The organism is Vagococcus acidifermentans, assembly GCF_003987655.1.
In the GTDB taxonomy this organism is placed as follows: Bacteria; Bacillota; Bacilli; order Lactobacillales; family Vagococcaceae; genus Vagococcus_B; species Vagococcus_B acidifermentans.
This window is the reverse complement of sequence record NZ_NGKC01000004.1, coordinates 57,672-115,342: the sequence shown is the minus strand read 5'-3', so window position 1 is coordinate 115,342 and position 57,671 is coordinate 57,672. Positions and strand designations below refer to the sequence as shown.

Genomic DNA, 57,671 nt, shown 5'->3' with positions numbered 1-57,671 from the left:
AATATCCCGACATCACGTTGGCCGTATCTTTAATCGGTTCACCGCGGCCGATTTGAGAATCCTGACTGTTCAGCACGATGGCATGACCGCCTAATTGCAATATACCTGCTTCAAACGAGAGCCGTGTCCTAGTCGATGCTTTTGCAAAGACCATGCCCAATATTTTCCCTTTTAAAGAATCGGCATAGTGTGCCGGATTTTTTTTCATCGCAATCGCCAGTGTGATGATGGCCTTCAGTTGTTCAGTTGTCAATTCTGTCAAATCCAGAATATCTTTGCCGTATAACTCATTTTTCATCCGCTTATCCCTCTTTCGTCAATGTCTCGATAATAATATCCAGTCCTGCCTGCAGCTCTTTTTGGCTGATGACCAGCGGCGGCAGCAACCGGATGACTGACTGTCCGGCTCTAAGTACCAGCAGTTTTTTTTCTGCCAAAGAAGCAATCAGCTGCGGAATATCCGTAGTGGCTTCTATTCCCAGCATCAAGCCTTTCCCGCGGATGGCTGTGACGGTTCTGCAATTTTTCAACCCTTCCGCCAAATACTCCAGTGAAAACCGGCCTAATCTTTCGACCTCCGTCAAAAACTCAGGTGAATCAATCAAGTCCACCACTTTGGCAGCGACACTCAATGCCAGTTTGTTGCCGCCAAACGTCGAGCCGTGCGTCCCCGGACTAAACGATGCAGCAAGCGGACGCTTCGCCAGCATCGCGCCGACGGGTATTCCGTTGCCTAACCCTTTAGCCAAAGTCACAATGTCCGGTTCGATACGGTACACATCACTGGCATACAACTTGCCGGTCCGCCCCATTCCGGTTTGAACCTCATCGACTGCCAGCAGCAGACCGTGTGTCCGGCAAAGCTGTACAACATCTGAAAGCCATGCGTCATCAGCAGGAACGACGCCGCCTTCTCCTTGTACAAGTTCCAAAAATATCGCAGCTGTTTCTTCTGTTACAGCTTCCTTTAAGGCGTGACTATCATTAAACGGCACATGCACAAACCCTTCCACCACCGAGCCGAATCCGTCGTGGACGGCTGACTGGCCAGTGGCTGACATGCTGCCGAATGTCCGTCCGTGAAAGGACTGGTCAAAAGTGATGATTTGCTGCTTGCCGGTGTGTTTGCGTATCAGCTTGATGGCTGCTTCATTGGCTTCCGTCCCGCTGTTGCAGAAAAAAGCCAGCATATCCCGGCTGCCTGCCAGCTGTGCTGCCACTTTTTCCTGCAGCGAATTGCGGTATAAATTCGGTGTGTGCCACAGTAAGCCGGCTTGTTCAGTCAATGCAGCAATGAGCTCAGGCTGCGTATAACCGAGATTGGCTACACCGATACCGCTGGTAAAGTCCAAATATTTTTCTCCGTTGCTGTCAAACAGAAACACCGACTCTCCTTTGACAAATTCAACCGGCTGTCTTGCGTAGTTCGGTAGCAAATAACTGTTTGTCATACCCGCACCTCCGCCCGTGAAATGATGGTACCCATCTCATGAAGACCGTCTGTGATATGCACGTGGCTGACGCCTTTTTGCACCGCACACACCGCATGCTCGACTTTCGGAATCATCCCGCCGGTCAGCACACCATGTTTCTTCAACTCAGCCGCTTCTTCCAGCGACAGCTGCGACACCCAGCTGCCGTCTACTTTAATGCCGGGCACATCCGTCATGAGATATAGCGATTCGGCTTTGAAGCTTTCGGCTATTTTGCAGGCCGTATCGTCTGCATTGACATTGAGCCACTGATTGAACTCCGTCAGTGCCAGCGGAGCAACAATCGGAATGATATCCTCTTTCAGCAAGTTCTCAAAAAACGGCACATTGACTTTTGACACACTGCCGACATTTCCGAGTACAGGTTTGTTGACATAATCGCCAATCAGACAATGCTGGTCAGCGGCATTAAGCCCCACTGCCGCCAGTCCCTGTTCAAGAAACTGATTTGTGATGTCCGGTTGAACGTGTCCGATCAAGACCATCTTGGTGATTGCCAAAACTTCTTTGGACGTCACGCGCAAGCCGTCAACAATCTGTACCTGAACATTTAGTTTTTTCATCATCCTGGACACAGCATTACCGCCGCCATGCACCACAATTACTTGTTTACCTTGTGATTTCCAATATCTGATTTTTTGAAAAAAGTGATGCGGCAAATTTTTTCCGGCAATGCCGCCCAGTTTAACCACAATACACTCTGTCATGCTATCTCCTCCGATTACGTATGATACGCGGCATTAATGTCAACGTATTTATATGTCAAATCACAGCCCCAAGCGCGTCCCGATTTGTCGCCCGTGCCGACATCTATTGTAATAACGACTGTGTCTTTTTTTAACACGTGCGTCATTTGCTCTGTTGAAAACTCGCACGGCTCTCCTGCCGTTAAAACAGCCACTCCGCCAATCGCTATATTGATTTTTTCCGGCTGAATATCCTCGTCTGCATAGCCGATGGCACAGATGATTCTGCCCCAGTTGGCATCTTCCCCGAAGATGGCGGTTTTTACCAGACTCGACCCGACCACTGTTTTGGCAATGTGATTTGCACTGGCCACAGACGCACTGCCTGTGACTTGGACTTCGATTAATTTAGTTGCCCCTTCACCGTCACGTGCCACTTTTTTAGCCAAGTCCTCTGTCACAGTCAAGAGCATCTTTTTAAATACCGGATAGTCCTGGTCGTTTGCTGTCAGCGGCGGATTGCCGGCCTGCCCGTTTGCGAGAACCATCACCATATCATTCGTCGAGGTGTCGCCGTCCACTGTGATTTGATTGAACGACTGGTCGACACACTCTTTTAATGTGGATTGAAGCAGCTTGTCTTCGATTGCAATGTCTGTCGTGATAAAGGCCAGCATTGTTGCCATGTTGGGATGAATCATCCCTGATCCTTTTGCCACACCAGCCACTGTCACTTCTTTTCCTTGAATCATTTGGCTGACCGTCAGCTCTTTCGTAGTGAGGTCAGTGGTCAAGATTGCCTGATGAAAATGTTGCGGATTCCCGGAAACAGCGTTCAGCAAGTCGACGCCAGCTGCAATACTGTGCATCGGCAACTGTTTGCCAATCACGCCTGTTGATGCAATCCCGACCAAATCAGTTGAGATACACAATTTTTCTGCAATCAGGTCGCGTGTTTTTTGCGCGTTGGACAAACCTTGTACACCCGTACACGCATTTGCCACTCCTGAATTCACCAGTACCGCCTGGATTTTACCCGACCGGTTAATTGTTTCCTGATTCACAAGTATCGGTGCTGCTTTCACTTTATTGGTCGTATAAACTGCCGCAACTGTCGCCGGCACTTCAGAATAAATCAGCCCTAAATCATGCCGTTTGCGTTTAATACCGCAATGAACGCCGTCGGCATAAAAACCTTTTGGACTTGCAATCGTTCCCTGTTCAATGATATTCATTCGTCATTCTCCTTTTTAAAAATATGGCGCAACCAAATCCAGTCCGCTTGCTTCAGGATAACCGGCAAACAAGTTCAGATTTTGAACTGCCTGACCTGCCGCTCCTTTGATTAAATTGTCAATCACTGACACAATCGTGACCACATTAGTTTTTTTATTGTAAACAAGACCGATATCACAGTAATTAGAGCCTGCGACTTGTTTCAAGTCAGGCAGCTGACCGTCAGGCTGGACTCTGACAAAGGGCTTCTCTTTGTAAACAGCCTGATACAATTCATGAAGCATGCCGGCTTTGTCCCGGTCTTTCAATTGTACATACATCGTACAAAAAATCCCTCTGGAGACCGGAATCAGACTGGTTGAGAACTGAACAGTGTCATACATCCCCGACCAGGCTGTCAGCTGCTGCGTGATTTCAGGGATGTGCTGATGCTGATTGGCCTTATACAATGTCATGTTGTCATGGGCATTAACGAAATGGCTGCTGTGTGACAGTGATTTTCCGGCCCCCGACAAACCGGATTTCGCATCAATGATGATGTTTTCTTCAATTAATTGTTGTTGAACCAGCGGAGCCAAACCGAGCAGTACACAAGTCGCATAGCATCCGGGATTTGAAATAAACGGCCGGTCCATCTCTGACTTGAAAAATTCAGGCAGCTGGTACGTGAACTGCTTTAAGTAACGGCAAGGAGCCGATTGTTTCTTGTACCATCTCTCGTAAAGTGCTTCATCCGTGAAACGAAAGTCGCCTGACAAATCAATGATAGGATGATTCCGGTCAACAAAGACTTGTGCCAAACGGCTGGAAACACCTGAAGGCGTAGCAAGTATGACCAAATCACTATGCGCGATGATCCAATCGCTTTCCACAGGTCGTAATACCATATCTGATGAACTACCGATGTGCGGATAAATTTCCGACAGCCGCTTGCCCGCAGCCGAATCGCTATGCAGCGATGCTATACGGATGTTTGGATGTTTATGCAATATTCGGACTAATTCCATTCCTCCATACCCTGTAGAACCAATAATCGAAACATCCACGTAATCACCTCTGTTTATTTTTATTCATTATACATGCAATATATTGAAAGGTCAACAAATATTTATGCATTTCTTCAAATAAAATTCATATTTTTGTTTATTTATTCATTTCGACCAGACAATAAAAAAAATCACACAACATTCACGATGCTGTGTGATTAGCAAACACATTAAAATAAAAGAATAATTACCTGACTTTTGGTGAAAAACCAATCGCAATTGCTTTTTCGCCGAGGTGCGTACCGATAACCGGTCCGAAATAACAAATATCGACATCCATATCAGGATATTTCGCCAACAATGAATCCCGTTCCTGTATGGCCAGCTCCAAATTATTGGCATGAATCACATTGACACGGTAGCCGGAGGTATCATTACCGATATGGTCCAAAACGATTTCTTCTGAACGCTGCAGCGCCTTTTTCATAGAGCGGATTTTTTCGTGAAGCACAATCGCCCCATTGTCAAATCTAAGAATCGGTTTGATTTTCAGCAGTGTCCCGATAATCGCCGCGCCGTTTTTTAACCGGCCGCCGCGCACCAGATTATTTAAATCATCTACAATTAAATATGCATGGACTCCTTCGCGCATCTCGGTCAAAGCTTGTAAAATTTCTTGCGGTGATTTGTGTTCTTCCGCCATATCAAGTGCGGTCTCCACCATAAAACCCATCGGACCGCTCGTAATCAGGGAATCAAAAGGATACACGTCTATTTCTTCAATACTGTCGGCAAATGAAGCCAAGGTATTCACAAAGCCTGAAATACCTGAAGAAAGATGGATACTGACAATCGCGTCATATCCTTCGGCAGCTATCTGTTTGTATAATTCAATCACCTCGCCGATAGCCGGCTGAGATGTCTTTGGAAAATCTTTGCTTTGTTTGAGCAGAGTGTAATATTCCTCTGCTTGGATATCAACGTCCTCCCGGTACATTTGTCCATCCAGAATAACAGGAATGGGCACAGTAAATAAATTCTCCTTGTCCTTGTACGACTCTCTCAAGAAAGCTGTACTGTCAGTGACAATTGCAGTTTTCATTTTTTTTCCTCTATTCTATCTCGATACTAAAACCTTAAAACCATCTTATTTTCATTATATTGACCTCAAAATCAATTGTAAAGTCAAAGTTTTGCCTTCTACTGATTGAAAAATGCCTGAATCGCGGATGAATTGGCGGATTCATCAATTTCAAGCACACTTCCGGCATGATCATAGTAGCCGTTGCTCCAAGTACCATCCACCGGTATAGTCAACTTCTCCAGCGGTTTGGCAAACCCGCTCAAATAACTCAAGCCGGTTGATGCGTAAAAAGTGACAGGAATATTGCTGGCCGTATAGCCTTGGACTTTTCCGACAGTCTCAGGCAGCCGGAGAAAGTTTTTCGGACTGAGACCTTGCTTGAACAAGGCATTCATTACCTGCTGCTGACGGCGGACACGACCGAAGTCGCCTTCCTCGTCCTTACGAAAACGGGCATATTGCAAAGCGGTTGTCCCGTCCATTCGCTGCACACCCTGATGAACGACCACGCCGTCGACTTCCAAATCTTTTTCAGCATTGATTTCAAGTCCGCGAGGTGCCAGTGTGTCAATAATCTGCGGGAAAGATTCAAAATTCACAATCGCATAATATTGAATATCCAGTCCGAACGTCTGGGCAAGAGTTTGTCTGACTAATTCAGGACCGCCGTATGAATATGCCGCATTCAGCTTGTCATAGTCCACACCGCCTGTTTCACTATTGGGGATGCCGACATAAGTATCCCGCATGAAAGAAACCAGCTTGGGGGTTTTCGATTTATGGTCGTAGTGGGCAACCATGATGGAATCTGAACGGCCCCGGTCTTCTCCGCGGGAATCGCTGCCGAGCAGCAGTACATTGACGCCGTTGCTGCTTTTTAACCCGTTGAACGCACTCACTTCTGTTTTCTGAATGCTTGTGTCGCCTTTCGCAGAAAAATAGCCTTTGGCATAAAAAATCCCGCAGTAAACTGTCAGGACGACGAGCAAAATGACGAGAGCTTTCACAAGCTTGCCGAAAAACCCGCGTTGTCTTTTCGGTTTATATGATTTAAATGATTGCTTTTTTTGCTGCTTTTCCTGACGTTTGCGCTGTTCTTCAAGTTGAGCCTGTCTATGTTTATCCATTCGTGTTAAATTTGACACTAACGCCACTCCCTTACAGTAACACTTAGTATAGAATAGCCTATTTCACACAATTAATAAAGTCATAACAATGGATTTAACTTTTTTTTATAGGTTGCAACCCATTCAAGGCAATAAAAAATACGGCATTTGAAACCAAATGCCGTATCAAATAAGTCGCACTAATCAAATGTTGCCAAAGCTTCTTGCGCAAGCAGATTCAGGTAGTTCCAAGGACGGTCGAAGTGCGGCTGGAAGAAGAAGTCGTGAATTGCCAAGTCTTCAACAGTCATCTTGTTTTGTATTACAACTGACAATGTGTTAGCCGATTGCGTGATGTCGTACTTGGACATCAGCTGCGCCCCGAGAATCACATGGGAATCTTTGTCAAATACCAGTTTCATGAATACTTTTTCAGTCGTCGGCATGAACTCCGGACGATAGTTATCGACTAACCAGGCAGTCCCGACATTGAATCCTGCATCATTTGCTGTCAATTCTGTCAAACCGGTCGAGCCGATAGTCCAGCCGAAAAGATACAGGCCGGATGTGCCCTGCGTGCCGCGGTATGCCAGCTGATTTTCTTTTAAGTTCTTACCTACCAGCATCCCTTGTCTGACAGCGTTTGTCGCCAGCGGGATATAACGTGAATCGCCTGCCGGATTGTAATGGACAACTGTACTGTCGCCCGCCGAGAAAATATCCGGGTTGCTTGTGCGCATATACTCGTCAACAATAATCGCTCCGCTTGGCAGCATATCGACTTTGTCAGCCAGAAGTTTCGTGTTCGGACGGAATCCAACACACAGAATCACTAAATCAGCTGCGTATTCGCCTTTCGGTGTTTTAACTGTTGTAACTTTTCCGTCTTTTCCGGAGAATTCAGACACAGTTTCATTCAAGGCCAGCGTCACTCCCTTGTTCCGCAGCTCGTCTTCAAGAATATCTGTCATTTCTTTGTCCAGATATTTGTTCAGAATCCGGTCAAGTCCGTCAATCAAAGTCACTTGTTTACCAGTTTCAGCAAAAGCTTCCACCAGCTCGATACCGATATACCCGCCGCCGACGATGACGACTTTTTCGACATCAGCGCCGCGTTTAATGATTTCTTTTGCTTGATTATAGTTCTTGCACAACAACACGTTTTCAAGCTCCCGGCCAGGGATTGGCGGCTCGATTGGCCATGAACCGGTCGTCATGACAAGCTTGTCATATGATGAACTTACTGTTTCGCCAGTAAGCAGATTTTTCGCCTTTACCACTTTGTTCTCCGTATCTATTTCTTCAACATCATGTTGCATGTGGATAGTTGCACCCAACGATGCCAGTTCCTCGGGATTTGAATAAAACAAATCCTGTGCGTTTTTGACAACTCCGCCAACATATAACGCGATGCCGCAGCTCAAGAAGGAAATGTTGTCATTTCTTTCAAAAACCGTGACTTCCGCATCTTTATGATTTGCCAAAATATTTTTGACCGCAGCTGTCCCAGCATGGGTACACCCTACTACAACTACTTTCATGTATCTCACCCTTTATTATTTATTTCAGGTTACAGATTATCATATTTTACATGGAAAATGAACTGATTGATTTGTGCTTTTCTTAACATTCTTTAGTTATTTTACTTATTTCACATACCATCAAAAAACCGCTTTATTATAAACGTTTTCACACTAGAAACTTTGTGAAAAAACAATTCTATAAGATTAGAAAACGATGAGAAATTCACAAAGGAAATAACTATCTGAAGCATGAAAAACAGCCTGAAAAACGAGTCGTTTTCACAGGCTGTTCCGAATAAGGGTGATTTATTAAAATTTTCTAAATCGCTGATAGCGTTTGGCAAGTAACTCCTCCACAGACAAACCGCACAATTGGTCAATGGTTTCGATCAACTGGCTTCTGATTTCCTGATGGATAAGGAATCGGGGAATTGTTTTGTTATCCTGTGTTTCATAAATGATTTTTTCAACAACTCCCAGTTTCTTCAAATCATAGGACGTCAGCTTCATCACTTCAGCCGCCTCATCCGAACGGGAACTGTCCTTCCATAAAATCGAAGCAAAGCCCTCGGGAGACAAAATCGAATAAATGCTGTATTCCAGCATCCATACCTCATCAGCCACGGCTAAAGCCAGCGCGCCGCCGCTTCCGCCTTCACCGGTAAAAATGGAAACAATCGGTACTTTCAGATGGCTCATTGCCATCAGATTTCTCGCAATTGCTTCGCCTTCGCCGCGTTCTTCTGCCCCCGTTCCGCAATAAGCGCCGGGTGTGTTGATGAACGTAATGACCGGACGCTTAAACTTTTCCGCCTGCTTCATCAGGCGCAGCGCCTTGCGGTACCCTTCCGGATTCGGCGAACCGAAATTGCTTTCGATGTTTTCTTCCAAATCACGGCCCTTTTGAATGCCGATGACTGTCACAGGACGGCCGGCTAAAGACGCAATGCCGCCGACCACCGCTTTGTCATCAGAAAAATAGCGGTCGCCGTGACACTCGATAAATTCATCAAAGATTTCCGCAATGTGGTCTCTCGAAGTCGGACGGTCTGCAGCTCTGGCCAGCGCCACAATATCTTTTGCTGTTTTGTCCTTACTCACTGTCCCCGCCTCCTTGCGTCCAAGGTACATGAAGCTGCAATATCCGGCTGATGGTGGTTTTCAGCTCATTTCTTGGCACAATTTTATCGATAAATCCATGTGCCAAAACGAATTCGGCCTTTTGAAAATCATCGGGCAGTTTTTGGCGGATCGTCTGTTCGATGACCCGCCTGCCGGCAAATCCGACTGTGGCGTATGGTTCAGCTAAAATAATGTCGCCCTCCATCGCAAAACTGGCCGTCACGCCGCCTGTTGTCGGGTCAGTTAAAACCGACAGATACAACAAGCCCTTTTGGTTGTGCGCTTCAACAGCTGCCGAAATTTTTGCCATCTGCATCAGGGAAACAATCCCTTCCTGCATACGTGCGCCGCCTGAGGCAGTAAACATAATAACCGGCAATGCCCTCTCGGCTGCCCGCTCAAAGGCACGCGTGATTTTTTCGCCGACAATTTGTCCCATACTGCCCATGACAAAGGTACTGTCCATCACACCGATGACTACCTCTGATCCGTTGATACGGCATGTCCCGGTCACAACAGCTTCATGAAGTCCTGTTGCCTCCTGAGTTTTTTTAATCTTTTCCAGATAATCCGGAAAGTCAATCGGATTGGCAATCGTGATGTCTGTATCCCATTCCGTCAAACTGCCGTCATCAGCAATCAGTCGCAGACGTTCACCGGCTGTAATCCTGAAACCGTACCCGCAATGATTGCACACTTTTTCGCTGCCTAAATCTTTTTTATAAACGACTTGTTTGCAATTCGGGCATTTCTGCCACATGCCGTCTGGCACATAGGGCTTGACAGGTTTAGACGTATCTTTTTTCTCGCTCCGGGCAGGATTAATACGGATATATTTTCTTTTTTTAAATAGCGCCATCTAATCCCTCCCAGTTAGTTTTCATCCAGAGTCTGAAGCCATTCCGGCAAAAAGCGTTCTTGCAGAAAGGCTGTGTCATACTCTCCCTTTAGAATATCAGGATGAGTGATTAAATCAAGCTGAAACTCCTGATTGGTAACGACCCCGTCGGTAATCAGTTCTTCCAGCGCACGCTGCATTTTCAGCAGTGCTTCCACGCGTGTCGGCGCATGAACGATAACTTTCGCAATCATGGAATCGTAATAAGGGGGAATCGTATAGCCGCTGTACATTGCACTATCGACACGCAGGCCCAGACCGCCGCTTGGAAGCAGCAGGTTTTTGATGGTGCCCGGCGATGGTGCAAAGCGGAACGCCGGATTTTCAGCATTAATCCGACATTCGATGGCGTGACCGGAAAACTGCACGTCTTCTTGTCTGACCGACAGTTTTTCGCCGTTGGCAATTTTCAACTGCTCTTTGACAATATCAATACCGGTAATCATCTCCGTCACTGGATGCTCCACCTGGATACGTGTGTTCATTTCCATAAAATAAAACTGGCGGTCGCCGTTCATTAAAAACTCGACTGTGCCGGCATTCTGGTAGCCGACAGCTTGGGCTGCTTTGACCGCTGCCTGACCGATTTCCGAGCGCAGCTTGTCATCCAAGTAAACTGACGGAGCTTCTTCCAGCACCTTTTGATTGTTGCGCTGAAGCGAGCAGTCCCGTTCTCCCAGATGTATCACGTGACCGAATCCATCAGCCAGTATTTGGACTTCAATGTGTTTGGCCGGATAGATAATCTTTTCAAGATACATCTGACCGTTGTCAAACGCAGCAAGTGCCTCCTGCTGTGCAGATGAAAACTGCTGAGGAAGCTCTTTGCTGCTCATTATTTTACGAATGCCCTTGCCGCCGCCGCCGGCTGCCGCTTTCAACATGACCGGGTAACCGATACTTTCGGCAACTGCCAGTGCTTCTTCGACAGTTGTCACCTCGCCGTCGCTGCCCGGAATGACAGGCACTCCGGCTTCCTGCATGATGCGTCTGGCGTTGATTTTATTGCCCATGGCATCAATGGTTTTGGAATCAGGTCCGATAAAGGTGATGTGACACTCCGCACAGATATCGGCAAATGTGCTGTTTTCCGCTAAAAACCCGAATCCGGGGTGAATCGCTTCTGCACCGGTCACAAGCGCAGCACTGATGATTTGCTGGATGTTGAGATAGGAATCGGCTGCTTTTGCCGGTCCGATACAAATGGCTTCATCGGCCATTTCGGTATGCAGCGCATCCCGGTCCGCTTCTGAAAACACTGCAACTGTTTTGATATTCAATTCGCGGCAGGCGCGAATGATACGGACGGCAATTTCTCCCCGGTTGGCAATCAAAATCTTATTGAACATAGGCTTACGCCCCGATAATAAAGGTCATCAAGGCCTCGCATACTTTTTTGTCTTCAACCCATGCGGTTGCTTTTCCGACACCGATATTCCTTTTTTGTTTGATGATGTCCATCTCCATACGCAAGACATCGCCCGGTACGACTTTTTGACGGAACTTCACTTTGTCGATACCGCCCAGATATCCTGTTTTGCCTTTGAATTCCTCACTCATCAGCAACGGAATCGAACCTGTCTGCGCCAAAGCTTCTAAAATCAGCACGCCGGGCATCACCGGTTCGCCAGGAAAATGTCCCGGGAAAAAATGTTCATTGTACGTCACATTTTTGATGGCCACGACATGTTTTCCCGGTTCCATTTCGATTACTTTATCCACCATCATAATTGGGTAACGGTTTGGAATAACTTCCATGATTTGTTGTACGTTTAATTGCATCCTATATCCTCCTACACAATTCTAAACAGCGGTTGGCCATATTCGACAACTTCTTCATTCGTTACAAGAATTTCAGAAACTGTACCGGTCACATCACTGGTTATTTCGTTCATGATTTTCATTGCTTCCACAATGCACAGCGTATCGCCTACTTCAACGCGGTCCCCTGCTTTTTTGAAAGGCGGTTTCCCGGGGTCGCTGCTCAAGTATGCCACTCCCACAATCGGTGAATTGACTGTTTTGCCAGTTTCGGCCGTACCGCCTGCTGCGGGTGCCGGCTTTTCTTCTGCCTGCACAGTCTCTTGTTCTGTTGGTACAGGCGCTGACTGAACGGGTTCACCGGTCGTTGAACGGGAGATTTTTCCTTGCTGGTTTTTACTTAAATACAGCTCAATGTCCTGATGTTTCAAATCAAATTCTCTGATTGTTCCTTCTTCAAACAGTTCAATCAGTTTTGTTATTTCCGAAAACTCCATCTTACTGATCTCTCCATTTCTTGAAGCAACAAACCGCATTATGTCCGCCAAAGCCGAGCGAGTTGCTCAGTGCATATTCTACCGCATGTGCTCTGCCGACTTTTGGCACATAATCCAAATCGCACGCTTCATCAGGTGTTTCCAAGCCGATGGTCGGCGGCACAAAATCATTTTGCAGCGCACCGATACATGCCATCGCTTCGACCGCGCCAGCCGCACCGAGCAAATGACCGGTCATACTTTTAGTACTGGAAATAGGGATATTGTACGCTTCTTCCCCCAGCGCATACTTGATGGCTGTAGTTTCCGCCCCGTCATTTGACGGTGTACTTGTGCCGTGGGCGTTGATGTAGCCGATGTCTTTCGGTTCGATACCTGCCTCGTCCATCGCCAGTTTCATGCACTTGCCGGCACCTGAGCCGTCCGGATTGGGACTGGTCATGTGGTAAGCATCGCAATTTGCGCCATAACCAACTACTTCCGCGTAAATATCAGCACCCCGTTCAAGGGCATGTTCCAACTCCTCCAGTACCAGAATGCCGCTGCCTTCACCCATGACAAATCCGCTGCGGTCTTTGTCAAACGGGATAGATGCACGCTCAGGGTCTTCGGCCGGTGTCAGAGCTGTCAAAGCTGCAAAGCCGCCGATGCCGATTTCACAGACCGTCGCTTCGGCTCCACCTGCAAGAATAATATCGGAATGACCATATTTAATGTTTCTGAAGGCTTCACCGATGGCATTGGTGGCCGATGCGCACGCTGTGACCACACAAGTACAAATTCCCTTTGCCCCGACTTTGATGGCAATATTACCGGCTGCCATGTTGCCGATGGCCATTGGAACAAACAACGGCGCAATCCGCTGCGGCCCTTTTTTGTTCATGCGGATGACCTGGTCTTGGATGGTTTCCATCCCGCCGATACCGGAACTGACGATTACGCCGAACCGGTCCTGATCGATTTTTTCCACATCAATCCCGCTGTCTGCAACTGCCTGAATCGCCGCCGCCAGTCCGTAAATGGAGAAATTGTCCATGCGTTTGGCTTCTTTTCTTTCCATATACTGCGTCGGATCAAAGTCTTTGACTTCAGCGGCAACAGTAATTCCGGTTTGCGATGCATCAAATCGCGTGATCGGAGCAATACCATTTTTCCCGTTTTTTAAATTTTCCCAGTAGTCGCTCGCTGTATTGCCAATGGGTGTCACTGCACCCAATCCTGTAATCACTACACGTTTCATTGGAACACTCCTATCCGTTCATCACCATTCCACCGTCAACGTTAATCACTTGTCCGGTAATATAAGGGCTTTTTGCTAAAAACACTGCTGTTTGCGCAATATCGCCGACACTACCCAATTTTTTCAGTGGAATTTGTGCTTTTGTCATTTCTTTTACTTTGTCGCTTAAAACGGCTGTCATTTCAGTTTCAATAAAACCCGGTGCGATAGCATTGCATGTGATGCCCCGCGACGCCAATTCGCGCGCCACTGATTTAGTCAAACCGACTACACCGGCTTTACTGGCGGCATAGTTGGCTTGACCGGCATTCCCTGTTAAACCGACCACGCTTGACAAATTGATGATCACACCGCTTCTTTGTTTCAGCATGATACGTGAAACGTGCTGAATGGTGTTAAACGTCCCAGTCAAATTGACATTGATGACTTGATTGAAATCTTCTGCGCTCATCCGCATCAATAATTTATCATTGGTAATTCCTGCATTATTGACCAGCACATCGACACTGCCGAACATTTCTTTCGCTGTTTCGATCAATTTTTCAGCCTCATCGTAATGCTGCACGTCTGCTAAAACGATACTGCTCTTGACGCCTAGTTGTTCTATTTCTTTGACAAGTTCCTTGTCAACCTCTTTGCGCGCGTTCAAGACGATATTAGCCCCTTCTCTGGCGAAAGCCAGTGCGATTTCTCGGCCGATACCTCTCGAACTGCCGGTAACAACGACTGTTTTATCTTTTAGCACATTCAAACCTCCTTAGCTCTCCGTCAGAAACAGCCGCAGTTTATCCAATGTTTTCACATCTTCCACATGCTGAACAGCTGCCTGCTTGTTGATTTTTCTGATGAAACTTGACAATGTTTTGCCGGGCCCGATTTCGATGAACCGGTCGATCCCCATTGCAATCAACGTTTCAACACAATCCTCCCAGTATACCGGCGACATGACCTGTTTAATCAACGTCGGTCTGATTGCCTCCGTGTCGGGAATCACTTTCCCGGTCAAGTTGGTCACGACCGGTATCGTCATGCCGCTGAAATGAACCCGGGTCAATTCGTCCGCCAATTTATCCGCTGCGGGCTGCAGCAATGACGTATGAAACGGTCCGCTGACATTAAGCGGAATCACGCGTTTCGCCCCTGCCGCCTTCATTTGGTCGCCGGCATAGGCAACAGCCTCTTTTTCCCCGGCAATTGCTATCTGGCCGGGCATGTTGTAATTGGCAGGCGTCACCAGCCCGCGGGAACTGCTTTGACGGCAGACCGATTCGACTGTTTCACGGTCCAATCCCATTACAGCCGCCATCGCGCCGACACCGGCAGGGACCGCCTCGGTCATGAACCGGCCTCTTTTTCTGACTAGTACTAATGCTTCTTCATAAGAAATTGCCTTGCTTTCCACAAGGGCAGTGTATTCGCCTAAACTTAATCCTGCGGTCGCATCCGGCGTTACGCCCAGCTCGTCTTTAACGACTTGCGAAGCTGCCACACTCATTGCTAAAATAGCCGGCTGTGTGTATTCCGTCTGGTTAAGCAGCTCCTGATTATTGAACATCAGCTCTGGCATATCCAGCTGCAAGACCTCGGAGGCCTTATCAATCAGCTCCTTGTACACTGGAAAAGTGTCATAAAACTCTTTGCCCATCCCTGTGTACTGCGCGCCTTGTCCGCTAAATACAAATGCAGTTTTCATTCATTGTCTCCTTTTACCCGACCCATTGGTTGAAACGGCTGGTAAGAACATCTTCGCACTCCGTCATCAACTCGCCGATGATTTCCTGACATGTTTGATTTTCTTTTTTCATCATCCCGGCGATTTGCCCGGCCATCATGGAGCTGTTTTGTGTGTCGCCGTCAATCACTGCCCGTTTCAATGCGCCTTTTCCTAAATCTTCAAGCCGCTCCAAATTCGGTGTTTCCTGACCGCCTTCAAAGCGCTCCACGCGTTCGTACTCTCTCGTCAGCTTGTTACGCAAGCCGCGGACCGGATGGCCGGTAATCATCCCGGTAATCGTTGTGTCAATGTCCTTGGCTTTCAGGACAGCGTGTTTAAAATTATCGTGGGCAATTGATTCTTTCGAAACCAAAAAGCGGGTCCCCAGCTGAACACCAGCCGCTCCCAGCATCAATGCCGCAGCCATGCCGCGGCCGTCCCCGATACCGCCGGCTGCAATGACCGGAATGTTCACAGCATCGACGACTTGAGGCACTAACGCCATCGTGGTTGATTTGCCTACGTGACCGCCGCCTTCCATGCCTTCGACAACAATTGCATCGGCCCCTTCGCGCTCCATGCGGCGCGCGACAGCAACTGATGCGACAACCGGAATGACAATAATACCAGCTTCTTTAAACCGTTTCATATATTTTCCGGGAGAACCGGCACCGGTTGTAATCACTTTGACTTTTTCTTCAATGACTAAATCAACAATATCCTCTACAAACGGAGACATCAGCATGATGTTAACACCAAATGTCTTATCCGTCAGACTGCGTGCAATTTTAATTTTCTCTTTAATGATTTCTTTCGGCGCATGTCCGGAAGCAATCAGTCCCAAACCTCCTGCGTTTGACACTGCACTTGCAAGTTTTTCTTCGGCAACCCATGCCATAGCTCCCTGTATGACAGGATAATCTATATCCAGCAGGTTGCAAATTGTTGATGGTTTCATACATTCACCTCTCAATAAATCGTCATATTCTAAAAAGAGCTAAAAAAGCCGAAACTTTTAAAGCTACTTAGTTATTGGTCTTATTTAGCTGTTTTTCTTAATCTGCTCGTCTACAAAATCCACAAGATCCTGAACGGTATTCAAGCCTTCGTCAGTCTCGATTTTTACGTCGTTGTCTTCAAATGCGTCTTCAATGTCGTTAATGATTTGGAAAAGATCCAAACTGTCAGCGTCAAGCTCCTCACGGAAGTTTGTCGTCAGTTGTACTTCTTCTTCGTCTTTTCCAAGCTGATCCACAATAATTTCCTGTATTTTTTCAAAAGTTGTCATGTTGATTCCTCCAGTTTTTTTCTTTGATACTTATAATTATCTCTATCAACGGTGTGGCGTTTAAAATGATATCAGCAGGCTTCCCCACGTCAATCCGCCGCCATAACCAGTTAATACAATTTGTTGTCCGCTATTCATCACCAGTGTGCCTTCTGCTATCGCATCAGAAAGCAGAAGCGGAATAGATGCTGCGGAAGTGTTGCCGTAATGTGCCAAGTTCGACAAAAATTTCTCTCTTGGAATTTTTGTTTTCTTGGCAATGCTGTCAATAATGCGGATATTCGCCTGATGCGGCAGCACATAATCAATGTCTGCCAGTGGTGTATCAGCTGCATCCAGCATCGTGACGATATTTTTGGATACATCCCGCAATGCAAAATCAAAAATCTTTTTGCCTTCCATTGCCAGATAATGTCCCGAGTCATCTTGGGTGTAAGCGAACGGACTGCGGTTCACCCGCTTATTCGCGCTCAGAGACAACCCTCTTGCACCGTCGCTTTGCAGTAGCTCGCCCAGAAAACGCGGCGTGGTACTTGTCCTTTCAAGCAATACGCCACCAGCGCCGTCGCCGAATAAAACGGCTGTACTGCGGTCGGTCCAATCCATAATACTAGATAATGTCTCACCACCTATAACGATTCCTTTTTGGTAATTGCCACTTGAAAGAAATTTTTCAGCGGTGGCCAGGGCATAAACAAACCCCGAACAAGCAGCATTTACATCAAACGCCAATGCAGAAGATGCGCCGAGACGGTTCTGCACAAGACAGGCTGTGGCAGGTGTGCCGTAATCTGCTGTCATTGTTGCCACGATAATAAAATCTATTTCCTCAGCCGGCAAACCACTTTGTTTAAGCAGCGCCCGGCCGACCTCCACGCATAAATCTGCTGTTGTTTCATTGGTAACGATATGCCGCTCCTTGATACCTGTACGGGAAAAAATCCAGTCATCACTGGTATCCATCATTTCTGACAAATCGTCATTCGTTACAATTTTTTCCGGTACATATTTGGCAACCTGTGTTATTTGAGGATAACGCATGCTACTACCTCAGCTTTCAACTTAATAAAACTCTTTTAAAAACTCGTGCAGACTTCCGAGACCTTTAATCAACGCTTGTTTTTCCTCGTCTCCCATGTCTGTCAGAGCCGCTTCCACCATTTTTTTGTGGAAATTTTGATGAACGCGATAACACAGCCGGCCGCGATTTGTCAGTTTCAACATGACCACCCGGCGGTCTTCTTTGCTTCTCACACGTTCCACATAGTTTTTCTTAACCAGATTGTTGATGGCCACTGTCAATGTCCCTACAGTAATCGACAGATTTTTTGCCACCTCACTCGTGGTTTTTGTGTCGTGAAGACCGATTGCCTCGATAGTATGCATCTCTTTGATAGACAAGTCTTTAAATTCACTTTTCTTTAGCTCTGTTTCCTCAATGGTCAAGATGTCATTGAACACACGAACAAGCTGGTCGTTTACTTGTTTGAAATCTTCATTCATCAAAATGCCTCTTTCGAATTAGTTTGAGTTTAAATAGTTTGACTGTCAAACTATTTGATAATCAAAGTATATGGGTGATTGCGAAAAATTGCAAGCTTTTTTCAAAATTTTGTATCATTATTTTTTAAATATAACAAAAAAGTATATATAGAAAATGCGTAAAAGATTAATACGGCATTTCCCATATATACTATGATAAAATAAAATATAACAAAATTTTAAATTGATAAATCACCGGTTATTTGGCGCTGCGGATTATTTTCTGCTGATCTTCATCCCAGAAATTGCCTAAAACAGTTTGCGTCGGGATAATATTCATAAAAGCATCTTGGTCGACAGTCGCAACAGCCTGCTCCAGTGCGTAAAGTTCATAACGTGTCACAACAATCATGATGACGGAGACGTCTTTTTGACTGTATACACCTTTTGCCGGCAGCATCGTCATGCCTCTGATCAGTTCATTTTGAATGGATTGCACAACGACTTCCGGGCGTGATGTCATGATAAAGACGGTCACCTTCTGATGGTTGGTATGAATCGCATCGGTGACTTGAGACAGACAGAACATGGAAATAATGGTAAAGAGAGCACTCTCCCAATCAACCAGCAGACCTGCAAAGAAGATAATCACTAAGTTCAGCCAAAATGTCAGCGAGCCGACTGTTTTGCCGGTTGTCTTGGCGAGTATCAGCGACACGATGTCCATACCGCCGCCGCTGAATCCGAATTTCATGGTCAAACCACCGGCCAGACCAATCAGGACACCGCCGGCAATGGCATTCATCAAAATATTGTCCGTAATGGCATGGACCGGTATGATGATGGTAGTAATCGAAACGAGGGCAACAGTCATCAAACTGTAAATCGTCGCTTCTTTCCCGAGTTTCAGCCAGCCGAGAACGGCAATCGGAATGTTCAGCACAAAAATCAAAATACCCGTATCGATGTGAATCCCAGTCGACGAGTATAAAGTTATGGATATCAACTGAGAAATACCGTTGACGCCCACTGAAAAAACACTGGCTGGAATTAAAAACATGTTTAATCCCACCGCTGTCACCAAACCCGCTATGATCATGACAATGATTTTTTTCATCATTTCATTTTGCTGGTAGGTACGTTTAATTTTCCCCATTTATTATTCTCCTTTCCAAATCCTAGACAATCATAGCAAGATGCGGCGTAAAAAGAAAGAAAAATAGCGATTTTTTTCTAAATTTTTTTCGTCTTATTCCTTGATGAATCCTTGCGCCTGGATTTCCTTCAGCACGGCTAACCGTTTTGGCGGTTTGCGGTTCATTCCTTCGGTGATTTGCTTGGTAAAAGAATCAATTTTGCGGTTCATATTGCGCAAGTCGTAATACTCTGAAACAACCGCATCATAATCGCCCAGCGCAGCATTCATATTTGGAATCTGTTGGTATTCATTTTCAAAAACCACGAATTCCTGCGGCAAACGGGGTTTTAATTCCGGCTCTTGGTCAGGATAGCCGATTGCCAGACCCAAAACGGGAAACGTCAATTCCGGCAAGTTCAATAATTGAATGACTTTCCGGCTGTCATTCAAGATACTGCCTAGAAAAACAGTGCCGATACCTAAACTTTCAGCCGCATTCGTGACGTTCTGAGCGGCTAAAACTGCATCCGTCATCGCTACCATGAAGCGGTCCATATTGTGTAAAACACTGGTCTCCTGACCGTTTTCTTCCGCTATTTGCGCATTGCGGTGCTGGTCGGCCACGAAAATAAACAAGTGACTTGCCTCTGCCACATAGGGCTGGGCACATATCTCGGCAAATTCAGCTTGCTTGACTGGATCCGTCACATTAATTAAACTATATGACTGCATAAAGTTGCTTGAAGCTGTCCGCTGGGCTACTTGCAGCAGCTGCTGGATGATATCAGACGGAATCTTCTCCGCTTTAAATTTACGAATGCTCCGGTGGTTTAATTGGTGTTGAATTGTTTCGTTCATTTACGTCACTCCTAGTCAATATTGTCTCTTTATTGTACAATATATTCACTTGCTTTTGAAATAGCTGGGCCGCAAGTTTAACAACTTTCATTCTGATACATCATTAAAGGAGAATCACATGACTAAAAAAATCATAAAGCAGCTGGCTGTCGCCGCTCAATTCGCCGTTCTCATAGCAGTGTCGGCGCAAATCACCTACCCGCTCGGCGCAATGCCGCTGACCGGCCAAACACTGGCAGTCGGGTTCACAGCGACCGTTGCCGGAGGCTGGCTCGCGGCGACAGCAGTCGGCATCTATTTGATATGCGGGCTGGTTGGTTTGCCGGTGTTTGCCAATATGGGGGCGGGGCCCTTTGTTCTGTTTGGTCCCTACGGCGGCTATTTGCTGGCTTTTCTCGTAACCGCCTTGTTCATCGGCAAATCGCTGGAACAAACAGCCTTCTCCCTCAAGTGGGCGCTTGTAGCAAACTTGCTGGGAGCTTTGCTGACGTTGACGATTGGAACAGTCTGGCTGGCATTCAGTACCGGTTTGGCTGTTTCCGATGCCTTCACTATCGGTCTGTTGCCATTCTTGATTCCAGACGCAGTCAAAGCTGTCGGAGCGGCTGTGCTGGGCATCAACACACGCCGTTTGCTCATCAAGTCGCATTTTCTATCTTAAAAACACACGGCTGCTGCAACAGCTGTGTGTTTTCTTTATGTTTTCTTAGTGATTTGGGTGCGGCATTTTGGACAAGTGATTTTAATGCGTCCTTTATGTCGCGGTACTCTTAATTTTTGATGGCAATTGCTGCAGCTGAAATATTTGTATGATTTTCTTTCCCGCCATCTCTTCTGCTGAAATTGCCAAAAACGTTGTCTTTTCATGTGCCATGCGTAGTAAATCTGATTTTCCCGCACGCGCTTGTACCTGTTTTTGGATAAAAACCTGAACGCCGCATAGGCAATCAAAATTGTAGATAGCAATGACAGCACGCGTGAGGCAAACACGATATTCACAAGCATCAGCACCACCCCGGCAACGAGCAGGTGTTTGTTCAGCGTGTCGGTCAGGCCGTATCTGCCGGCCATTGCATGCATTGCCTTTTGCTGCCATTTAGAACGTTTGTCAAACATATTATTTCCTCTCTTTCTCCAACAAAAGCGATTTCCGAGCGGAAACAACCCGTAAAACAAGTACTGTAACTGTTACGCCTTTTCAGCTATATAATATAGCAGTTCCTCTGTGTCATCCCAGCCGAGGCACGGATCGGTGATGGATTTCCCGAAAATCCCCTCCGAAATTTCCTGACGGCCTTCTTCAAGGAAACTCTCGATCATGAAACCGCGGACAAGTTCCTTTATTTCCCGGTTCCATTTCCTGTTCGCCAATGTTTCTTTCACGATACGCACTTGTTCGTGGTGTTTTTTGCCGGAATTATCATGATTTGTGTCGACAACGACAAATGGGTGTTTCAAGTTTTCCGCCTGATACATATCAGAAACTCTCAGTAAATCTTCATAATGATAATTCGGGACGACCTTGCCTTCTTCCGTCAGCCCGCCGCGAAGCACGACATGGGCGTAAGGGTTCGAGGAGGTGCGCACTTCCTGACCATTGTAAATGAACTCCTGTGTCTGCTGGGCGGCGTATATCGAATGAAACATCACTGAGAGGTTACCGCTCGTCGGATTTTTCATCCCAACCGGCTGGTCGATGCCGCTGGCGACAAACCGATGCTGCTGGTCTTCCACCGAACGTGCCCCGATAGCGATATAACTGAGCAAATCTTTGACCAGTTCCAAATTTTCCGGATACAGCATTTCATCAGCTGTTGTCAGCCCGGTTTCCGTGATGACCCGGTTATGGATTCTGCGGACAGCGCCAATGCCTTTCAACAAGTTGGTTGCCTGTTCTGGACTCGGCTGGTGCAGCAAGCCTTTATAGCCATCGCCGTTGGTCCGGGGCTTGTTTGTGTAGACACGCGGAATCAGCAGCAGGCGCTCTTTTACTTTTTCCTGGACCTCCGCCAGTTTTGTCACATACGCAATCACAGCTTCCTCGTCATGAGCTGAGCACGGACCGACCAGGACCAGCAGCCGTTTGTCTGATCCTTGAATGATTTGTTTCAATTCTTCATCGCGTGCATCTTTATACTTCTGCTGTGCATCCGACAGCTTGTAAGTTTGCAGCACCTCATCATAGTTAATCTTTTCACTTAATGCGTTGAAACTCATACTTACCCACTCCTCTATCCTACCTTCACTGTCGGCTGCCGCTCTCATTAAAACGGCAGCCGCGTGTGTTTATCTTATTTCAACTTCATATTTTTCAGTCAGCGCCTTTTCAATTTTGCGCATGATTTGGTTCACATCGTCGTCCACCAATGTGCCTTGCGGGTTTTGGAAGACCAGCGAATACGCCATTGATTTCTTGCCGGAACCAAGTTTTTCCCCTTCAAAAATATCAAACAAGCTGACTGTTTGCAGCAGTTTGCCCCCTTTTCCGGTTATCACATCAAGCAGCTGCTGATGGGTGACCTGTTTGTCTACCAACAGAGCAATGTCGCGTTTCACTGACGGGAACTTCGGTACTTCCTGATACACGATTGTCTCCCGCTCTGCTGCAAATAAAGCGGCCAGACTGATTTCGCTCACGTATGTTTCCGGGATATCAAACGTTTTGGCAACCTTCGGATGGACTTGCCCGACAAAGCCGATCACTGTTTCGCCTATCAGAATATCCGCTGTCCGACCAGGATGCAAGTCAGCGTAGTCTGCGGATTTGCGGAACGTCACCTTAGCTCCCAAGTTGTCGAACACGCCTTCAACTGCACCTTTGATGGTATAGAAATCAACCGCTTCGGACGGCTTCTGCCATGAGCGTTCCGGTTTTGCCCCCGTTAATGCCAAGGCCAAATGCTTTTCTTCCAGCGGCAAATCCTGACTGCCGTTTGACACAAAGACGTTGCCAACCTCGTAAAGCGCGATGTTTTTGTTTTTACGGGCAATATTATACGCCACGTCTGTCAACAGACTGCTGGTCAAGTTTTGGCGAAGCACTGCATGGTCTTCGCTCATTGGCCAGTCAAGGGCGACCAGCGGCCGTTTTTCTTTGACGAAACGTGCGGCTAATGCCTCAGTTGTCAAAGCGTAACTGATGGCTTCGCTGTAGCCGAACCCCTGAAGCAGTTCATGAATATCCCGAACCAGCTGCTGTTCCACTGTCAAGCCGCCCGGTACTGCATCGCCGCCCGGCAGTGTTGACGGCAGATTGTCATAGCCGTAAAGACGCGCCACTTCTTCCACGATGTCTGCTTCGATTGTGATATCCCATCTTCTCGGAGGAATCGTGACGTCAAAGCGGTGTTGTGCTTCCGCATACGGAAAACCGAGTGCCTCGAATATGCCGCCGACTTCTTCCGCCGTCAAAGCTGTTCCCAGCGACCGGTTGATTTTGTCCAGCGTGATTCCGACGGTTACTTTGTCAGGCGTATAATCCGACGCTGCGATTTCGCCTTTAACGACCGTGCCGCCGCTCAACTCGGCAATCAGCGCTGCTGCAAACTCGCTGGCTTCGGTGATAGTCGTCGGATTCAATCCTTTTTCAAACCGTTTGCTGGATTCGCTGTATAGATTGAATTGTTTCGACGTCCGTCTGATTGCCACGGGGTTAAACATGGCCGTTTCAAGCGCCACTGTTGTCGTGTCAGCCGTAATTTCAGAATCAAGTCCGCCCATGACGCCGGCCAGTCCAATCGGCTCTGAACCGTTTGTAATCAAAATATTTTCCGGCGACAGCTGACGCTCTGTCCCGTCCAGCGTCGTCAATGTTTCGCCTTGTTCCGCTTGTCTGACAAGGATTTCTTGCGAACCGATTTTATCGTAATCGAATGCGTGCTGCGGCTGACCGAAAAGCAGCATGACATAGTTCGTGACGTCCACCACGTTGTTGACGGGACGCATGCCTTCATTCATCAGGCGTTTTTGAAGCCAGAGCGGGCTTGGCTTAATCGTGACATCTTTAATCAGACGCATGTGGTACGAGAGTGCTGCCTGGCTGTCGGCAACTGATACCGTCAAATAATCCGTAATATCCGCCTCTTCGTCTTCAACCAATGACTGCACGGGAAAATGCGGCGTTCTGTTGTAGATAGCACCGACTTCATAAGCCACACCGCGCATGCTCAACGCATCTGCCCTGTTTGGTGTGATGGACAGCTCGATGATGGCATCATCCATATCCAAGTAAGGAAAGACCGGCTCGCCGACGACTGCTTCATCCGGCAGGAAGTAAATGCCGTCAGCAAATTCTTTAGGAATCAAACTGTCGCTGTACCCGAGTTCCTGAAGCGAACAAATCATTCCCAGCGACACTTGACCGCGCATCTTCCCTTTTTTGATTTTCACGTTGCCTGCGATACGCGAACCAGGCAGGGCAACGATGACTTTTTTGCCGTCCGTGATGTTTGGTGCACCACAAACGATTTGATACAGTTCTTCTTCGCCGACATCAACCTGACAGATTGATAAGTGGTCACTGTCGGGATGAGCCACACATTCTGCCACGTAGCCGACGACAATTTTTTTCATGCCCTCTTGCGGCACCACCACATTTTCGACTTCAATGCCTGTACGGGACATTTTATCAGCCAATGCATGTGGAGCAACATCTTTTATGTCAATTAATTCACTTAACCATTTATATGAAACCAGCATTCCGCATTACCCCTTTATTTTGAATTGTGCCAAAAATTTCTGATTGTTTAAGTAGAAGTGCCGGATATCGTTCACACCATACCTCAGCATCGCCACCCGGTCTGGACCTAATCCGAATGCAAAGCCGCTGTAGACAGAAGAGTCGATACCGGACATTTCAAGAACTTGCGGATGGACGACACCTGCACCGAGAATTTCAATCCAGCCTGTGTGCTTGCAGACGTTGCAGCCTTTGCCGCCGCATTTAAAGCAGCTGATATCCACTTCAACGGACGGTTCAGTGAACGGGAAGTAGCTGGGACGCATGCGGATATCCCGGTCTTCGCCGAACATTTTCTTCATCAGCACTTCCAGCGTGCCTTTCAAATCGGCCATCGTGATATCTTTGTCAACTACCAGTCCTTCAATCTGGTGAAACTGGTGGCTGTGGGTCGCATCATCCGTGTCGCGCCTGAAGACTTTGCCGGGACTAATCATTTTCAAAGGACCTTTGGCAAAATCATGGGTTTCCATTGTCCGGGCTTGTACTGGCGAAGTGTGGGTGCGCAGCAGCAGTTCCTCGGAAATATAAAACGTGTCCTGCATGTCGCGGGCCGGATGGTCTTTATGAAGATTCATCCGTTCAAAATTGTAGTGGTCCTGTTCAACTTCGAACCCTTCCACAATCTGGTAACCTAGACCGATGAACACATCTTCGATTTCCCGCATCGTCTGAGTCAGAATATGCGGAATCCCCCGCTCAACCGGCAAACCCGGCAGCGTGACGTCGATGGATTCTGCCTGCAAGGCCGCTTCCAGCAGCTGTTCTTCCAGCGCCGCCTTTTTATCATCTATCGCCTGGCTGATTTTATCCCGGATGTCATTGGCAAAACTCCCGACTACCGGACGCTCTTCCGGCGTCAAATGTTTCATGCCTCTGAGCACCTCGGTAATCGGACCTTTTTTCCCAAGAATCGTGACACGTATCTGGTTCAGCTGTTCCAGCGTTTTGGTCGTTAAAATATCATGCAGCGTTTTCTCCTGCAACTGTTCAAGTTCTTGTTTCAACGTCATGTTATCCAGTCCTTCCTGATTCTTAAAAATTATCAATAAAAAAAAGACTTCATCCCTAAGGAACGAAGTCTCGCGGTACCATCCTAATTTATCTCAATTCATTGAAATACACTTTGCGTTGTTAACGATGTCAGACACCGGCCTGTCCTTGTCAAACAGGCAACTGGGGAAGTGAACTTCACACATGCTGCGGTATAATCTGCTTTCAGTCGGTGACAGATCTCCCTTTCATACGCCTTCATCTGCTACTCTTTTCCCTCGCGCGTTTTTACTGATTGATATCAAGTGTACAAGAAAACTCCAAAAAGGTCAAGCTGTTTAAGCCAGCCAATGGTCAGACCAGTTTTGAATCTCCTGCATCACATGTTTCAAGTCGCTGCCTTTTTCGGTCAATTCATATTCGATGCGGTTTGTTTCGTTCTGAAACACCTTGCGAGTCAATATGCCTTCTTCTTCCAATTCTTTTAACCGTTCCGTCAGCACCCGGTCGCTGACTTTTGGAATTTTATTGGCAAGCTCCACAAAGCGTTGCGGCCCCTCTTTGATTAAGACGTTAATAATCAAGCCATTCCACTTTTTTCCTAGAATAGAAAACGTTTTTTCAAATTTGGGACACAATTTGAATTCATTATCCCTGCAAGTTTCAATCATACTACTCTCACCCCATTATTCTTTTACATTATCTTCGCAAATCCCCCTGAATCACAGTATAAAGCAAAAAACTGACTATTTCTAGTCAGTTTATCAAAAATTTATACGACACCAAGATATGCCACTGCTTTTTGTTTCATTTTCCGGTAAACTGGCGAGAATACTTCCTCACAAGCACAATATTTGTCTACCATAGTAACGATATAGCTTTCTTTATACTTTGGCGGGGCAATTGTGGCGCCAAACATGTGCTTAACGATAATGTCTTCTTCAAGAGGAGAAATCTCTGTTAATTTTTTTGCATTTTTCAATGCGATTCGCGGATGAACATATGCGTGTGTGCCTTCACCCATTTTTTCCGTACGCCAATCATAATGGAATAAATCATGCAGCAAACCGGCTCTCGCTGTTGCTTTCGCATTGCCATTCCATTTTTTTGCCAATAAATAACTTCTGTAAGAAACATTGATTGAATGTTCCAGTCGATTCGAGTAACGGTGCTGTTTATGCTCTGACAAACTCTGAACTTCTTCTGTAAAAATCAAGTCTTCGACATAAGACATGTATTCAACATCGTTTTGCCAATCCAATACCATTTTGCTATCACCTGTTATCATTTGTGGTTTTATCAATACATATACCGACATAATACCACGAATAAGATTGAAATGCCACCGGGCAAGTTCGTCTTAATCTTTTCGTAACAAACTTAATTTTTTAGCGCAAACATCAAAATTCCTGCGGCTACTGCGACATTCAGCGATTCAGCCTGTCCCGTTATCGGAATATAAAGATTTTGAGTGGTCAAACTCAACGTTTCCGCACTCAACCCCTGCCCTTCATTCCCCATAACGAGTGCAAATGCCGGAGTCTTGGGTATTTCGCGGTAATCCGCTGCTTGCGGGTTCAATTCCGTACCATAAACGTTTAAACCATGTGCCTTGCATGTTCCAATCCATTCGCTGATGCTCCCTTGATACACAGCAATATGGAACTGGCTTCCCTGCATGGCCCGCAGCACCTTGTCGTTATAAATATCCGCACTACCTTCGCCAAGCACAACCGTACCAAACCCGGCTGCATCGGCTGTCCGAATCATCGTGCCGACATTGCCCGGGTCTTGTACCCCGTCAAGCAAAAGCAGCGGCCGCGAATAGTCGATCACCCGGCTGGGAGATGTTTTTGCGACGACAGCCAAGATGTCGGGCGTATCCGGATGGCTGGAAAGGCTGCGTAAAATATCCTCCGTCACCAGCAGACGACAGCTTTCCGGTATTTTTTCCAGCAGCAGAGAAAAAGCAGTCAGCGCTTTTTCAGTGAACAGAACATGCACGATCGGCGCACCGGCATTAACGGCTTCCTCTACTAGATGATCCCCTTCGATGAGGTATTCCCCACGCTGGTCGCGGTATTTTTTCTGGGACAGTTTTTTGATATCTTTTATCAGATTGTTTTTAAGAGACGTTATTCTTTTCACTATGACACCTCGCAGTCTTGAGTATTATATCATTTTTCTTCACCCGCTGCTAACTATAATATGACAGGCCCGCCAACGCAATGATATAATATAATAGAAAAAACTGAAACAGAAAAGAGGCAGGATGATGAGAGTTAAAATGCAGGTCTACGGTCGGGTGCAGGGGGTCGGCTTCCGCTACATGACAAAAATACTTGCTGACAACATCGGCGTTTACGGGATAGTGCGCAATGAATATGACGGCTCCGTCTATATCGAAGCCAACGGCGATGCGGACAAAGTCACCCTGTTCATCCAAAAAGTCAGAGAATCTCCTTCCCCTGCCGGTGTTGTGAAAGATTTATTGATCGAGTACGATGCTGATATTCCCGAACGAACGACCTTTCATGTTATGTGATTTCTGCTGCCCTGCGCACATTCTTTTGAGGTTTTGATTGAAAAAATCATCAGAATCCTTTATAGTATTCTTTGTGTAACTATTGAATGAAAAGGACGAAACGCATGAAAAAAATAAAAAAATGGCTGATTACATCCGGATTGTTTGGCCTTCTCATCTCACTTTCCGGCTGTGTCAGCACGTACAAGACCGGTCCCAAAGCAGGACAACCGACAGGAGAAGGCTGGGTTTACAACTTGCTTGTCAAACCAATGGGACAGCTGATTACGTATCTCGTTGAAAACTTCAACTGGAATTACGGCTTTGCCATCATTTTCCTGACACTGATCGTGAGACTGCTGATTTTACCGTTGGGCCTTGGCCAGATGAAAAAATCCATGATTCAACAGGAAAAAATGGCAGCTATCAAACCTCAGTCGGATGCGGTTAATGAAAAAATCAAGCAGGCGACCACCAGGGAAGAACAGGCCGCTGCGCAAATGGAACTACAAGCGCTGTACAAAGAAAACGGCATCAGCGTAATGGGCGGTATTGGCTGTTTGCCGCTGCTCGTGCAAATGCCGATATTCACTGCACTGTTTTATACAGCAAGATACACACCGGGCATCAGCGAAGCCAGCTTCTTCAGCATTCCATTGGGTGAGCCGAGTTTGATTTTAACTGTGATTGCCGGTCTGAGCTATTTAGCCCAAAGCTTTATCAGCATGATCGGTTTGCCGGAAGAGCAAAAGAAACAAATGAGAACCATGTCGTTCATGAGTCCCCTCATGATTGTCTTCTTCTCGTTCCGTTCACCAGCCGGCGTGGCGCTGTACTGGGTAGTCGGCGGTATTTTCAGCTGTATCCAGTCACTGATTACAAATCTGTACCATAAACCAAAAATCAAACGGGAAGTCGCAGAAGAATTTAGAAAAAATCCGCCAAAAGTCGTGGTACCTCCGAAGAAAAAAGAAGTCAATCCGGCACACACGGCTAAAAAAACGCAAGCTAAGCCGCGCAATCAAGGCAAAGGCAGAAACGCCGGCAAGCAGCAGAGCAAGTATAAACGATAATTTAAAAAGGAGTACGCCGTTTCGGCGTACTCCTTTTTTTATGCGTGCACTTGCACGCCTTGCGTATCCAAAGACAGCTGCAAAATATCAGCATCAAGCGACAGGTCGCGCAATCCTTCAGCGACAGCAGTGCCGGTTCCTTCAGCTGTCAGCACGAGGACTGTCGGCCCTGCACCGCTTAGGAAAGCGGCATGAAAGCCGAGTGCCGGCTGCAGATCACGAATCAGCTGCAAATGAGGGACCAGCTCAGCGCGATACGGTTCGTGCCATTTGTCCTGCATCATCGCCTGGCCGGCTGTTTTCAAATCATCTGACAGCAATGCCGCCACCATGACGTTGCTGACAGCACTCGCTTTGACCGCCTCGCCGTAGGGCAATGATGCCGGCAGCACACTGCGTCCTTCACTGGTCAGCAGTTCCTTCCGCGGGATGACAGCCACGAAATCACACGGGGCAAAATGGTGCGTCACACAAGTCACCTGCTCGTCAACGAATGCCGCCACAACCAGATCACCGCAGATAGCCGGTGCGACATTGTCGGGGTGTCCTTCCATTTCCGTGGCAATCCGAATTTTCTCTTCTTGCGAAAAGGACAAGCCGCCCAGCTCGCTGGCCAGTTCGATACCGGCAACAATCGCCGCCGAACTGCTGCCCAGTCCTCTGGCGGGGGGAATGTCGCTGGTCATCCGCAATTTGTGCGGCACCATTTCAGGGGCAAGCGTCAACGCCGTTGCGATAATCATATTGGTTTCATCCGTCGGCAACCCGGCAATCGTGTGACTGATCTCCCAAGACGGCGCTTCTTCTAATATTTCCAGTTCTAAATACAAGTTCAATGCCAACCCGCAGGAATCAAACCCGGGGCCTAAATTGGCACTCGTAGCGGGAACTTTTATTTTCATCCTGACACCTCTTTTTCATCGTTTCAATTACAGCACTTTATAGCACGCGTTGAGTGTGATGTCCTCAGATGCGGCAAACGTTTTTTTGACTTCATCGGCCTGCAGACGGGACATCTCGTGTGTAATAATGACAATCCGCGCGCGACCGTCATCCACTTTCTCCTGAACAATTTGTTCAAAGCTGACACCTGTACGGGTCATAGACTCAGTCAATTTTAAGAAAACACCATGCTTATCCGGTACTTCCAGTGAGAAATAATATTTAGCATAAATATGTTCCGGTTTTGTCAACCGCACATCACTGGTAAAGCCATTGAAGACATGACCAGTCGTACCCATTTTCAGGTTTTTGGCAATCGTGATAATATCGCTGACAACACTTGTTGCTGTCGGTTTGGCGCCGGCCCCCGGTCCATAATACATGGACTCGCCGACCCCGTGGCTCTTGATGAAAACAGCATTCATTTCATTTTGTACGCCTGCAAGCGGATGGTCCTTTGGTATCAGTACAGGACCAACCTCAGCAGCGACACTGTCATCGTAGGATTCCGAGGAACCGATCAGCTTGATGGCATAGCCTAGCGTATCAGCCATTTCAATGTCTTCCAATTTAAGTCCCCGGATACCTTTTGTAACGATATCATCGATAGTAATGCTCATGCCAAAGGAGAATTGAGTCAAAATAACCATTTTATAAGCCGCATCAATGCCGTCAACATCGTTTGTCGGGTCAGACTCGGCAAAGCCTAGTTTTTGTGCCTTTGCCAGTGCCTCATCGTATGTCAGCTGATCATTCGTCATTTTTGTCAGCATATAGTTGGTCGTGCCGTTGACAATGCCATAAATGCTCGTGATGCGGTCCGCTGCCAAACTGTTGGCGATGGTCCTAAGAATCGGAATCCCTCCTGCCACACTAGCTTCAAAATACAAGTCGCACGCATGTTTTTGAGCTGTGCGTACCAAGGTCAGCCCGTATTGCGCCAACAAGTCTTTATTGGCTGTAACCACGTGCTTCCCGCGCTCCAGTGCCTGGAGAATAAATGTTTTTGCCGGTTCGATTCCGCCAATCAGTTCAACGACTACCTGTATCTCGTCATCGTCCAAGATGTCTTGGTAATTGGTCGTCAACTCGATGCCGTATTCATCTGCAAAATCTTTCTTGCTCGCGGTATCCAAAACCAGACATTTGCTGATAGAGACATCCATGCCGGTGACATTCGATATCTTGTCCTTATTTTCCTTTAACAGCAGCGGCACACCGGAGCCGACTGTTCCAAGCCCTAACAGGCCAATCTTCAAACTGCTTTTTCCCATAGTCAAAACACCCTGCCTTAATTTAATTGAATTTTAATAATTGAATCTAGTATACATAAATAATGAAAAAAACACTAGCTTTTTCATTTGTTTTTTGAAAAAACTAGTTTTTTTATCTCTTTAAACCGTGTACAATCACCTTTTTTATATGCAATTGTCTTCCTACTAATGGTATACTAATTATACAAGTTATTGAAACATGATTAGTATCTAAAATGTCGAGGTGATATACGTTGGTTTTTCCCGAAGATTGGGTGTTTCTTCACACAAATTTTGCCTTATCGATTATTTTGCTGATTGTCACATTCGTGACTGATGACATCACTTTTGGCCTTGCCTTGGCTTTGATTTTGTATCCGGCAGTCAAAAGTGCGGCTAAAAGCTTCGTTAAACGGCGCGAACAAAAAGTCTCTCTTTAAACCGGCAGATCCGCATATATTAGCGGAATGCCGTTTTTTTGTGCCGGACCAGTAGTAATAGAGAAAAAAGCTGCCTTTCTCTGACTGAGTCCAGCAGCTTAAACCTTGATATAAATGTATGACTGCTTTATGAGCTACTTTATTTCCGGTTTCTTCTATTTAATCATGTGACAAGTGATGGAATGTCTTCGACAAAATATCAACGACATGCTGGTCGTCCAATGAATAAAAAACGGTTTTCCCTTCCTTGCGCGACTTCACCAAATGATTCAGACGCAGCAGTTTCAATTGATGGGAAATAGCAGACTGCTCCATATGCAGTTGTTCTGCAATGGCTCCGACATTCAACTCACCCGTAGATAGAGCCAATAGAATGTTCAGTCTGGTCGGCTCACTGAGCGTTTTGAAAAACTGACTGACTTGATACACATCCTCTTCAGTGACTCCCTCAAACATTATCGTAACCCTCCTGAATTTTTCTATGCTCTTTATCCTAACTGTTTTTGGACAAAAAGTCACGAAAAATAACCTATTGTTCCGTGTGTTGATGCAAAGCGTCTGTTAATGCCGCTATTTTATCAGCTGCCGCCTGCTCGCTTTCCGCTTTCACACCAATGTAGAATTTAATCTTCGGTTCAGTGCCTGATGGCCGTACTGCAATCCAGCTGCCGTCTGTCAAATGGTATTTCAACACATTGGATGACGGAAGCGGGATTTTTTCGCTGCTGCCGTCAGCGTGACGGTGTATCTGACTGTCATAGTCTTCCACCGAATCGACGGCAATTCCCGCAAATTCAGATGGCGAACTGGCTCTCAACCCGGACATCAGCTGTTTGATTTTTTCCAGACCGCTGATACCATTCATCGTCACCGAAATGGTTTTCTCCTGATAGTAGCCGTATTTGTCAAAAATCTGCCGGATACCATCGTAAAGCGTCATGTCTTTTTCCTTATAATAAGCCGCTATTTCTGCCAGCAGTACTAGCGCCTGAATGGCATCTTTGTCTCTGACAAACGGTTTGACCAGATAGCCGTAGCTTTCTTCAAACCCGAATACAAAGGTCTGCTGTTTCGTCTGCTCATATTCTTTGATTTTTTCAGCAATGAATTTGAAACCGGTCAGCACATTCTCCATTTTGACGCCAAATTCATGGCAGATAGCTGTTGCCAGTTCACTGGAAACAATTGATTTCAGAACGACAGCGTTGGCAGGCAGCGTACCCTGCTTCTGATGCGCGCTCAGCAAGTAATGAATCATCAGCGCGCCTAATTGATTGCCTGTCAAAACCTGATAAGAACCGTCAGGCAGTCTGACAGCCGCGCCAAGCCGGTCTGCGTCAGGGTCGGTGGCAACCAGTAAATCTGCCTGCTCTTTTTCCCCCAGACGAATCGCATATTCAAACGCAGAATGTTCTTCCGGATTTGGCGATTTGACCGTTGAAAAATCAGGGTCGGCCTCCGCTTGTTCCGGCACGAGTAAAAAGCTGTTAAAACCAGCCTGTTTCAATGCTTTCTCGCCAAGCATCTTGCCCGTGCCGTGAAGCGGTGTGTAGACAAGTTTCAGGTCGCCGCCTGTGCGGGCAATCAACTCTTTGTCAATAGTGACAGATTCCAGCTGCTTCAAATAGGCTGTATCAATCTGTTCGCCAATGATATTGATGAAATCTTCTGCATCCCGTTCATTCAGAACGCGTACCAGTAATGGATTTTCAACCTGCCGCACATAAGACGTGACTGCGTCAGCATCTTGCGGAGGCATCTGTCCGCCGTCTTCGCCGTACACTTTATAGCCGTTATACTCCGGCGGATTGTGGCTGGCTGTAATCATGATGCCGGCGATACAGTTGAGTTCCCTCACCGCAAACGACAGCTCCGGTGTCGGACGCAAGCTTTCAAAGACATAAGATGTGATGCCGTGGGCTGCCAATGTCTTCGCCGACTCCATCGCAAATTCCGGCGACTTATGACGGGAATCATAAGCAATAGCCACCCCTTGCCGTTTAGCTTCGGCACCAAGCTCTTCAATGAAGGTTGCCAAGCCTTCCGTCGCTTGTCTGACCGTATAAATGTTCATTCGGTTGATACCGGCACCGATGATGCCGCGCATGCCGGCCGTTCCAAATTCAAGCGGCGCATAAAACGCATCTTTCAACAGGTCTTCATCGGTTTCGATATGTTCCAAGCTGGTTTTGACTGAGTCGTCCAGCTCATCATAGTTTTTCCACTGTGCGTAAATCTCTTTCCATTCCATTTTTATCACCTCGATGTATTTTATAACATATTATCTTAATTATACCATTTGTAAGAGATAAAAAGTGGAAAACTTAATATTTAGTTTGCTTGAAGCCAAACTCAGTCAAACAATGCCGCGCCTGGTGCTTTATCCCGTTGCGAACAGTTGTCGCCATACCTGAATGCCACTCTTCTTTAAGACATCAAAAACAAGCTGGGATTTGAGATTCGTTATAAATGATGCTCTCTTCCCAACTTGAATTCCTGTACCTGCATTTAAGAAATAACAGCCGTGCGATTGGGCTCGGTTGAGGCGAACAGTGATTGTGTTGCCTCATAAATACTGCGGGCGATGCCTGCCTGATTCATGGTGTACAAGTGTATCCCGGACACGCCCTGGGTCACCAGGTCAACGATTTGGTCAATGGCATAAGCCAGCCCTGCATCGCGCAACGCAACCGGATTGTCCGCGTACTTTTCAAGAATCGCCAAAAATTTCTTCGGCAGCTTCACCCGCGTGCCACGAATGATACGTTCCGCCTGCCGCTTATTGACGACCGGCATGATGCCCGCGATAAGCGGTACGTTGATACCGGCCAGCCAGCATTTTTCCTGAAACTGGTAAAACAATTCATTGTCTAGAAACAGCTGGGTAATCAACTGGTCAGCTCCAGCTGCGACTTTATCACGCAGATGGCTAATATCGGCAAGTGTCGTTGCCGATTCCGGGTGTCCCTCCGGATAGCAGGCTGCTGAAATGGCAAAAGACGGGTCCCACTCTTTGATATAGGCAATCAAATCGCCTGCGTACTGAAAGTCCGGACTGCGCGGCAGCTCATCGTACAAGTCGCCCCGCAAGGCTAATATATGTGAAATGTGTTTTTCCTGTAATGACTCAAGAACCGTGTCAACTTGACTTTTTGTCAAATAAGCTGCTGTCAGATGAACAAGACTGGCAACTTGATGACGGCGCTGAATGTGCGTAGCTATTTTGACCGTGCTCTCCTCCAGCGACAGCTGTCTGTTGCTGCATGTCACACTGATAAAATCCGGCCGCAAATCTTCCATCTGACTCAGCGAAGCATACAAACTGGCGATGGTGGATTTGGTAGACGGCGGAAACACTTCAAAAGACAAACTGGCTTTTTGGCTACTCAATATTGTCATAGACGAGCTCCTTTCGTGCTTCTTGCGCTGCTTGAGCCAGGTGTTTCAAGCTTGCGAACGTTTCTTTTTCATCACGCGTCTTTAATCCGCAATCAGGATTGACCCATAATTTGTCAGCCGCTATTTTCTCCAACAATGCCTGAATCGTTGCACGCAGTTCAGCAACTGAAGGGACTCTCGGCGAATGAATATCATACACTCCCGGTCCGACTGCTGTCTGAAAATGCTGTGCGGACAACGCATCCAGCAAGGATAAATTCGAGCGCGATGCTTCAAAAGAAATCACATCCGCATCCATTTGGTCAATCGCTGTTAAAATATCGGCAAATTCGCTGTAACACATGTGCGTATGAATCTGTGTTTCCGGGGCCACTCGGCTATGAACAAGCCGGAATGCCGGAATAGCCCAGTCGAGATATTCTGAATACCAGTCGCTTTTTCTCAGCGGTAGTTTTTCGCGCAAGGCAGCCTCATCAATCTGAATGATCTTGATGCCATGCGCTTCCAAGTCGAGCACTTCTTCCTGAATCGCCAGCGCGATTTGCAGCGTGGACTCCTTAAGCGAAATATCTTCCCTTGGAAACGACCAGTTCAAGATTGTGACAGGTCCGGTCAGCATGCCTTTCACCGGCTTTTCAGTCAGATGCTGAGCAAATGCCGACCATCCGACCGTGATTGGCCGTTCGCGGGAAATGTCTCCCCAAATAATCGGCGGTTTCACACAGCGTGTGCCGTACGATTGGACCCACGCTTTTTTCGTAAACAAAAAGCCTGACAGATGTTCGCCAAAGTATTCCACCATGTCATTTCGTTCGAATTCCCCGTGAACGAGTACATCCAATCCGATGTCTTCCTGAAAAGCCACACAATCAGCAATTTTTTCCCTTAAAAAGTCATGATACTCTGCCTCGCTGAGCGACGCTTTTTTAAAAGCTGCCCGAGCCGCTTTGACTTCTCTTGTCTGCGGGAACGACCCGATTGTTGTGGTCGGCAGCAGCGGCAATGCCAGAGCACTTTTTTGAAGACGGCTGCGTTCTTCAAACGCCGGCAGCCGCTGAAAATCAGCTGCTGTCAACTCAGCCAGCCGGTGTGTCAGCTGTTCGTTTGCCGTAACTCTCGCCGTATCGAAAAGACGGTAGTTATCAGCCAGCAGTGCCGATTTGGCAATGTCGTCTGTCGGGTCTGCGATGGCTGCCAGCTCAGTCAACTCGCTTAACTTTTCTTTAGCAAAGGAAAAATGCCTGGCCACCTCCGCCGGAAATGATTCTTGCGCAACAGAAAAAGGGACATGCAGCAATGAACAGGACGTTGATAAAACCAGCTGGTCATGCGGCAGTTTTGCCAGCAGGTTCAAGGTGCGGCTGTAATCGTTCCGCCAGATGTTTTTGCCGTTCACAACACCTGCAAACAGTTTTTTATCTTGAGGAAAACCGAATGTCTCGAATAACTGAAGCGTTTGTTTTCCTTCGACAAAATCAAGACCGATGCCGTCAACCGGCAAAGTCGATAAGTCTTCGTAAATATCCCGTACATCACCGAAATATGTTTGCAGCAAAAGCTTCGTCTCCCGTGTACCGCCTGCCAGCTCACGATAGATTGACATAAATAGCTGCCGTTCATCCGGTGTCAAATCCTTGACTAAAGACGGTTCATCCAGTTGCAGCCACTCGGCGCCTAGTTCAGACAACTTGGCAATGACCTCCTGATACGCTGAAATCAGGGCCGGCAGATGCTCCTGAACCGTCGTCCCTTTGAAATCTGACAGCTTGATCAGCGTATACGGGCCTAAAATAACCGGTCTTGTTTCGATGCCGATGGCTTTCGCTTCAAGGTATTCATCAAAAACTTTAGTGCCGACAAGTTTCACCTCTGTCTGTTGCTCAAATTCGGGCGTCAAGTAGTGATAATTCGTATTGAACCATTTTTTCATGGGCAGAGCTGTCACGTCGCCAGCCTCTCCCTGATAGCCTCTTGCCAGTGCGAAATAGGTGTCAAGCGCCGATAACTGCAAGGCTGAAAATCTGTTTGGGATGACGTTCAACAGTACCGCTGTATCCAGCGTGGTGTCGTAAAAGGAAAAATCATTGCTCGGAATCAGTGATATTCCCGCCTCTTTCAGCAGATTCCAGTGCATTCGCCGGAGCCGCTTGCCTTCTGCAGCTAACTGTTCCTGTGTCAAGTCGCCGCGGAAATATTTTTCTGTCGCAATTTTCAGCTCTCGGTTCTCCCCGATTCTCGGGAAGCCAACAATCGTTGTTTTCATGGAATCGCCTCCTAAATAGTATGGTCCAAACTTTACCACACCCGGACAACTCTGACTAACTGTTATTTTTTATAACTTATTATAGAAAAAAACTATAATAAAAAGATGACCAAAAAAAGATAAAACTGATTGACAGCGAAGAATTTTTTGTCTATAGTATTAAACAATAATATGATGCGCAGAAAAGAAGAGTACAGTTAAAACACCTTATACAGAGAGCTCCGGCAGGTGAAAGGGAGAAAAGGCAGTTAGCTGGAAAATGGTCTTTGAGCATTCAGCGGTGAGTGGCAACACAAGCAGCTGACGGCAGTGCCCGTTATCGCAACGCAGTATCAGCAGCTCTTGTGCTCGTACTGGCTAAGGCTGTTGTTGTGAAACGACAGCGAACTAAAGGTGGTAACGCGAATGCAATCGTCCTTTTTCTTCATGATGAAGAAAAAGGGCTTTTTTTATTGAATTTTTTGTGAAAGGAGCATATCTATGCGTATACAACAACTGGAATATCTGGAAAAGATTGCTGAACTTGGCTCTATCAACGAAGCTGCCAAAAGTCTGTTTTTGTCGCAGCCGACTTTGTCAAATGCTGTGAAGGAGTTGGAAAACGAGATGGGTATTTGCCTCTTTCACCGCAGTAAACTCGGTGTTTCGCTGACTGAGGAAGGAAAAGAGTTTTTAGCGTATGCAAAACAGGTGATTGATCAGGTGGACTTACTGGAAAAACGCTACAAACATAAAAACAAGCGCACCTCACGACTGTCGATTTCATCTCAGCACTACGCTTTTTCGGTACATGCGTTTGTCGAATTTATTCATGCTTATGAAGACGACAGTTACCAGTTCACACTGCGGGAGACAGAAACGCAGAATATTTTAGAAGATGTTGCCACTTTTCGCAGCGAAATCGGTATTTTATTTTTAAATGATTTCAACCGGCAAATACTTGAAAAACTATTTGAAGAAAAAAATCTTGTATTCTCCTCGCTGTTTTATGCAGCACCGCATATTTTTATCAGCAAGGACAATCCTTTAGCCGGCAAGCAGTCTGTGTCCCTCAAAGAATTGGAAGATTTGCCCTTTCTCTCTTTCGAACAAGGCAACAGCAATTCATTCTATTTTGCGGAAGAAATCCTGAGCACCCGCTCCTATAAAAAACACATTAAAGTCAGTGACCGGGCAACCATTTTCAACTTGATGATCGGATTAAACGGTTATACTTTCAGTTCCGGAATCATCAGCCGCGAGCTGAACGATGACAGCATCGTCGCTATTCCGTTAGACATTGCCGATGCGATTGAAATAGGCTGGATCAAAAGCCGGCGCAGTACATTATCCACTTTAGGCAAGCATTATTTGGAAACACTGAAAAAACATATCCACGACTATGGATTTGCTACTATTGAGGAGGAAATATATGAGCACAACAACTAATCAGACAACTTGGCAAGAAGCCACAAAGCTGGCGCAAATCGGCAACCGCTCAGATAAACAGCACGGCGCAGTCAGCACTCCTATTTACCTTTCCGCAACTTATGCCCACCCTGGTTTGGGGCAAAGCACCGGTTTTGATTATTCCCGAACGGCCAACCCTACCCGGCAAGTGGTTGAAACAGCTCTTGCCCAATTGGAAAACGGCCGCTTCGGTTTTGCAACTAGTTCAGGGATGAGTGCAGTTCAATTAGTGTTCGAATTGTTTCCAGCCGGCAGCAAGTTTCTCGCGTCGCGTGACTTGTACGGAGGCAGCTACCGCTATTTTGACGCCCTCACACAAGCAGGCCGCTTTCAGTTTGCTTACTTTGATTCAATTGATGACCTGAAACAGCAACTGTCACAAGAAACTGCTGCGGTTTTCCTAGAAACTCCCACTAATCCGCTGATGAACGAAATTGATATTTCGCAAGCTGCAGCAGCAGCCAAGGCTTACGGTGCGCTATTGATTGTCGACAACACATTTTTGACGCCAATTCTCCAAAAACCATTGGCGCTGGGAGCCGACATTGTTGTCCATTCCGCCACTAAATTTCTTGGCGGACACAATGACCTGCTCGCTGGTGCAGTCATTACCGACTCTGATGAATTAGGAGAAAAACTGGCAGCCGCCTTAAATACGACCGGTGCCGTTTTGTCCTCTTTCGACTCATGGCTACTGATACGAGGTTTAAAAACACTCAAACTACGCATGACGCAGCAAGAAAAAAATGCCAAAAAATTAGCAGCCGCCTTAAGAAAAGAGCCGCTAGTCAAAGAAGTGTTTTATCCGGAAAAAGGCAGCATGATTAGTTTCAAACTGGCTAAAGCTGAACAAGTCTCTGTGTTTTTGGCTTCACTGAACCTCTTTACATTTGCCGAAAGTCTCGGTGGCGTTGAAAGCCTGATTACATACCCAAGCACACAAACTCATGCCGACATCCCGGAAGAACTGCGCATCTCCTATGGACTGACCGCTGATTTACTGAGATTGTCAATCGGAATTGAGGACGCAGCAGACTTGATTGATGACATCCGGCAAGCATTGTGGAAAACGTCTGAAGGGGATAAAAACACCCGTATCCGATGATAACAAGTCATCAGAACAACTAAAAAAACAGCTAAAGTGCGGACATTTCTGTTGCACTTTAGCTGTTTTATCATACTATTGATGTTTACTTTGAGTCTGATATTCTGTTTGACTCTCTTGTTTACTATCTTGGGCCACGATGTATTTATAGACTTCTTGGCCGGCAATACTGCCGTCGCCGACAGCAGTGGCTATTTGCCGCAGCACCGTGTTTCTGACATCGCCGATGGCATAGACGCCTGGAATTTTCGTTTCCATTCTTTCATTGGTTTCGATCCAGCCTTCGTCATTTGTGATACCGAGATTCTGAAACGCTTCTGTCTGCGGAACCAGCCCGACATAAACAAACACGCCGTCAGCCTCCACCGTTGTCTCTTCACCGGTCTTTGTGTCTTTGATATCAATTGACTGAAGTTTTGTGCCGTCGCCATTGATTTTAAGCGGTACTTTATTCCACAAGAAATCGACTTTCTCATTTGCGAATGCTCTTTCCTGCAAAATCTTTTGCGCTCTCAACTCATCCCGCCGGTGAATAATCGTTACTTTGTCAGCGAACTGCGTCAGGTAAGTTCCTTCTTCCACAGCTGAGTCGCCGCCACCAATCACGTATACGTGCCGTTCTTTAAAAAAGGCACCATCACAAACAGCACAGTAAGAAACACCCATTCCCGAGTAGTCTTCCTCACCTGGTATACCAATCTTTTTATGATCGCTACCTGTGGCAATGATCACAGTTTTTGCATCGTAGGACTGGTCCTCACAAATCACTGTTTTATAACTGCCATGGTCTTCAATGCCAGTCACATTGCCATAAGTGTGCTCTGCCCCGAATTTCGATGACCCTTCATACATCTTTACTGATAAATCAGGACCAGAAATATGTTCAAATCCCGGGTAATTTTCAACATCAAGAGTATTCATCATTTGTCCGCCGGGAACACCGCGCTCAATAACCAGCACCGATAAATCCGAGCGGGAAGCGTATAGTGCAGCTGTCAGCCCGCCTGGTCCTGCACCGATTATAATAACATCACGCATAGTAATAACCCTCCATTCCATCATTCTACACAACCTACTTTACAACCAAGCAGCAGGTTTGTCTATTTTTTTGTTTGATGAAAAAAACTGAATTGTATAATATATGCCATTGACTTATCGTGTATTTGCCATAGAATTAATACCGACATAATTTGAAATAATGGATGGTGACGAACCCCTGTATGAAATTTTTAACCTCAATTAAACATAAACTCAGTATTTCCGATCAAGAACTCATTTTTTTAAGCTGGCCGATTTTTATTGAACTTTTCTTACGTGTCTTCATCGGCAATGTCAATGTCTGGATGATTTCCCATTACTCTGAACCAGCCGTTGCCGCTGTCAGTTCAGCCAACCAGCTGCTGAATTTAACTGTGTTCATTTACGGCTTCATCACTGTTGGTGCACAAATCATTATTGCCCAGCTGATTGGTGCCCGCAGACAGCAAGAAATCCACAGTGTCATTTCGACTGCTATGACTGGTGCATTAGGTATCGGTGCTCTGATTAGTCTGGTCTTCTTGTTGTTTCCCAAACAACTGCTCCAGCTGATGAATCTGCCTCCAGACATTGTTGACATCGGAACGGGTTACATCCAAATTTATGGTGCCAGCCTGTTTATCTCCGCGATGACTGCCGGGGCGATTGCTGTCTTGCGGAGTCACGGCAAGACCAGGGAAGCTCTGCAGGTGCCCGTGACCGCCCTCCTTTTAACACTTGTCGGCAACTATCTGGCATTGTACAGTCCATTCGGGCTGCCGACATTGGGGGTCAACGGCTTGGCTATTTCCGCAGCCGTCAGCAACACCATCGGCCTGCTGATTGTATTCTACTTGCTGAAAGTTCACATCGGCTTTTCTGTCTGGAAGATTCGTCTCAAAGACTGTTCCCTGAAAGTTTTGAAACAAATTCTCACTTTAGGACTTCCGTCATCTGGAGAAAGTCTGTCCTATCAAGCGTCACAAGTGGTGGTAACAATGATTGTCGCATCTCTTGGCGCTAACATGCTGATTGCAAAATCTTATGTCACAACCATTACGCAGTTCGTTTACTTGATAGCTTCTTCCATCGGCCAAGGCAATCAGATCATTATCGGGCGCAATATCGGTGCCCGACAGTATGACCGTGCATATAAACGGGGAATGCGGACAGTCGTCATCGGGGTCGTCAGTTCAGCCGTTATCTGCTTTTTCACTTGGCTGGCGATTGAACCTATCATGCACATTTTTACGTCCAATCAGGAAGTCATCGCCATCGCCAAAGTCGTCTTTTTTGTCGATATTTTTCTCGAATCGGCACGCGCGGTCAATATGATTCTCGTCGGCGCATTGAATGCTACCGGTGATGTCAAGTTCCCGCTGATTTGCAGCCTGCTTGTTCTCTGGGTCATCAGTCTCCCCTTCTCCTTTGTTCTTGCAATTCCCGCCAAACTTGGGCTGCTGGGTGTCTGGCTGGCATATACCATAGATGAAGGATTGCGGTCCGTGATGATGATTAAGCGCTGGCGTTCCGGTATTTGGAAAACGAAGCATACTATTTGATTGAGTCTACACACTATTAAATAAGCTGGTCTGGACTTTTGCCGTTTTTATTAACGCCGCAAAGGTTCAGACCAGCTTTTATTGGGCACTGCGGGGACAGTGACCGAAATTTATGCTTTGTATCGTCTAAATGATGATTTCGAATGTGTTCAGCTGCTGCTCCCGTTTATAATGAAGCTCGCCGTTGTGTTTTTCGATAATTCCTTTGGCAATCGACAAGCCTAAACCTGTCCCGCCGGAGCTTGAACGTGCGGCATCGCCGCGAGTGAAGGCACTGAACAAATCGTTTCGGGTTTCCGCAGTAATCGGTTCGCCATCATCTGACACAGTAATCACAGTAGGCCTCCCTAAGAGCTGCTTGACAGACACAATTATCATTTGGCCCGTCGTATTATATTTAACCGCATTGGACAGCAGGTTGGCAATCACCCGCCGGAAAAGCTTCTTGTCCGCCTGAACTGCCACAAATGAATCTGGAATCGCCAGCTCCAACGTGAGGCCTGCTTCGACAATTTCATCATAGTACTCAGCACAAACTTCTCTCACCATCTCCCCGGCATCTTCTTTCTTAAGGGAAATCTGATAGTCGCTGTCTTCCAGTTTCAACAACGTAAACATGTCGTCGGACAATTCGGCCACTCGGGTTGCTTTGGCGTCGATGGTCCACAAATAATCATCTGCCTTTTGCCCTGTCACTAGCTTGTCCCTTAATGCTTTGGCGTACAATTTAATAGTCGAAATTGGGGTCTTGATATCATGCGACAGATTAAGCAGCATGCGCGTGCGACTGTTTTCCATCGCCTGTTTTTCCTGCCTGCTGCGATTTAATTCTTCGACCATATCGTTGAAGGACTGATGGATCTCTACAAATTCTTTTGGTCCTTTGGATGTCGGGATAATCGCCTCTTCTCCTTTGTTGACAGCTACAATCCCTTGCTTCAGCGCCTTCATCGGCTTACTGATTTTTTGTTTTAAATAAAAGCTGATGAGTCCGATATTGACAACATAGAAAATAAGAAAAGAAATCCCAATGATTGTGTTCGTATTGCCCACTGGATGTTTATTTGAAATTTCAATGGTGTAGTTGGTTGACAGCAAACCGTCATTGGCAATTTTAAACAATCGGTAACCGTCGCCATAGTTTTCGATGAACGCAGTGTACCCTTTTTCCGAAGACATGTCCTCAAGCTCGATAAGCTCAGCAAAGGTATAGTGAGTAACGTCATCTTTCTTTTCGCCTTTCACTTGAATAACATTTCGTCCGGCATCCAGTACTTCTGTCCAGCCGCCGATTTTGTATAAAACAGAGTCCGTATCGTCCATTGCTTCATATGGATTGACAATCGGCTTGCTGCCCATAATAAGCAGCGAACCGCCGATTAAAATGGCAGCGATTAGCGACACGACCAGCAAAAAACTGAACAGCACGTAGCTGGTGACGATGGTTGAAAAGATACCACGTTTTTTTCTTCCCATGATTTATTTCTCCATTTTGTATCCCAGACCTTTGATAGTTTTCAGAATGGCCGGTTTTTTGGGATTGTTTTCAATTTTATTTCTGAGATTGCTTAAATGGACCGATACCGTATTATCATCACCGTAATAGGCCTCCTCCCAGACTGCTTCATAAATCTGCTGACGGGTAAAAATACGTCCGGGATGCGCCATAAACAGCTTCAACATTTTAAATTCCGTCGAGGTCAGTGTAATCTCTTGCCCTTCTTTCAGCAGTACGCCTTCATCAACATGCAGCACCAGATTTTTATGGGTCAGAACGGTTTGGGCCGTCTCTATTTCCGCCGGCGCATAATCATAGTAGCGGCGCAGCAATGCCTTGACGCGGGCAACAACTTCCAGCGGATTGTACGGTTTGGTGATGTAATCATCAGCACCGAGTTCCAGCCCCAGTATCTTATCATAATCAGCATCCCGCGCGCTCACCATGATGGCAGGGACTGCGCTGGTTTCACGGATTTTTTTCAGCACGGCAAAACCGTCCAGCTTGGGCATCATGATATCAAGCAGCACAAGATGGACGGTCTGCTTTTGAAAGACAGCTGCCGCCTCCATGCCATCCAGTGCTTTAATAAAAGAAAATCCTTCTTTGGTCATATACAGCTCCAGAGCGTCCAGCATTTCTATTTCATCATCTGCAGCTAAAATCGTATAAGTCATTTGTCTCCTCCAACATTCTTATTCCAGACTTTCCGCCAATAAATCAGTGATTGAGCGGCTCATGTTGAATTCATTCTTCCATGCGACCCCCAGCTTGTCAAGCAGGGTCAGTTTTGCCATGCCGGATACATAATATTTGATTCTGCCTTCGCGATATTCAGCCATGTCGCTGATGTAATAATCGTGATAACGTTCTTTGCCAGCTGTTGCTAAAATCACTTGACTTTCCACATAGTAGGCGGAACCTTCAAGCAACTCAGTACGGTTTTCAAAACCGATGACTTCTTCGGGCAATAATTGTTGACGCTGAGCTTCAATGTTTAAAAACTTACGGACCAGCTGTTTGATGATGTCTGTATCCTCTTCTAACACAGCTTGTTTCAGCAGTTTGTATTGGTGTGTGTAGAGTTCTTTTACCGCTGGGTTGCCGTCGATTTCCTGAATGTCCAACTCTTCTGTGCCCCACTCTTTAAGTGCCGGGAAATAATGTGTCATCTGCCAGGCATGAAATGCCTCGTGCCAAATCATACTGATAAAGTGTGATTCCATCACATCCTTCTTGCTCTCAGAATCAGCAGTACCGTATTCCATCATCTGATACGTCTTGAATTCCGGTATAAATACTTCATAGTGACCGTTCACTTCATAGGTCGTGGCAGCCAGAGCACCAAGGACCGGTTGACGTTTGGCGATATCTTTCCCATTATCCAGTACATAGTCATGTTTGCCGTCATAGATGGCGACAGGGTAGTCGCTCAGGCGAAACTCGGAAAAATTCAGATCGTCAACTACCGGCTGCAATGCCAAAGCCTCCTGATACAGCCGCTGATTGATTGGACTTAACCCGTAAGTACCGGTCAGTAAATAACCTGCGACTAATAACATGCCGGAAACAACTTTTAGTATGGTGATAATTGTTTTGCGTGTCATCTGATTACGCCTCCTTCCGTCGCAACATCCACAATAGGACTAAGCCCGCATAAGCTGTCAGAAGCAGCAAAAACACAGAATGCCAGTCTATGCGGCTGTCTATTAGATAATTGGCGGACTGTGAAGAAATCCCGTAAAAATCAGGCACGAAGCGGACGACTCTTTTCAAAACGACTGACAACGCCCCTGTCAGACTGCTTGATAATAACGTCAACACATGTTTGAGCATACCTAAAATAAACAAACTGCTGACCAACACACCCGCTGCTGCCGGCGGCAATTTGACTGAAAAACCGGTCGTCAGAAATGACAGCGCCACAACGAGTCCCAACGTCAGCAAAAATGCAGCAGGCAGCCGCAAAAACAGATTGACGTCAGCTTGCTTTACTAACAAAAAAATCAGACACGACAAATAGAAGAACACGGCAGTGGCTGCGGCAGCAAGACTGTTCCCCGCCGCAACAGACACATGATACACACTTTGAGGGATATCTCTCACCCACACAAGATAGCTGCTCTTCCGTTCATATTCTGCCGGGATGCTGCCGGCACTGAGCAAGATAGCTGCCAATCCGCAAACAAGAGACCCGACCGTCAGATAAATGGGCAGGAGCATGGACAGCTCAGTTACTTGCTGATTACCGATAGTGATGGTTGAATTGCCGCTGACAAAGAAAAACAGCAAAACGGCGGTAATCAGTCCGGTTGACAAAATCTGTTTCTTTCTGATTTTTTCTCTAACTGTATTTAATACGATGGCTGTTTTCATTTTTTTACTCCTCTTCCTGCAAACTTTCGATAAAATATTGTTCCAATGTTTTGTCAGGCGCAGTGATACCTTTCTCCCATTCGCTGACTAGTCGGCCCTTTTTTAAAATAATGCCGCGGTCACAGACTCGTTCGATATCGTCTAGAATATGGGAGTTGAAAACCACCGTGATATCTTTTGCTTTCATACGGCTGATGAGAGTCAACACTTCCAGACGCCCGAGCGCATCCAGCCCGCTGGTCGGTTCATCCAAAACCAAAAGCTGCGGCTCACCCAGCAAGGATTGTGCCAGCGACAAGCGCTGCAGCATCCCTTTTGAATAATATTTGACTATGACCTTGTCGTCTTCCAAGCCGACCTCTGACAACAACTGCGGAATCACTGCGTTTAATTTTTTATTCGACAGTCCGCTCAATTTACCGTAATAGCGCAAGACTTCCCGCCCTGTAAGAAAAGACGGAAAGTACGGTGATTCAGGTGAAAAGCCGATGCTGAGGCCGTCATCGACTTCTGCCCTTCCTGATGTTGCAGCAGCAAGTCCCAGCAAGATTTTAATGGTGGTCGTCTTTCCGGCACCGTTTGCCCCAAGCAAGGCAAACACTTCGCCTTTTTTGACGTCAAAGGACAAATCTTCGACCACCGTTTTCCTGCCATATTTTTTAGTCATGTGTTCACACGTTATCATCTTCTGTCCCCTCCTGAAGTATTCCTTGTTAACTCTAGTTTAAAAAACGAATCTTAAACCCAGCTCAAAAGAAGTTTAAGATAACATAAAGAAACACAGGCTGCTGGCTGGCAAAGAAAAAAGCTATTCTAAGCTTGCCGTCACAAGTCATAGAATAGCTTTTATTTTTTATACGGTCAGTGCTTACACCTGCGCATTTTGCAGGCGGTACATGTCATAATACAGGCCTGCGCGCGCAATCAGCTCGTCGTGCGTGCCTCTTTCAACGATTCGGCCTTTTTCAAGTACCAGAATCAGGTCGGCATCTTTAATCGTTGACAGCCGGTGGGCGATGGCAATCGTCGTCCGACCGCGCCTCATCCGAGCCAGTCCTTCTTGAATCAGCCCCTCTGTTTCCGTATCAATGTTTGCTGTCGCTTCATCCAGTACGAGAATCTTCGGGTCAGTCACGATTGTCCTGGCGAAAGAAACCAGCTGCCGCTGCCCGCTGGAAAAACTGGTGCCTCCCTCCAGCACTTTGGCATGATACTTTTTCGGCAATGTATTGATAAATGTATCAGCCTGCACAAAGCGGGATGCCGCTTCGATTTCACTGTCGGAGATGTCTTTGTTCAGCAATCGGATGTTGCGTGAGATGTCGCCGTAAAACATGAACGCATCTTGCAGCACCAGTCCCATCTTGCGCCGCAGCTCGTCAATCGGATACTCCCGGATACTTCGTCCGTCAATCAGGATATCACCTTCATAAAATTCGTAAAACCGCATCAACACATTGATAATCGAGCTTTTGCCGCTGCCGGTGTGGCCGATGAGGGCGACTGTTTCACCCGGATTGGCGGTAAAACTGATATTTTTCAACACTTTCTGCTTTCCGTCATAAGAAAAACTGACGTCGCGGAACTCGATTTTTCCTTCAGTTACTGTGGCATCCGCGTCTTCATCTTGTTGGGGAGCGAGTTCTTCGTGGTCCAAAATCGTGAGAATCCGGCTGCCGGCAACCAAACCGTCTTGAAAAATGCTCAAAAAATCCATCATGTTGGTCATCGGATTAAAAAACTGCTGGAGATATGAAATAAATGCATAAATCAGTCCCACCTCGACCGGTGAAGAAAGCGATAAAATGCCGAAGTAAGACAAAACGACCGCCGTCCCCAGCGCAAACAGCAAGTTGATGACAGGCGCCAAAAGCAAGGCATTCGTCCGTATCATGGCAAAACGCGAATCCAAATAGTCGCTGTTGGTGTCATCAAAATCTTTTTCCAGCCGTTTTTCTTGGCGGAAATACTGAATGATACTCATGCCGGAAATCGATTCATTCAACTTCGTATTCAGCGTGCTTAATTTTTCCCGCATCCCCCGGTAAATCCGCGAGCTGAATTTTTGGTAATACCAAATAATCAGCAGCAAAACCGGCAGAAACAGCAGACAAATGAGTGTCAATTTTGGATCGATGAAAGACATTGCCGTAAACGAACTGAGAACACCGAAAATTGCCGTCAGCACCATCAGAAACACTTGCCAGAAATCAAACAGTGTTTCTGTGTCATTGGTCACTCTGGACACAATGGAGCCGGCAGGCGTCTGGTCGAAATAGCGCATGCCCAGTGTCTGCAGCTTTTCAAACAAAGCAACACGAATCGACTGATATGTCTGAAGAGACGCGCTCGAATACAAGTACCATTGGCAAAACCAGACAAGGGCTTTGATGATGATGCCCGCTGCGTACAGCGCCGCAAAATAAAGAATGATGCGTGTCGTGGCTGAATCCGTCGTCAAATAATCATCCATGTAAAGCTGTAAAATCTTTGGCAGCAAAATATTAATCACTGCTAAAAGCAGGGAACAAGTCAATGCAAGGATAAATTTTTTGCGGAACGGTTTGGCAAACAGCAATAACCGTTTGATGATTGTGTTTTGTTCGCTTAATGTGAATGATTTGGCCCAAGCCGATTGTGACTCTTCCATTATTCGTTCCCCCCTTCTATCTTGGCTTCAAGCTGCTGTTTGTCATACATTTTTTTGTACCAGCCGCCGGAAGCAATCAGTTCATCATGAGTGCCCCGCTCAGTGATTTGACCTTGGTCGATAACCAGTATCTCATCCGCATGCATCACACTGCTCAAGCGGTGTGCATTGATAATCGTCGTTTTATTTTGACGCAGGGTTTTCAAATTATCCAGTATTTTTTCTTCTGTTTTCGCATCGACGGCCGACAGTGCGTCGTCCAGAATCAGCAATTCCGGGTCGGCGAGCAGAGCACGCGCAATCGATATCCGCTGTTTTTGTCCGCCTGAAAGGGACACACCGCGCTCACCGACCATCGTGTCATAGCCGTTTGAAAATCCGAGGATATCATCATGAATCGCCGCTATTCTGGCAATATGCTCAACTTCTTCCTGTGAAGCATCCGGTTTCGCAAAGCGGATGTTGTCCCGGACTGTCATCGAAAAGAGAAAGTGGTCTTGGGGCACATAGCCGATAGATGTCAATAAAGCATCCAGGCTGTATGTCTGCAGGCTGTGGCCGCCAAAATTGATTTCGCCTTCATATTCGTCGTACTCCCGCATCAGCAGTTTCAAAATCGTTGTTTTCCCCGCACCTGTCCGTCCGACAATCCCGAGTGTGCGTCCTTCTTCAATTGTAAAGTCGATATTCTGTAATGTCACTTGGTCATCGTTGTAGTAATTAAAGCGCTTCACATGATAGTCGACATTGCCGTGAGCCGGTGTGTCAATCCCTTTGACCGCTTCGACGATATGGGATTTTTCCCGCAGCAATTCCTCAACCCGGTCATAGCTGGCATTGCCCCGCTGAAGCACGTTGAAAAAACGGCCAATGGCGAACATCGGCCAAACCAGCATATTGATATAATTAATGAATGTAATCAATTGTCCGATGGTAATCTCATTATTTTTCACAAAGTAGCCGCCCAAAATAATTGTCACCACATAAGAAGCACCGATAATCAGTGTTATGAACGGGTCAAACAGGGCATCAAGGAAATTGACGCGGTTGTTTTTGCGGATGCTGTCATCGACCTTTTCCTGAAAATCTTCGACTTCCTCTTTTTCCTGCCCGAATGTTTTGATTACCTTGATGCCGGTAATCGTTTCTTGTGTCTTGTCATTCAATGTGGAAAAAGCTGCTTGCGATTCCCTGAAAGCATCATGCAGTTTATTCCCTAAAACCCGTGATGTCACCGCCAGAAACGGCAATGGGACTAGGGCAATCAACGTCAAGCGCCAGTCAACGACAACCATCATCGCGATAATCGTAATCGCCCCTGTCAGAAATGAATCGGCAAAGGTCAAAATACCAGCGCCGGCAACCATCTGGATAGCATTCAAATCATTGGTGGCATGCGCCATTAAATCTCCTGTGCGATACTTTTGAAAAAAAATCTGGTCCATAGTGGTCAGATGATGAAACAGCCGCTGGCGCAGCAGTTTTTCTAGTTTGGCCGCACTTCCCCAAATTTTTGTACGCCAGACAAAACGCAGCAAATATTGGGCAACAGCCGCAATGACCAGCCAGCCACCCCAAAAAATCATTTTTTGAAACGTCAGCTGCCGGCCGGCGATATCATCCACGATCATCCCGATTATTTTGGGCGGCAGCAGATTGATGACAGACACCATCAACAAAGCTGTAATCCCGATTAAATAAGCCTTCTTCTCCTGCTTAAAAAACCATCCCAACTTCTTGTAAACACTCATACCTTCACTCCTCTTCCAACAAAATAAAAACGGGCACCTTGAAAAGGAACCCGTTTGACACATAAAGATACTGATGCAGCATCACACAAAAAGCTACTTTTTAGCTTTTTTGGATTGATTCTGCATGTTTTGCATCATTTGACGAATTTTTTTCTCTGACGGCTTTTGACCCATTTGCGCCATCATCATCCGCAACATATCCTCATTAACGGGAGGATTTTTCTCTAACTCATTTTCAAATGTTTTCTTTGCCAAAAAGAAGCCGCCAACTGCTCCAGCCAGCAATGCGACAACGGCAATTAAAATAACTAGTCCTGTGCTCATGATATTCTCTCCTCTCACGTTGAAGTGTTTCACAATATATTATTCTACTAAAAATAGACTGGAATGAAAAGCCTCTTCGGCATTTTATTTCTGGTTTATGATATCTTCCAGCAGCTGCTCGTTAAAGACGCCTTCTTTAAACATTGCCAATTCATATTTATACGGTGCTTTCGCGGTTTTTTTGTCTTCTCCCACATACGGCGTCTCTAAAATCTTCGGCAACTCTGTCAACTGCGGATGATGCACCACGTAATTCAGCGCATCAAAGCCGATTTCGCCGAAGCCGATATTCGCGTGGCGGTCTTTATGCGCACCTTGACTGTTTTTGGAGTCGTTGACATGAATCACTTTCAGCCGGTCCAAACCGATGATTTTATCAAACTCGTTCAGGATACCGTCAAAGTCTTCGCGTACATTGTAACCCGCATCATGAATGTGGCATGTGTCAAGAGTGACCGACAATTTGTCATTATGCGTGACACCATCGATGATTTTCGCAATTTCCTCGAATGTCCTGCCAATTTCCGTGCCTTTGCCCGCCATAGTCTCCAAAGCGATTTGAGGTACCTGGTCGGCACGCAGCACACGGTTCAAGCCTTCAACGATTTTGGCAATGCCAGCATCCGCACCCGCTCCCACGTGCGCCCCGGGATGCATCGTGATTTGTGTTGCGCCAATCGCTTCCACCCGCAAAATTTCTTGACGGAGAAATTCCGTCGCAAACTCAAAGTTCTCCGGTTTGATGGTGTTTCCCAAATTGATAATATAAGGTGCATGCACTACGATTTTCTGCACATCCAGCCCGTTTTCTTCCATGAAAGCCAGACCGTTTTGGATATTCAGCTCCTCGACAGGTTTTCTTCTTGTGTTCTGCGGTGCTCCTGTATAAATCATAAACGTGGTCGCGCCGTAACTCTTGGCTTCTTCAGCGGAACCCAGCAACATTTTTTTGCCATTCATACTAACATGCGAGCCTATTAACATAACATCTACTCCTCTTCGTTTCATCTCTTAAATTGTATAAAGTTTTAATGGGTGAAACAAGGGAAATGCTTGCCCATTTCTTTGAGAGCTGAAAAAGAGCGCAGAAACGGCATCATATCAACGTGCCGTTGCCACGCATCTTTTTTAATTAAAACTTAACAGCGTGTATTTCTTCTTTCCTCTGCGGATGATAGTGTACTGCCCTTCGATTTTATCTTTATCCGATAAGACGTACGCCAAATCCTGCACCCGCTCACCATTGATGTAGATGGCGCCGTTGGTGATATCCTCGCGTGCCTGACGCTTGGACGGCACGATGCCGGCAGTTACCAGCATTTCGACCAGACCTAAATCATCTGATGCTGCTACTTCATAACTTGGGACATCTTTGAAGCCGGCTTTGATTTCTGCCGCATTCAGTTCCTTGATGTCGCCGCTGAACAGCGCTTCTGAAATTTTGATGGCCTGATTGTAAGCTGACTCGCCGTGAACAAGTGTCGTCACTTCTTTGGCAAGCACTTTTTGTGCTGCCCGTTTATGCGGCTCTGCCATAAATTCTTTTTCTATGTCAGCAATCTCATCCGGAGTCAGGAACGTGAAATATTTCAGGAACTGAACCGCATCCCGGTCGTCTGTGTTAATCCAGAATTGATAGAATTCATACGGTGATGTCTTGTCAGCATCCAGCCAGACAGCGTTGCCTTCTGTTTTGCCGAATTTTGTGCCGTCCGCTTTTTTAATCAGCGGCATGGTGATGCCGTATCCTTGCACATCTTTTTCCCGGCGCAGCAGTTCGATACCTGAGGTGATGTTGCCCCACTGGTCGCTGCCGCCCAGCTGCATGAGCACGCCTTCTGTTTCATACAGTTTCAAAAAGTCGTAGGCTTGAAGCAGTTGGTAAGCAAACTCTGTGTAAGAAATACCCGATTCAATCCGACGTTTGACACTTTCTTTGCTCATCATGTAGTTGACTGTAAAGTTTTTGCCGATGTCGCGAAGAAAATCAATCAGCAAAAGTTTGCCGAGCCAGTCGTAGTTGTTGGCAATGATTGCCGGATTATCCGGATCATCGAAATCAATGAAGCGCGACAGCTGATTTTTCAGACTGGCTGCCCACCGTTCGACTGTTTCAGCCGAGTTTAAATTCCGTTCTGCATCCTTAAACGACGGGTCGCCGATCATTCCTGTGCCGCCCCCAACCAGCGCAACAGGAATATGACCATTTATCTGGAACCGTTTCAACATCAGAATCGGCAAGAGATGTCCTATATGCAGGCTGTCAGCAGTCGGGTCGAAACCGATATACAATTTCACGGACTCTTCGTTCATCATTTTTTTAATCGCTTCTTCGTCCGTTATCTGATAAATAAGTCCACGATCCCTTAATTCAGATAGAAAATCTGTTGACATATTACCCCTCCTAAATTTATAAGCTACTTAACATCTTAACCGATTGACGTTTGAAATGAAAGAGGTTTGTGCATTTTATTTATTGAAAAAAAACATTATCCCGCCTAAAAAACGGAAAATCTAGGCAGCTTTCAGATTAAATGATATAATAAACGATATTAATGTTTGAGGTGAAAATCAGTGTCGCTAAAAAAAGGCAACCCGCGTTCGAAACAACAACAGAAAAAAAAGGATACGTCGCCTGTTTTCAAGTTCAATGTCGCCTACCGTGTAGCCGGCTCCCTCTTGATGATTTTTGTCTTGGGATTGTTGGCCGTCGGTGCAGTGGCAGCGGGAACAGGAATCGGCTACTTTGCCTACCTGTCTTCAACAGTTGATGTACCTTCCAAAGAAGAGCTGTCCCATAAAATCAATGATATTGAACTGATTTCGCGCATGAAATACAGCAGCGGCGAAGACATCGCCGTTATCAAATCGGATTTGGTCAGAACATCCGTCAAATCAGAGGAAATCTCTCCTCTTTTAAAACAAGCCGTCATCTCTACGGAGGACGAGCATTTTTATGAGCACAACGGCATCGTCCCGAAAGCCATCCTCAGGGCACTGGTTTCGGACGTCACAGGCGTGGGCGGGTCCTCAGGCGGATCGACCCTCACACAGCAGCTGATTAAGCAGCAAGTCTTGACCAGTGAAACGTCCTATAAACGGAAAGCCACCGAGATTTTGCTGGCAATGAAAACAAATCAGCTTTTTTCTAAAGAAGAGATTCTAGTCGCCTATCTTAACGTGTCGCCCTTCGGCAGAAACAATAAAGGGGAAAACATTGCCGGTGTCGAAGAAGCAGCACTCGGTCTTTTCGGAAAACGCGCCAGTGATTTGACCTTGCCGCAAGCCGCCTTCATTGCCGGCCTGCCGCAAAGCCCGATTGTTTACACGCCTTACACGCACACAGGCGAAATGAAAGAAGACATCAGCAGCGGGATGGCACGTAAGGATGAAGTGCTGTTCAACTTGTATCGCGATAAACAAATTTCCAAAAAAGAATACGATGAAGCAGTTAACTACGATTTAAAAGCCGATTTTCTAGCACCGGCACAGAGTACTCAAAACACGAATAACTTTCTATATAACTACATCTATGACGAAGCCGGCGAAATCATGATGAATGTCATGAAAGTCTATGAAGGTGACAACATCACCGCAGAAGAAATCGCCGCGGATAAAAAATTATACTTGAGATACTTGAATCTTGCTAAAAAAGAAATTGCGACCCGCGGCTATACGGTGGAGACAACCATTGATAAAAACATTTACAATGCCATGCAAGAAGCCGTTGCCCAATACGGGGACATTCTCGGCGGCTATAATGGCAAACTGGTCGAAACCGGCAGTGTGCTGATGGACAACAAAACCGGACGCATTTACGGATTTATCGGCGGACGGGATTACCAGAAAAGCCAAAATAACCATGCCTTTCAAACAAGACGCTCACCAGCTTCGACAATGAAGCCGATACTCGGTTATGCCCCGGCAATCGATATAGGATTGATTGGTTCCGAGACCATGCTGGCCGATTTCCCGAGAACTTACAAAGCAGATCCGAGCAAAGCTGTTAAAAACTACGACAATACCGGGACGAGCACCTTCAAATCCGTCAGAGAATCGTTGAAAAACTCGTACAACATCCCAGTCGTCAACTTGTACGATGTCCTGCGGGAACAGGGAGTTGCCAAAGAATACTTTGACAAAATGAATATCAACCTGACTGATGGAGAATACCAGCATGAATCCCTCATAGTCGGCGGAACTGACTATGGTTTGACTGTCCTTGAGCAGACGGGGGCTTTTGCCACACTGGCCAACGGCGGTGTCTACAATAAAGGCTACTCGATCACGAAAATCACCGATAAAGACGGAAACGTCGTCTATGAACACAAAGAAGACCCTGTCAGAGTCTTCAAGCCGGCAACAGCCAGTATCATGAATGACATGATGCGCGATGTCTTGCAGTCAGGCACAGGGACGGCCGCAAAAAACACGCTGTACTCCGTTGATAACAACTTGGCCAATGCCGATTGGGTCGGCAAGACAGGGACCAGTGAGGAATACAAAGACTACTGGTTCACCGCCTCGACGCCTGCAATCACCATGAGCAGCTGGATCGGTTATGACGACGGGACAATCTTGAGTACCTCTGCCGGTCACAGCAATATGGTTTACTGGGCTTACGTGACCAACTACGTGTATCAGCGTGCACCGGAGATATTCGGCGTGGACCAGCGGTTTGAGCTGGACGAATCGGTCATCAAGTCAACGGTCTCCACATTTACCGGAGAACGCCCTGGGAAAGTCCAAATGCCGGAAAACTATACAAAGGACTTGTCAGGCGATAAGACGACCACCAGCTATTACGCAGTCGACGGCGCGCCGCAGAGCAGTTACCGCTTCGGTATCGGCGGAACGGATGCCGATTACAAAACAGTCTGGGCCAAGTATTCCCCGCCAGTACAGCGTAAAAAGAAAGCCGATAAACGCCCTGAAAATAATGAAGACAAAGATAAAAAAGACGATTAGCCAAAAGAAAGAGGTTCTGCAAGCTTGCAGAACCTCTTTTCACGTTATTTAGTTGAACCTTTTTCCGTTAAACGGTATGGCAGGACAACTGTTTTATCTTCGATTTCTTCTTTGTTCATCAATTTTGTCAGCAAACGCATGGCCACTGCACCGATATCATAAAGCGGCTGTGACACACTTGTCAGACGCGGTCTGGCAATTTCAGTAAACAGTGAACTGTTGCTGGTGATGATTTCAAAATCATCCGGAACTTTCACCCCGTTGTCCTGCAAACCGTTCAGCAGTCCCACGGCCAGCTCATCATCAACGACGAACGCCGCTGTAGCGCCGCTGTTTTTAATTCTTTCATATAGTGCCAGGCCGGCTTTATACGTGTACTCGGATTCAAATATAAATCCTTCGTTGTATGCCAAGCCCTTTTCTTTCAAGCCTTCTTTGTAACCTTCCAAACGGTACACACCGTTAATCGGGTCAACTAGCGGGCCGGTGACAAACGCAATGTTTTGATGCCCGTTCTCAGCTAGTTTGATGACAGCTTCTTTCGTTGCTGCCTTATAATCAATATTGACAGAACCGACTTGATTGTCCGGGTCAATTGAACCGGCAAGCACGACCGGTGTTTTAGAACGGGAAAACTCGCCGCGGATTTCCTCTGTCAAATGATGCCCCATAAAGATCACCCCGTCAACTTGTTTGGCCAGCAAGGTATTCAGCACATTGATTTCTTTTTGGTCGTCGCCGTCAGAGTTGGCAAGAATGATGTTGTATTTGTACATCGTCGCCACATCATCGATGCCTCGTGCCAGCGAGGCAAAAAAAGCATTGCTGACGTCAGGAATGATGACACCGACAGTTGTCGTCTTTTTGCTGGCTAAACCGCGTGCCACAGCATTCGGACGGTAATCAAGGCGGTCAATCACTTCAAGTACTTTTTTCCGGGTTGCAGGTTTGACATTCGGATTGCCGTTGACAACTCTGGAAACAGTCGCCATCGATACTGCTGCTTCACGTGCGACATCATAAATTGTAATCGTTTGTTTCTCCATTATTTTTATCTCCTTAAATTCGCAAAGTTAATCATGTTCACTGCAATAATAGTAACAAATAATCCAGCGACTTGCAAGCGTTTTACTTCTGTTTTCGTGAAAATTGCTGAAAATATTCAAATTAACAGACGATTTGACAACAACTGATTACTTCTTGCTATTCGTGCCGTCAGGTCTCCTGCTGCTTA

The 57,671-nt window shown here is 46.5% G+C and carries 56 protein-coding genes (1 of these 56 only partly in view); 9 read left to right on the top strand and 47 right to left on the bottom strand.

Annotation, left to right across the window (positions count from 1 at the left end; all coding sequences use genetic code 11):
- The 22 genes from argF to CBF27_RS05020 form a co-directional block, all read right to left on the bottom strand.
- Positions 1–298, bottom strand: partial view of an ornithine carbamoyltransferase gene (argF, locus tag CBF27_RS05125; protein ID WP_126813063.1) — the start only. Its footprint begins 644 nt before the window's first position; the window shows 298 of its 942 coding nt (coding positions 1–298); it begins with the start codon at positions 296–298; its stop codon lies off the left edge, out of view.
- A 4-nt stretch (positions 299–302) separates the two neighbouring features.
- Positions 303–1,451 (bottom strand): acetylornithine transaminase, encoded by a 1,149-nt coding sequence (locus CBF27_RS05120; protein ID WP_126813061.1) that lies wholly within the window; start codon positions 1,449–1,451, stop codon positions 303–305.
- Positions 1,448–2,200 (bottom strand): acetylglutamate kinase, encoded by a 753-nt coding sequence (gene argB / locus CBF27_RS05115; protein ID WP_126813059.1) that lies wholly within the window; start codon positions 2,198–2,200, stop codon positions 1,448–1,450. Before argB ends, CBF27_RS05120 begins: the two co-directional genes overlap by 4 nt.
- A gap of 14 nt (positions 2,201–2,214) precedes the next feature.
- Positions 2,215–3,414: a bifunctional glutamate N-acetyltransferase/amino-acid acetyltransferase ArgJ gene (argJ, locus tag CBF27_RS05110; protein WP_126813058.1), complete on the bottom strand. Its 1,200-nt coding sequence runs from the start codon at positions 3,412–3,414 to the stop codon at positions 2,215–2,217.
- 15 nt (positions 3,415–3,429) lie between these two features.
- Positions 3,430–4,461, bottom strand: coding sequence for an N-acetyl-gamma-glutamyl-phosphate reductase (gene argC / locus CBF27_RS05105; protein ID WP_126813056.1), 1,032 nt, complete (start codon positions 4,459–4,461; stop codon positions 3,430–3,432).
- Between the two features lie 187 nt (positions 4,462–4,648).
- Positions 4,649–5,503, bottom strand: a complete 855-nt coding sequence (locus tag CBF27_RS05100; RefSeq protein WP_126813054.1) for a DegV family protein — start codon at positions 5,501–5,503, stop codon at positions 4,649–4,651.
- Positions 5,504–5,601: 98 nt separating this feature from the next.
- Entirely contained in the window at positions 5,602–6,630 is a 1,029-nt protein-coding gene (locus CBF27_RS05095; protein ID WP_126813052.1) for an LCP family protein, read from the bottom strand.
- Positions 6,631–6,791: 161 nt separating this feature from the next.
- Entirely contained in the window at positions 6,792–8,132 is a 1,341-nt protein-coding gene (locus CBF27_RS05090) for an FAD-dependent oxidoreductase (RefSeq protein ID WP_126813050.1), read from the bottom strand.
- A 291-nt stretch (positions 8,133–8,423) separates the two neighbouring features.
- Positions 8,424–9,215 carry an acetyl-CoA carboxylase carboxyltransferase subunit alpha gene (locus CBF27_RS05085; protein WP_245985962.1) on the bottom strand — a complete coding sequence of 264 codons (792 nt, stop codon included), beginning with the start codon at positions 9,213–9,215 and terminating at the stop codon, positions 8,424–8,426.
- Complete coding sequence (accD, locus tag CBF27_RS05080; protein ID WP_126813047.1) at positions 9,208–10,095, bottom strand: acetyl-CoA carboxylase, carboxyltransferase subunit beta; 888 nt, start codon at positions 10,093–10,095, stop codon at positions 9,208–9,210. The genes CBF27_RS05085 and accD overlap by 8 nt, the downstream gene beginning before the upstream one ends.
- Before the next feature lie 14 nt (positions 10,096–10,109).
- Positions 10,110–11,483 (bottom strand): acetyl-CoA carboxylase biotin carboxylase subunit, encoded by a 1,374-nt coding sequence (locus tag CBF27_RS05075; RefSeq protein WP_126813045.1) that lies wholly within the window; start codon positions 11,481–11,483, stop codon positions 10,110–10,112.
- Between the two features lie 4 nt (positions 11,484–11,487).
- The gene (gene fabZ, locus CBF27_RS05070; RefSeq protein ID WP_126813043.1) at positions 11,488–11,916 is read right to left on the bottom strand and encodes a 3-hydroxyacyl-ACP dehydratase FabZ; all 429 of its coding nucleotides are present in this window, start codon (positions 11,914–11,916) and stop codon (positions 11,488–11,490) included.
- Between the two features lie 11 nt (positions 11,917–11,927).
- Positions 11,928–12,392 carry an acetyl-CoA carboxylase biotin carboxyl carrier protein gene (gene accB / locus CBF27_RS05065; RefSeq protein ID WP_126813041.1) on the bottom strand — a complete coding sequence of 155 codons (465 nt, stop codon included), beginning with the start codon at positions 12,390–12,392 and terminating at the stop codon, positions 11,928–11,930.
- Position 12,393: 1 nt separating this feature from the next.
- Positions 12,394–13,632 (bottom strand): beta-ketoacyl-ACP synthase II, encoded by a 1,239-nt coding sequence (gene fabF, locus CBF27_RS05060; RefSeq protein ID WP_126813040.1) that lies wholly within the window; start codon positions 13,630–13,632, stop codon positions 12,394–12,396.
- Positions 13,633–13,642: 10 nt separating this feature from the next.
- The gene (gene fabG / locus CBF27_RS05055; protein WP_126813038.1) at positions 13,643–14,383 is read right to left on the bottom strand and encodes a 3-oxoacyl-[acyl-carrier-protein] reductase; all 741 of its coding nucleotides are present in this window, start codon (positions 14,381–14,383) and stop codon (positions 13,643–13,645) included.
- A gap of 6 nt (positions 14,384–14,389) precedes the next feature.
- Positions 14,390–15,325, bottom strand: a complete 936-nt coding sequence (gene fabD / locus CBF27_RS05050) for an ACP S-malonyltransferase (protein ID WP_126813036.1) — start codon at positions 15,323–15,325, stop codon at positions 14,390–14,392.
- Positions 15,326–15,338: 13 nt separating this feature from the next.
- Entirely contained in the window at positions 15,339–16,304 is a 966-nt protein-coding gene (gene fabK, locus CBF27_RS05045; protein ID WP_126813034.1) for an enoyl-[acyl-carrier-protein] reductase FabK, read from the bottom strand.
- 84 nt (positions 16,305–16,388) lie between these two features.
- The gene (locus CBF27_RS05040; RefSeq protein ID WP_126813032.1) at positions 16,389–16,634 is read right to left on the bottom strand and encodes an acyl carrier protein; all 246 of its coding nucleotides are present in this window, start codon (positions 16,632–16,634) and stop codon (positions 16,389–16,391) included.
- Positions 16,635–16,694: 60 nt separating this feature from the next.
- Positions 16,695–17,675 (bottom strand): beta-ketoacyl-ACP synthase III, encoded by a 981-nt coding sequence (locus tag CBF27_RS05035; RefSeq protein ID WP_126813030.1) that lies wholly within the window; start codon positions 17,673–17,675, stop codon positions 16,695–16,697.
- A 21-nt stretch (positions 17,676–17,696) separates the two neighbouring features.
- Positions 17,697–18,137 carry a fatty acid biosynthesis transcriptional regulator FabT gene (gene fabT, locus CBF27_RS05030; RefSeq protein ID WP_126813028.1) on the bottom strand — a complete coding sequence of 147 codons (441 nt, stop codon included), beginning with the start codon at positions 18,135–18,137 and terminating at the stop codon, positions 17,697–17,699.
- A 238-nt stretch (positions 18,138–18,375) separates the two neighbouring features.
- Positions 18,376–19,272, bottom strand: coding sequence for a YitT family protein (locus tag CBF27_RS05025; protein WP_126813027.1), 897 nt, complete (start codon positions 19,270–19,272; stop codon positions 18,376–18,378).
- 93 nt (positions 19,273–19,365) lie between these two features.
- Positions 19,366–20,112 carry an NADPH-dependent oxidoreductase gene (locus tag CBF27_RS05020; protein ID WP_126813025.1) on the bottom strand — a complete coding sequence of 249 codons (747 nt, stop codon included), beginning with the start codon at positions 20,110–20,112 and terminating at the stop codon, positions 19,366–19,368.
- 118 nt (positions 20,113–20,230) lie between these two features.
- Here CBF27_RS05020 and CBF27_RS05015 point away from each other — a divergent pair, with 118 nt between their 5' ends.
- Positions 20,231–20,773 (top strand): biotin transporter BioY, encoded by a 543-nt coding sequence (locus CBF27_RS05015; RefSeq protein ID WP_126813023.1) that lies wholly within the window; start codon positions 20,231–20,233, stop codon positions 20,771–20,773.
- Between the two features lie 35 nt (positions 20,774–20,808).
- Here the strand turns inward: CBF27_RS05015 and CBF27_RS05010 are convergent, their stop codons facing one another.
- The 7 genes from CBF27_RS05010 to CBF27_RS04980 form a co-directional block, all read right to left on the bottom strand.
- Positions 20,809–21,228 (bottom strand): hypothetical protein, encoded by a 420-nt coding sequence (locus tag CBF27_RS05010; protein ID WP_126813021.1) that lies wholly within the window; start codon positions 21,226–21,228, stop codon positions 20,809–20,811.
- A gap of 72 nt (positions 21,229–21,300) precedes the next feature.
- Positions 21,301–22,329: a 3-deoxy-7-phosphoheptulonate synthase gene (locus CBF27_RS05005; RefSeq protein ID WP_126813019.1), complete on the bottom strand. Its 1,029-nt coding sequence runs from the start codon at positions 22,327–22,329 to the stop codon at positions 21,301–21,303.
- Between the two features lie 69 nt (positions 22,330–22,398).
- Positions 22,399–24,810 carry a phenylalanine--tRNA ligase subunit beta gene (gene pheT / locus CBF27_RS05000; RefSeq protein WP_126813017.1) on the bottom strand — a complete coding sequence of 804 codons (2,412 nt, stop codon included), beginning with the start codon at positions 24,808–24,810 and terminating at the stop codon, positions 22,399–22,401.
- 6 nt (positions 24,811–24,816) lie between these two features.
- Entirely contained in the window at positions 24,817–25,863 is a 1,047-nt protein-coding gene (pheS, locus tag CBF27_RS04995; RefSeq protein ID WP_126813015.1) for a phenylalanine--tRNA ligase subunit alpha, read from the bottom strand.
- 318 nt (positions 25,864–26,181) lie between these two features.
- Entirely contained in the window at positions 26,182–26,514 is a 333-nt protein-coding gene (locus CBF27_RS04990; RefSeq protein WP_126813013.1) for a winged helix-turn-helix transcriptional regulator, read from the bottom strand.
- A 101-nt stretch (positions 26,515–26,615) separates the two neighbouring features.
- Positions 26,616–27,110 carry an HD domain-containing protein gene (locus CBF27_RS04985; protein WP_126813011.1) on the bottom strand — a complete coding sequence of 165 codons (495 nt, stop codon included), beginning with the start codon at positions 27,108–27,110 and terminating at the stop codon, positions 26,616–26,618.
- Positions 27,111–27,223: 113 nt separating this feature from the next.
- The gene (locus tag CBF27_RS04980; RefSeq protein WP_126813009.1) at positions 27,224–27,991 is read right to left on the bottom strand and encodes a TrmH family RNA methyltransferase; all 768 of its coding nucleotides are present in this window, start codon (positions 27,989–27,991) and stop codon (positions 27,224–27,226) included.
- A 124-nt stretch (positions 27,992–28,115) separates the two neighbouring features.
- Between CBF27_RS04980 and CBF27_RS04975 the strand changes: the two genes are divergently transcribed.
- Positions 28,116–28,388 (top strand): acylphosphatase, encoded by a 273-nt coding sequence (locus tag CBF27_RS04975; protein ID WP_126813007.1) that lies wholly within the window; start codon positions 28,116–28,118, stop codon positions 28,386–28,388.
- 104 nt (positions 28,389–28,492) lie between these two features.
- The gene (yidC, locus tag CBF27_RS04970; protein ID WP_126813005.1) at positions 28,493–29,440 is read left to right on the top strand and encodes a membrane protein insertase YidC; all 948 of its coding nucleotides are present in this window, start codon (positions 28,493–28,495) and stop codon (positions 29,438–29,440) included.
- 38 nt (positions 29,441–29,478) lie between these two features.
- On the opposite strand, the gene thrB is transcribed toward yidC, so the two are convergent.
- Entirely contained in the window at positions 29,479–30,342 is an 864-nt protein-coding gene (gene thrB, locus CBF27_RS04965) for a homoserine kinase (RefSeq protein ID WP_126813004.1), read from the bottom strand.
- A gap of 27 nt (positions 30,343–30,369) precedes the next feature.
- Positions 30,370–31,656, bottom strand: a complete 1,287-nt coding sequence (locus CBF27_RS04960) for a homoserine dehydrogenase (RefSeq protein WP_126813002.1) — start codon at positions 31,654–31,656, stop codon at positions 30,370–30,372.
- A 233-nt stretch (positions 31,657–31,889) separates the two neighbouring features.
- On the opposite strand from CBF27_RS04960, the gene CBF27_RS04955 reads away from it, so the two are divergent.
- Complete coding sequence (locus tag CBF27_RS04955; protein WP_126813000.1) at positions 31,890–32,075, top strand: hypothetical protein; 186 nt, start codon at positions 31,890–31,892, stop codon at positions 32,073–32,075.
- Between the two features lie 159 nt (positions 32,076–32,234).
- On the opposite strand, the gene CBF27_RS04950 is transcribed toward CBF27_RS04955, so the two are convergent.
- From CBF27_RS04950 to metE, 4 genes are all read right to left on the bottom strand, one after another.
- Complete coding sequence (locus CBF27_RS04950; protein WP_126812998.1) at positions 32,235–32,531, bottom strand: ArsR/SmtB family transcription factor; 297 nt, start codon at positions 32,529–32,531, stop codon at positions 32,235–32,237.
- A 73-nt stretch (positions 32,532–32,604) separates the two neighbouring features.
- Positions 32,605–34,326: a phospho-sugar mutase gene (locus CBF27_RS04945; protein ID WP_126812996.1), complete on the bottom strand. Its 1,722-nt coding sequence runs from the start codon at positions 34,324–34,326 to the stop codon at positions 32,605–32,607.
- Positions 34,327–34,583: 257 nt separating this feature from the next.
- Positions 34,584–35,474, bottom strand: a complete 891-nt coding sequence (metF, locus tag CBF27_RS04940; RefSeq protein ID WP_126812995.1) for a methylenetetrahydrofolate reductase [NAD(P)H] — start codon at positions 35,472–35,474, stop codon at positions 34,584–34,586.
- A complete protein-coding gene (metE, locus tag CBF27_RS04935) occupies positions 35,458–37,737 on the bottom strand; it encodes a 5-methyltetrahydropteroyltriglutamate--homocysteine S-methyltransferase (protein ID WP_126812993.1) in 2,280 nt (759 codons plus the stop codon). Before metE ends, metF begins: the two co-directional genes overlap by 17 nt.
- 284 nt (positions 37,738–38,021) lie before the next feature.
- Between metE and CBF27_RS14600 the strand changes: the two genes are divergently transcribed.
- From CBF27_RS14600 to CBF27_RS04920, 3 genes are read left to right on the top strand one after another with little or no spacing between them, the layout of a single operon-like run.
- Positions 38,022–38,204, top strand: a complete 183-nt coding sequence (locus CBF27_RS14600; protein WP_126812991.1) for a hypothetical protein — start codon at positions 38,022–38,024, stop codon at positions 38,202–38,204.
- A gap of 13 nt (positions 38,205–38,217) precedes the next feature.
- Complete coding sequence (locus CBF27_RS04925; protein ID WP_126812989.1) at positions 38,218–39,165, top strand: LysR family transcriptional regulator; 948 nt, start codon at positions 38,218–38,220, stop codon at positions 39,163–39,165.
- Positions 39,149–40,291 carry an aminotransferase class I/II-fold pyridoxal phosphate-dependent enzyme gene (locus CBF27_RS04920; protein ID WP_126812987.1) on the top strand — a complete coding sequence of 381 codons (1,143 nt, stop codon included), beginning with the start codon at positions 39,149–39,151 and terminating at the stop codon, positions 40,289–40,291. The genes CBF27_RS04925 and CBF27_RS04920 overlap by 17 nt, the downstream gene beginning before the upstream one ends.
- A gap of 75 nt (positions 40,292–40,366) precedes the next feature.
- On the opposite strand, the gene trxB is transcribed toward CBF27_RS04920, so the two are convergent.
- Positions 40,367–41,329 (bottom strand): thioredoxin-disulfide reductase, encoded by a 963-nt coding sequence (gene trxB, locus CBF27_RS04915; protein ID WP_245985960.1) that lies wholly within the window; start codon positions 41,327–41,329, stop codon positions 40,367–40,369.
- 182 nt (positions 41,330–41,511) lie between these two features.
- Here trxB and CBF27_RS04910 point away from each other — a divergent pair, with 182 nt between their 5' ends.
- Positions 41,512–42,870, top strand: a complete 1,359-nt coding sequence (locus CBF27_RS04910; protein ID WP_126812983.1) for an MATE family efflux transporter — start codon at positions 41,512–41,514, stop codon at positions 42,868–42,870.
- Between the two features lie 126 nt (positions 42,871–42,996).
- Here the strand turns inward: CBF27_RS04910 and CBF27_RS04905 are convergent, their stop codons facing one another.
- The 10 genes from CBF27_RS04905 to tyrS form a co-directional block, all read right to left on the bottom strand.
- On the bottom strand, positions 42,997–44,346 hold the full coding sequence (locus CBF27_RS04905; protein WP_126812981.1) for a sensor histidine kinase: 1,350 nt from the start codon (positions 44,344–44,346) through the stop codon (positions 42,997–42,999).
- Between the two features lie 3 nt (positions 44,347–44,349).
- The gene (locus CBF27_RS04900; protein WP_126812980.1) at positions 44,350–45,045 is read right to left on the bottom strand and encodes a response regulator transcription factor; all 696 of its coding nucleotides are present in this window, start codon (positions 45,043–45,045) and stop codon (positions 44,350–44,352) included.
- Between the two features lie 18 nt (positions 45,046–45,063).
- The gene (locus CBF27_RS04895; RefSeq protein WP_126812978.1) at positions 45,064–45,975 is read right to left on the bottom strand and encodes a hypothetical protein; all 912 of its coding nucleotides are present in this window, start codon (positions 45,973–45,975) and stop codon (positions 45,064–45,066) included.
- A gap of 4 nt (positions 45,976–45,979) precedes the next feature.
- Positions 45,980–46,744, bottom strand: coding sequence for a hypothetical protein (locus tag CBF27_RS04890; RefSeq protein ID WP_126812976.1), 765 nt, complete (start codon positions 46,742–46,744; stop codon positions 45,980–45,982).
- A 4-nt stretch (positions 46,745–46,748) separates the two neighbouring features.
- Entirely contained in the window at positions 46,749–47,429 is a 681-nt protein-coding gene (locus tag CBF27_RS04885; RefSeq protein WP_126812973.1) for an ABC transporter ATP-binding protein, read from the bottom strand.
- Positions 47,430–47,612: 183 nt separating this feature from the next.
- On the bottom strand, positions 47,613–49,394 hold the full coding sequence (locus tag CBF27_RS04880) for an ABC transporter ATP-binding protein (RefSeq protein ID WP_126812971.1): 1,782 nt from the start codon (positions 49,392–49,394) through the stop codon (positions 47,613–47,615).
- Positions 49,394–51,145, bottom strand: a complete 1,752-nt coding sequence (locus CBF27_RS04875; RefSeq protein ID WP_126812968.1) for an ABC transporter ATP-binding protein — start codon at positions 51,143–51,145, stop codon at positions 49,394–49,396. Before CBF27_RS04875 ends, CBF27_RS04880 begins: the two co-directional genes overlap by 1 nt.
- Before the next feature lie 93 nt (positions 51,146–51,238).
- A complete protein-coding gene (locus CBF27_RS04870) occupies positions 51,239–51,472 on the bottom strand; it encodes a YneF family protein (RefSeq protein WP_126813202.1) in 234 nt (77 codons plus the stop codon).
- 81 nt (positions 51,473–51,553) lie between these two features.
- Positions 51,554–52,453 (bottom strand): deoxyribonuclease IV, encoded by a 900-nt coding sequence (locus tag CBF27_RS04865; RefSeq protein ID WP_126812966.1) that lies wholly within the window; start codon positions 52,451–52,453, stop codon positions 51,554–51,556.
- Positions 52,454–52,597: 144 nt separating this feature from the next.
- Entirely contained in the window at positions 52,598–53,863 is a 1,266-nt protein-coding gene (gene tyrS, locus CBF27_RS04860; RefSeq protein ID WP_126812964.1) for a tyrosine--tRNA ligase, read from the bottom strand.
- Positions 53,864–54,043: 180 nt separating this feature from the next.
- On the opposite strand from tyrS, the gene CBF27_RS04855 reads away from it, so the two are divergent.
- Positions 54,044–56,437, top strand: a complete 2,394-nt coding sequence (locus CBF27_RS04855) for a transglycosylase domain-containing protein (RefSeq protein WP_126812962.1) — start codon at positions 54,044–54,046, stop codon at positions 56,435–56,437.
- 44 nt (positions 56,438–56,481) lie between these two features.
- Here CBF27_RS04855 and ccpA read toward each other — a convergent pair whose 3' ends face one another.
- Positions 56,482–57,483 (bottom strand): catabolite control protein A, encoded by a 1,002-nt coding sequence (ccpA, locus tag CBF27_RS04850; protein WP_126812959.1) that lies wholly within the window; start codon positions 57,481–57,483, stop codon positions 56,482–56,484.
- Positions 57,484–57,671: the final 188 nt, after the last annotated feature.

Bases quoted from the DNA above. Each gene is read 5' to 3' on its own strand.
- CBF27_RS04910 (WP_126812983.1), top strand. From the start codon at position 41,512: ATGAAATTTTTAACCTCAATTAAACATAAACTCAGTATTTCCGATCAA.
- CBF27_RS05120 (WP_126813061.1), bottom strand. From the start codon at position 1,451: ATGACAAACAGTTATTTGCTACCGAACTACGCAAGACAGCCGGTTGAA.
- yidC (WP_126813005.1), top strand. From the start codon at position 28,493: ATGAAAAAAATAAAAAAATGGCTGATTACATCCGGATTGTTTGGCCTT.
- CBF27_RS05020 (WP_126813025.1), bottom strand. From the start codon at position 20,112: ATGAACGAAACAATTCAACACCAATTAAACCACCGGAGCATTCGTAAA.
- CBF27_RS04900 (WP_126812980.1), bottom strand. From the start codon at position 45,045: ATGACTTATACGATTTTAGCTGCAGATGATGAAATAGAAATGCTGGAC.
- metE (WP_126812993.1), bottom strand. From the start codon at position 37,737: ATGAAAACAACGATTGTTGGCTTCCCGAGAATCGGGGAGAACCGAGAG.
- CBF27_RS04890 (WP_126812976.1), bottom strand. From the start codon at position 46,744: ATGAAAACAGCCATCGTATTAAATACAGTTAGAGAAAAAATCAGAAAG.
- CBF27_RS05025 (WP_126813027.1), bottom strand. From the start codon at position 19,272: ATGGGGAAAATTAAACGTACCTACCAGCAAAATGAAATGATGAAAAAA.
- argB (WP_126813059.1), bottom strand. From the start codon at position 2,200: ATGACAGAGTGTATTGTGGTTAAACTGGGCGGCATTGCCGGAAAAAAT.
- pheT (WP_126813017.1), bottom strand. From the start codon at position 24,810: ATGCTGGTTTCATATAAATGGTTAAGTGAATTAATTGACATAAAAGAT.
- CBF27_RS05010 (WP_126813021.1), bottom strand. From the start codon at position 21,228: ATGTTTGACAAACGTTCTAAATGGCAGCAAAAGGCAATGCATGCAATG.
- thrB (WP_126813004.1), bottom strand. From the start codon at position 30,342: ATGAAAATAAAAGTTCCCGCTACGAGTGCCAATTTAGGCCCCGGGTTT.
- CBF27_RS04990 (WP_126813013.1), bottom strand. From the start codon at position 26,514: ATGATTGAAACTTGCAGGGATAATGAATTCAAATTGTGTCCCAAATTT.
- accD (WP_126813047.1), bottom strand. From the start codon at position 10,095: ATGGCGCTATTTAAAAAAAGAAAATATATCCGTATTAATCCTGCCCGG.
- CBF27_RS05040 (WP_126813032.1), bottom strand. From the start codon at position 16,634: ATGACAACTTTTGAAAAAATACAGGAAATTATTGTGGATCAGCTTGGA.
- ccpA (WP_126812959.1), bottom strand. From the start codon at position 57,483: ATGGAGAAACAAACGATTACAATTTATGATGTCGCACGTGAAGCAGCA.
- CBF27_RS04985 (WP_126813011.1), bottom strand. From the start codon at position 27,110: ATGGTATTGGATTGGCAAAACGATGTTGAATACATGTCTTATGTCGAA.
- fabT (WP_126813028.1), bottom strand. From the start codon at position 18,137: ATGAATGAAGATTTCAAACAAGTAAACGACCAGCTTGTTCGTGTGTTC.
- metF (WP_126812995.1), bottom strand. From the start codon at position 35,474: ATGACAATATTGAGTAGCCAAAAAGCCAGTTTGTCTTTTGAAGTGTTT.
- CBF27_RS04975 (WP_126813007.1), top strand. From the start codon at position 28,116: ATGATGAGAGTTAAAATGCAGGTCTACGGTCGGGTGCAGGGGGTCGGC.
- CBF27_RS05015 (WP_126813023.1), top strand. From the start codon at position 20,231: ATGACTAAAAAAATCATAAAGCAGCTGGCTGTCGCCGCTCAATTCGCC.
- CBF27_RS05090 (WP_126813050.1), bottom strand. From the start codon at position 8,132: ATGAAAGTAGTTGTAGTAGGGTGTACCCATGCTGGGACAGCTGCGGTC.
- CBF27_RS05075 (WP_126813045.1), bottom strand. From the start codon at position 11,483: ATGTTCAATAAGATTTTGATTGCCAACCGGGGAGAAATTGCCGTCCGT.
- accB (WP_126813041.1), bottom strand. From the start codon at position 12,392: ATGGAGTTTTCGGAAATAACAAAACTGATTGAACTGTTTGAAGAAGGA.
- CBF27_RS04905 (WP_126812981.1), bottom strand. From the start codon at position 44,346: ATGGGAAGAAAAAAACGTGGTATCTTTTCAACCATCGTCACCAGCTAC.
- CBF27_RS05005 (WP_126813019.1), bottom strand. From the start codon at position 22,329: ATGAGTTTCAACGCATTAAGTGAAAAGATTAACTATGATGAGGTGCTG.
- CBF27_RS04920 (WP_126812987.1), top strand. From the start codon at position 39,149: ATGAGCACAACAACTAATCAGACAACTTGGCAAGAAGCCACAAAGCTG.
- CBF27_RS04925 (WP_126812989.1), top strand. From the start codon at position 38,218: ATGCGTATACAACAACTGGAATATCTGGAAAAGATTGCTGAACTTGGC.
- argJ (WP_126813058.1), bottom strand. From the start codon at position 3,414: ATGAATATCATTGAACAGGGAACGATTGCAAGTCCAAAAGGTTTTTAT.
- tyrS (WP_126812964.1), bottom strand. From the start codon at position 53,863: ATGTCAACAGATTTTCTATCTGAATTAAGGGATCGTGGACTTATTTAT.
- fabD (WP_126813036.1), bottom strand. From the start codon at position 15,325: ATGAAAACTGCATTTGTATTTAGCGGACAAGGCGCGCAGTACACAGGG.
- fabK (WP_126813034.1), bottom strand. From the start codon at position 16,304: ATGAAACCATCAACAATTTGCAACCTGCTGGATATAGATTATCCTGTC.
- fabZ (WP_126813043.1), bottom strand. From the start codon at position 11,916: ATGCAATTAAACGTACAACAAATCATGGAAGTTATTCCAAACCGTTAC.
- trxB (WP_245985960.1), bottom strand. From the start codon at position 41,329: ATGCGTGATGTTATTATAATCGGTGCAGGACCAGGCGGGCTGACAGCT.
- CBF27_RS04885 (WP_126812973.1), bottom strand. From the start codon at position 47,429: ATGATAACGTGTGAACACATGACTAAAAAATATGGCAGGAAAACGGTG.
- CBF27_RS05100 (WP_126813054.1), bottom strand. From the start codon at position 5,503: ATGAAAACTGCAATTGTCACTGACAGTACAGCTTTCTTGAGAGAGTCG.
- CBF27_RS05035 (WP_126813030.1), bottom strand. From the start codon at position 17,675: ATGCGTTATCCTCAAATAACACAGGTTGCCAAATATGTACCGGAAAAA.
- pheS (WP_126813015.1), bottom strand. From the start codon at position 25,863: ATGACGTTGAAACAAGAACTTGAACAGTTGCAGGAGAAAACGCTGCAT.
- CBF27_RS04865 (WP_126812966.1), bottom strand. From the start codon at position 52,453: ATGTTAATAGGCTCGCATGTTAGTATGAATGGCAAAAAAATGTTGCTG.
- CBF27_RS04880 (WP_126812971.1), bottom strand. From the start codon at position 49,394: ATGGAAGAGTCACAATCGGCTTGGGCCAAATCATTCACATTAAGCGAA.
- CBF27_RS04895 (WP_126812978.1), bottom strand. From the start codon at position 45,975: ATGACACGCAAAACAATTATCACCATACTAAAAGTTGTTTCCGGCATG.
- CBF27_RS04950 (WP_126812998.1), bottom strand. From the start codon at position 32,531: ATGTTTGAGGGAGTCACTGAAGAGGATGTGTATCAAGTCAGTCAGTTT.
- fabF (WP_126813040.1), bottom strand. From the start codon at position 13,632: ATGAAACGTGTAGTGATTACAGGATTGGGTGCAGTGACACCCATTGGC.
- CBF27_RS04875 (WP_126812968.1), bottom strand. From the start codon at position 51,145: ATGAGTGTTTACAAGAAGTTGGGATGGTTTTTTAAGCAGGAGAAGAAG.
- CBF27_RS04945 (WP_126812996.1), bottom strand. From the start codon at position 34,326: ATGGAATGGAAAGAGATTTACGCACAGTGGAAAAACTATGATGAGCTG.
- CBF27_RS04960 (WP_126813002.1), bottom strand. From the start codon at position 31,656: ATGGGAAAAAGCAGTTTGAAGATTGGCCTGTTAGGGCTTGGAACAGTC.